Here is a 57,671-nt window from a genome sequence, read left to right on the forward strand (position 1 = left end):
CTTTTGCCAAGCTTGAGAGAAATCAAAAGCATTGGCGATTATATTTTTCCAATGCATAATGGTGGCGGTATCAGCACCAAAAAAACGCATGACGGCTTCAAAGGCATGCCCAAAAGCGTGTGCTATTCCCCGTGCAAAGCCTTTGACAAAAGAAGAGAAACGATCCCAATATTTCCACAAAGCAAAACCAGCAGCCATGATCACCGCCACAACAGCAGCAACCACAGCCCCTATTGGGGTAAAAACACCCCCCACAACAGAGGCAAAGCCAGCCCCAACCACTTCTATCGCTGTCCCTAGCCAACCAAAGCTACTCACCAATGCTGCACCTGAAACCGCAACCCCTCGAAACGCTGCCACAAGTAAAGTCATGGGTCGCAAAAAGAGAAATTTTACAGCATCACAAAACATCAATATTTTGAAGATTATAAGTAAAAAAAACTGGTCGAAACAAAGAGCTTTCTTTATGAAAAGGAACAGAATTGCACACGCGTAGATATTACTGACTCTAACCACGGGTATAACTTAATAATTATAGTGCAACAAAACAATAGAAACAGCCTTTTTGGTAATTTTGGACAATGTATGCTGGCAAAATTATCAATGTTCACTGAATATGCTCCCCTTCCTTTTAAAGACGAAACCCTTAAAAAAATAGAAAAATAATCACATAATCACTATTCTGCTTTGTATTAAAGCTCAGTTCACATTAAACCATTGCACTTAAGAGCATCCTAAAACCTTAATAGCTTTTAAAAAAATATCTGACTTTTTGTTCTATTCTTAAGTTACACTTAGCCCCCCCTATTGCTTCTGTAAATCGGCACACACAACGCCTTTATTTCTCATGCTTTAAAACAAAGAGAAAAAATCCTATTATAACTTACTGCAACTTGCAGAAAATTTTGTATCTTTCCCTATAACACCAAGATCTTTGATTAAAAGCGGTTTTCCTATTTCTCCATTATAGGCTTTAACGTGAATGGTCTTTCCTTTCACATCTATGAGGTAATAATCTCCATTAAAAAGCGCACCAGCTGTATAGACAGGAATATTTCCAAAAACCTTATCATTTTTTGCACGGCAATAGGACTGATAATGTGTGTGCCCTACAAATATTGCTTTGACATTATGAGAGGTAATAATTGACTTAAAGATCGACAAATCTTTAGCATTCTCTTTACGAATAAAAACGGATTTACCATCAATGGAAGCTGCGCGAGCATCGTGAAAATTAATGATTGTCACTTTACCTCTTGCATCAGCAGCAGCTAAATCGTTCTTAAGCCAATCCAAAGATTTATTAATTCGTACTTCTGTAGACTGCTCCTTCAAACGAACCGTATAGCTTGGATGATTGTGAAGCTGTACATAGTGAACATCTCCATAATCCCAAGAATAACTCAAACTCCCCCTTATTGAGCGAATATTTCCACCCGAAGTGGAAACCAAACTTTCAGTAACATCTGCATTAAAATGCGATAATTGACTACGATATTTTTTGATTTCCGATACCATTCTTGAAACTGCGCTTATAGCACAGGCATCTTTGTAAAAATTGAATTTTTGAGGATTCGTACACTTACCAACATTATTGGCATAATCGTGATTCCCTAACCCCTCATAGACAGGCCCTCCAAGGGTTTTATAAACATTTTTATAATCATCATAGTTTTTTTGTTCCCCAAACTCCGTCAAATCACCATTAACAATATGGAACGCAGCTTTGTGCGCTTTTATAACACCAGCAACCTGCTCATTTATCTTTAACCATGGCTCTCTGTTTGATATTCCATTGGCATCACCAGAGTTTAAACGCCACGGTTGCGGATCAGCCATGATGATAGCCGTATAATTTTTTGCAAGAGACTGTTCTTTCAGAGACCAATCCATAAATGCATCATGATAAAGCCTCTCGTCCTTTTTTAATTTTTCAGAATCAAGATTAAAACAACCAGAGACAGTAAAAGCAATCACAGTGATTACCAATTCAACTTTATATCTCATAAATACATCTCCACCCATCAAACTTTACGTATTTTATTGTTATAAAAATCGCTCAGAGGTGATTTTTTAGATTTTTTTGTCAAAAATGTGTCAAAAATTCAAAATAATGAAAGCAATAATCCTTCAATGAAAGTACAATTTGATGATATAAAAGTACTTTCGATTTCAAACTTTCAACTTGAAACACTTTAATTGATTGAGATTTATGAGCTTGGACTCTGGCTCTTTCAAATGCCATCGATACATCAACAACTTATCAAAAACTAAGCATTTAGCAGAAATCTAGCAAGTGTTCGTATATTATAAAAATATCCCCACCAAGAGAAAAAACGCATTCTGGATACTAGAGCAGCCAACTTCTTTGGATATCAAGATCAAATACATTAGAATCTTATGCTAAATAAGTTAGAAATAATTAAAAGTGCTAGAAAAAGTGTTTGAGTATTACCCTCATCACTCACTTTAATAAAATATAAAACTGTAGAATTGTCACATAAATATTATCATTAATTTATAAAAATAATATAAGTTATTTAAATTATTATAATAATATTTAAACTAAAATATTATATATTTACAATAAATTTAATTATATAATATAAATAATTATAAATACATTATGTATTAAATATAAATTCATACCGGTTTAATATAAATTAATTTTTAATTTTGACAAGAAATCAAAAATATCTTACTAAACAAAGACAATTATCGAAATTAATAAAGATTATCCATTTTTCACTTCTTTTTATGAAGTTTTCGGGGAAATGAATATTTGGGAGCTCTCATAAGGAGAACACTAGTGTACAAAATATCCCTTTCATCATGCGCTGCTGCAACCGCTATCATCCTATTCAACATCCAGTTCAGTGCACAAGCTAAATCTCTTGTAGTTTCTGGTGAAGAAACAAAAGAAGTCTCTAACGAAACCTATGATATTCTTCATGCAAAAGACGGTGGAAAAATAATCGGTAAGCATTTAACTGTGACGGAAAACGAAAATACAAGTAACAATACAAATATATATTCTGTCACAGCTGAAGGTCCAAACAGCGTGATTGAATTACTGGACACAACCATTAAAGGAATTAACGCTGAAATATCCAAAAGCCTTAAGGCAAAAGATGGTGGCTCGATCAAAATGACCGGTGGTTCTATCTCCTCTGGTTTTATTTCTTTTGAAAACAGCAAAAGTGACAAAAACAAACTGGAAAAAGTCACAATAAATGATAAAATATACACCAAAAACAGCAATCTTATTTTGAAAAATGTAACTTTAAAATCAGATTCTCGCATATGGGGTGATGATAATTCTCAAATAACAATCTCTGGTGGAACATTTAATTCAATAATGGACGCGATATATTCTACCAGCAGCACCATTACTTTAAACGACAATGTCACAGTAACATCTGGTACTTTTGGCCTCTGGGCGAGATATGATAATGGAACGATCACAATGACTGGGGGAACTGTAAAAGGGCAAAAAAATGCTGTATATGCAATAGAAAAAGGTCTCGTCAATGTCACAGACGTTACTCTCACCGCAGATGGTAAAGGAACAGGCGCAAGCTCTGACTATGATGGTACAATCAATTTACAGAATGCAACCATTAAAGAGGCTATCATCGGACTTGAAGCAAACAGTGGTGTCATTCAAATGACAGGAGGATCTATCACTGTTTCCGGGACAGGAGCTTCTTTTGAAAACAGCAAAAATGACAAAAACAAGCTAGAAAATGTTGTGATAGCAAGTAGCAGCGATGATAAACCGATGACCACAGGTGTCAGTGCTGATAAGGAAAGCACGGTTATTTTAAAAAATGTCACCGTTAAGAACGCAAAAAAAGCTCTCTTAGCTAATGATAACTCCACAATAACAGTCTCTGGAGGATCATTCGATGGAAAAACTGATGGGGTATATGCCAAACAAGGCAGCACCATTACTTTAGACGAAAAAGCTGCGGTTAAATCGTCTGATGGTTATGGACTCCATGCAGAAGGTTCAAAATCCAAAATCACAAAGACAGGAGGAGCTGTAAATGGTAAACAAGCTGCATTATTTGCAGAAAAAGGCGGACAGATTGATGTCACAGATGTTACTTTAACAACAACAGATGGCACTGGAATTGGCGCAAAAGCCGATGGCGCTGACAGCGTCATTACATTAAAAGGCACAACAACCATTGAAAAAGTTGCAAATGGCCTTGATGTACAAAATGGAGCTACAGCCAAGATGACCGGTGGTTCTATTGCTGCTTCTCAAATAGGTACCCTTTTCAACGCTAGCGGAAGTGATGAAAATGAAAACACGCTGGAAAATGTAAACATATCGAGCGGTAAAGATGACGCCTTAATGGATAAGGGAATAAGTGCCGAAAAAAGCACTGTGACTTTAAACAATGTAACCGTCACTAAAGCGACAACAGGCATATTTGCAAATAATGACTCCACAATAACAGTCTCTGGAGGATCATTCGATGGGAAAAATGATGGGGTATATGCTGGGAACGGCAGCACTATTACTTTAACCGGTGATGCTAAAGTTACATCAACTGATGGTTATGGAGTCCGTGCAGAGGGTTCAGGATCTAAGATCACAATGGCAGGAGGAAAAGTAACAATAATAGGGAATAAACAAACTGCATTATTTGCAGAAAATGGTGGACAAATTGATGCCACGAATGTTGATCTAACAACAGATGGTAAAGGAACCGGTGCACTTGCAATTGGTCCTGATAGCAGAATTGAATTGCATGGCAATACAACAATTAACAATACTTGGAACGGTCTTGGAGCAGCTGATGGTGGTAAAATCACCAGTGAAAATTTAACAATAGACGGTGGTGAAGTAATTGATAAAAACCCCAATGAAGCACGATCTGGTGTATGGACAGGGGACACTGGGAGTGAAATTCAGTTAACGGGAAAAACAACCATTCAAAATGTTGATGAAGGTTTTTATGCAGATGGTGGGGGTAAAATCATTAGCGGAGATTTAACAATAACCGGTGGTGAGTCCGAAAAAGCAACCGTTGGTGTAAACGTTGCGGAGCTTGGTAGTACAGTCGAATTAAATGGTAAAACAACCATTCAAAATTTTGATGTTGGTCTTTCTGCAGGAAATAATAGCACGATTAAGATGATTAATGGTGATATTAAAGCAGCACAGAATACAATAAAAAATGAAATAAACGCAAAAAAAGTTGCACTATGGGCAGGAGCTAACGGACATATTGATGTCATGAATGCTTCCATAACAGCAGGAGTTGCTGGTTTGCAGTTCTTAGCTCTCCCTACTAACAAACCGGATGAATCAAATGATCTAGGAAAACATCATAGCAATGAGATCAATCTGACCAATGCAGAGCTTCATGCTGAAAATGGTACAGGAATTCTTATTGGAGCTTTCGCTGACGACGATATTGAAAATAATGCAGATCTGGCAATCGGTACAGCAAATCTCAAAAATTCAGAAATCCATGCCGATGTTTTACTAGGAAACGGCATTTATTGGGAAGATAAAGAGTTTTGGGACCAAGTAGGTTTAAAAGAGACCTCCAACGGTACCTTCACATTAAGCGCAGATCAGTCTACTCTAGAAGGCAGAGCGAATATTGCTAAAGATAGAAATGTACACTTTGATCTGAAAAACGATACAAAATGGACGTTGAAAATCAGCAAAAACGAAAAAGATATTGATGGTGATCTTCTTGATATTGCTCAGAGATCTCGTTCTGATGTTGCTGTGCTTAGTCTCAACAACAGCTCCATTATTTTTGAGAAACCAACAGAAGATCATTACCAAACATTGCATATAGGTTCTGGTAAACCAGATACGCAAGCAGTCTACAATGCTTCTGGTGATGCAAAGATTTACTTCAACGCTGAATGGAGTGATGGTGCTGCAATAGATGACCAAAAAACCGATAGACTTTTGATCAATGGGGACGTGGCAGGAACCACATCAGTTTATGTTACGGGGCGCTTAGAAGAGAACAATGTCGAAGCAAATACCTCTGCTGCTGCCAATATGCGTGGTCTGTCACTCATTCAAGTTTCTGGAAAAGCTGAAGAAAACTCTTTCAAACTGGTAAATGGTTATACCACAAGAGGTGGTTTACCAGATATGTATACACTACGTGCCTATGGACCAGACTCAAGCCAAGGCAAAGCCGATATTGCGCAAAACCTGTTTGATGAAAAGAATGAAAATTTCTGGGATTTCCGTTTGCAACCTGAACTTCTTGGAACTGGCTCTGGTTCAGGTCCAAGTGTGATCGCCCCTGTACCACAAACAGCAAGCTATTTGGTCATGCCGAATGCTCTCTTCTACACAGGATTAAAAGATATGGCTAAACAAAACGCACTTTTAGCCAATATCAGAACATCCGTCTTAGGAAAAGAAGAAGAGAAACAAACCGGTTTCTTCCTTTACACCTATGGAAGCACAGGAACCTTATCTTCTGAACGCGGACCACTCAAATACGGTTACGGTGCTGATATCCGCTATGCTGCTCTCCAAGCCGGTATTACATTAGCAGCAATTGAAGGACAAAATACCACAACACATTTCGGTTTTGTAGGCACCTATGGGCAGCTGTCGTTCACACCAAAGGACATTTCAGATGCAGGAAAGAACACGCTGGATAAATGGTCACTGTCAGCCTATGGCAGTATACAGCATTATAGTGGTTTCTACATCGATACACTCTTGTCCTACGGTATCTTCAAGGGAAATATCACCAATGCCATCAGAGGAAATACCGCAAAGTTGAACGATGCCAAAATGTTGAATATCTCCACCACTGTTGGTAAAGAATTTGTAACCGAAGTAGAAGATTTAATCTTCGAGCCGCAAGCACAAATTGCTTATCAACATTTGATGTTTAACACCATTAAAGATGCTGATAACCTTACCATTGATATGAACAATCCTTCCCAATGGTTGATCCGTGTTGGTGGACGTTTGACAAAAACCATTTCCACTGAAAACAGCCGTCCTCTGTCTTTCTATGGAAAAGTAAACTTGATCAAAACTTTTGGTGATGATGGTACCATTCATATTGGAAGAGACTTTGAACTTGATTCTATGGGACCTGCAATTGAAGGTGGGCTTGGCATCAATGCACAACTGTCTCACAATTTCTCCCTTCATGGTGATGTAAGCTATCAACAAAAGCTTCAGAAAACTGGTATAAGTAGTGCAAGTTTTTCAGGTGGAATACGCTATCAGTTTTAAATCAAGGCTGTAAAAATGGCCTATTCATTGTATTTAATTTAACAAAAAAGGCAGTATACTGTACTGCCTTTTTTAATCTATGTAAGCTATTATTCTTATTCCCTAAAATTTTTTCTTTTCTCCTCAATGATCTCCTTCACTCCTATTTACATGAGTCGCGCGGCATATTCCATTATCGAATTTGTCTGTAAAGCTAATCAAAGTGTATTTTTAGACAATATAAAGAAAACAACATTGGAAAAGATAACGATAAAAGAAGCTCTCTCTTCATACCTTTACTATGTTTATCCTCCTGTTTCTTCAATCCATTAGCTTAACACCACCTGTAAGGATTTATTTATATTTTCATGTACCGTTTTTTTAAGCAAACCATTTTGACAATGCTTATCCCTCTCATTCCAGACAATGTATTTATTTATAAAGATAATTATTTGTTTTGCATGTTGAATGAGAGTCCCGAATATCGTAGGATTTTCTTATTTCAAACTTGTTTCATGTTGAATCAATCAAATTTTTTCTTGCACGTCACAAGCAAGGCTGAGGTATAGGTCAAAATTATATAAGATAAGGCTTTAAAATGCCTCTCATGCACCGCCTCAAGTGCCAAGGGCTTACCCCGCACAACATTGGGAGCTAGTAAAGTGTGTAGATGGACTTGCTCTTTTATTAAGCGTAAAGGTATCGGCTTGCTCATTCGTAAGCGTAAAGATGAGGAGACTCTATGGCTTTAGCGTTATAGCATTCATGAACACCATCGCGAAATGGACTGTGTGGCCTTAGAAAAATGGACTTTGGTACCCTTAAGGAAAAGCCTCTTTAAAGAAAGCCTATGAATAGCCCCCTCATCTCTTCTTCTTATAGCAGAGAAAATTTGCTGATCGTTTTGGTGAGTGCATAAAATAATACATTTCAATGTTATAGAGATTTTAGAACGATTATCCTTAATAGACAATTTTAAATATCATACTTCATAGTGTTTTTAGCATAAGCTTGACCAAGCTAGGTTTTATGAAATTCATTTTTTCCAACTTTTTATAATCATGAAAAAAGCTTTTCTTAAGAAAAACTTCAAATCATAGAGAACACCATATATATAATTCGTTTTGTTATTTACAATAAAAACATAATAATATAAAAACTGATTGGGTACTTGCGCCATCAGGGGAATGAAGTAAGCATCAAAGCATACCAAATACTAAAGGCATATCTATGTGTAAGAAATATATTTATAAGAAAAATTTTTTGTTATGTACAATTGCTGGAACTTTCATTTTTTCTCATTTTGCTCCAACTTATGCAAATAGACAACCTCCTGAAATTATTAATGAGTTTAAGCTGGAGAAAGGAGAAAAAAAAACTCTTAATAACGTTTTTATCCGCAATGGATTGAGCGCAGTGCACGCCTCTGAAAAAGCAATTGCCACAATTACGAACTCAACAATACATTCAGCTTCGTTTGCTTTTGCTGTATCACAAGGTGGACGTATTAATGCTAAAGAAGTAAAAGTTAATGCCTTGTATACTGGTCTATCAATTTCAAACGGTATCATTAACATTGAAGATTCATTCATAGAAAGCAAAAAAAAATCCGGTATTATTTTTCATAGCATTTTAGATTCTTTTCTGAAAGATGGTGAAGAAGTTATCAATAAGGCAATTCTTAACAATACGAAACTTCTTGTAAAAAATGGTGTCGGTATTTTAGGACCGTCATCTTCAAAGTCTGTTGCCGAGGTTCAACTTAGAAATTCAGAAATTCGTTCTGATGTATTATTACAAAATAACGTAAAAAAGAAAACAGATTCAGATCCTCATCCTGTGACTTTTGTATTAACCGCCGATAATTCGATTATGGAAGGAAGAGCAAGAACCTTAGCAGTAAATACGACTGTTTTTAATTTAAACAACAATAGCAAATGGTATTTAAATGTAAGTCAATACGACATAAATCGTGATTTTAGTTCATTTAATTATGCACTCCATGACATTAAGCAACGAGCGCTATCTACCGTTTCAGTACTGAACTTTAGTAATAGCTCTATTGTGTTTAATGCACCACATACGCTGGCAAAGAATCAATATCAAACCTTGAGTGTAGGACGAACAATTGAGCTCCCTAATTCACACGAAAACAGGGACTCCACTATAGAAACCGTTTATAATGCTGTAGGTAATGCAAGGATTTATTTTAATACAGAATGGAGTAATGGTTTAGAAAGAGAACAACAAAAAACGGACCGCCTTCTTGTCCATGGGAATGTATTAGGCACCACAACAATTAGTTTCAATAGCCTTTCAAAAGGTGGGACATCAAAAGAAGAAGCTTCTATTCCCGCGAATATGCGTGGGCTGTCGCTCATTCAAGTATCTGGAAAAACAGATGAAAATGCCTTCAAACTAGCAAATGGCTATGTCACAATGGGTGGTTTGCCTTATAAATATGTCTTAAATGCCTATGGACCGACATCACGTCTTGGAAAAGCAGAGAGCACCCAAAGCTATTTAGGAGAAATAACTCAACAATCACAAGAAAAAAGCTCACAAACCGACACGCCCCCCGTTGTATTAGGCGCAATGGTTTCAGGGATTGAGAATAATATAAAAAGTGAATCAACACCAAATTCTGAGCAAGGAGGGAGCATACAAAACCATTTGAGAAAAAATCAGAATTTCTGGGATTTCCGCTTGCAAAGTGCAACGCTCGATGATGAAGGAAAGATCAGAGCTCTCGTTCCTCAAGTGGCAAGCTATTTGTCCATGCCTAACGCACTATTCTCAGCTGGACTGGCTGATGTAAACAATCAAAATACTTTACTGAACACGATACAAGAAACAGGCTTTGAGACAAAAGATCATAAAAATAAAGGGATCTTCTTCTCTACTTATGGCAATAAAATGACATTATCCTCTCACCGTACGCCATTGCAATATGGCTATGGTGCCGATATTCACTATGCTGCTTTACAAGCAGGCTTTACATTAGTAGCTCTAGAAGATCAAAATATGACCACCAATTTGGGTCTTTTAGGGACATATGGAAAATTAGCTTTCACCCCCAAAGAGATGGAAGGTGCTGACAAAAGCACACTCAATAAATGGTCAATTGCTGCATATAGTGGACTGCGCCATAATAATGGTACATATATCCATGCTCTCTTTTCCTATGGAATGCTCAAGGGAGATATCACCACAGCTCTCATAGGAAAGACTGCAGAATTGAAAAACGCTGATACATTCAGTGCATCAGCAACCATTGGACAAAAGTTCGAAACCAATAGGAAAGGATTGGTCTTTGAACCACAAGCACAAGTTGTTTATCAGCGTCTCATGCTTGGCACACTCTCAGATGTCGATGGCTTTGATGTAGATATGGGAAATCCTTATCAATACTTAGTGCGTGTTGGTGGGCGATTAACGCAAACGACGCTTTCTATTGAAAAAGGCGATATTCTTTCTTTCTATGGTAAATTGAATATTGTTAAAGCTTTTTCTAATAATGGTACCATACAGATTGGTGAATCGTTCCACCTTGATTCTATGGGCGCTGCCCTTGAAGGTGGACTTGGTGTAAATGCACAATTATCACAAAATATCGCCCTTCATGCTGATGTTAACTATCAACATAAGCTTCAAAAAACTGGTATATCTGGAGCAAGCTTTTCAGGCGGAATACGCTATCAATTTTAAGAAAAGAAAAAATAACTTATAGTCTATTCATTTTTAATAAAAAAGCAGTACGAATGTACTGCTTTTTTGCAATCTTTCGGCATGAGCCATCAAGAACGGTTCTTTCTATACAGCTTTCTCGAAAGGATTAATTTTATTCAAACTAAATGCAACAAAATTCTTTATCTCTCAATGACTGTTGAAGTCTCAAGAGAGCTGCCTTTTTTATTTATAAAAATCCAATGGATTCAATAAAAATTGTTGTATATCGATAAAAAATACAAAATATTTTAGCTTTTTTACATCAAAAAAATTCATAGTGAATAACTCTATATGCAAAAAAATCAACTGAAAGCTTTTTGTAAGCACGCAACAAATCTTCTCCAAAAGCTTTGTAGAATTTTTATAACAACAGCTTTAAGCAATAAACATCCTTGCAAGATATTTTGATTCTTAGCACTTTAAAACAAAAATACTTATCAAGCTAAGTTTTTTAAATCCATCTTCGCTGCATTGCGCTTTCTATTTTAAAAGCTCTTCTAAGACCAATTTTTAAACGGTAAATAACAAAACTTAATATTCGTTTTGTTGTTTACAATAAAAACATAATGATATAAAAACTGATTGGGTACTTGCGCCATCAGGGGAATAAAGTAAGCATCAAAGCATACCAAATACTAAAGGCATATCTATGTGTAAGAAATATATTTATAAGAAAAATTTTTTGTTATGTACAATTGCTGGAACTTTCATTTTTTCTCATTTTGCTCCAACTTATGCAAATAGACAACCTCTTGAGATTCCTACGGTCCAAGTAGCTGATGGAGAAAAGAAGAACCTTCATAATGTTTTTGTTCGTGGTAAGTATGATGCCGTGGTTGCTAAAAAAGGTCACATTACCATTACAAACTCAATAATGCACTCAGGCTTTACTTTGCTTTCTGCAACGTCAGGGGGGCAAATTAATGCGAAAGGAATTGTGGGAGAGGCCGAAGAGCGTGGTTTGTCACTCACAAACGGCATAGTCCATATTGAAGATTCAACATTAAACGTCATAGGCCACAGCAAAGTCTATGGTATCAATTTTGGTTATATTCTAAGCTCTACAATAAAAGAAGGAGAAGAAGTTGTAAACAAAGCAATTCTTAATAATACAAAACTTCTTGTAAACGACGGTGTAGGTATTTTCGGACCTTATTATTCCAAAGCTAATGCAGTGTACCTTAAAAACTCAGAAATTCATTCTGATATGTTATTAAAAAATGAAGTCTCACCCTTCATCGAAATTCAACCTACTACTTTTACATTAGACGCTGATAATTCGATTATGGAAGGAAGAGCAAAAACGCTTCCTCAAAATACAACAGTTTTCACCCTAAACAATAACAGCAAGTGGCATTTAAAAATTAGTCTATTTGAATTGGAAAATAGTTTTAGTCTATTTGATTACAAGCTCCTTGATCTTAAGCAACGAGCACGATCAATCGTTTCAGTCCTAAACCTTAATAATAGCTCTATCATATTTAATGCGCCGCATAAACTAGCAGACAATCATTATCAAACCTTGCATGTAGGAAGACATCCTCAAAAAGCAGAGCAAAACAGAAGCTCCGATGCAACAACGGTTTACAATGCATTGGGCAACGCAAAAATTTACTTTAATACCGAATGGAGTAATGGTCTTACAAAAGAACAACAAAAAACTGACCGTGTTCTCGTTCATGGTGATGTCTCAGGCACCACAATGATCTATTTCAATAATCTTTCAAAGCATACAGAACCATTCGATGATGAAGAAAATTCAATTCCTTTGAATATGCGTGGGCTCTCACTCATTCAAGTTTCTGGGCAAGCAAATGAAGATTCCTTCAAACTTGCTCATGGCTACACCACAATGGAGGGCTTACCTTATAAATACATACTCAATGGCTATGGACCAACTTCCAGCCGTGGGAAAGCCGATAGGGCACAAAGTCATTTAAGCGGAATATCACAAGAATCAAAACAAAAAGGTGCGCAAAATACCAATGCATCATCCCTTGAAAAAGAAAACAACGGACAAACTCCCTTGGAAGAAAATGAGAATTTCTGGGATTTCCGCTTGCAAAGTGCGACTCTTGATGATGAAGGAAAGATCAAAGCTCTTGTTCCTCAAATGGCAAGCTATTTGATTATGCATAATGCAATATTCTCCTCTGGCTTGGCTGATGTAAATAATCAAAATACGCTGTTAGATAATATGCACTCAACAGTTTTTGGATTAGAAGGTCATAAAAAGAAAGGGATATTCTTATCAACTTATGGCAACAAGGTGACATTATCTTCCAGCTATAGTCCATTGGAATATGGCTATGGTGCAGATGTTCATTATGCTGCTATACAAGCAGGCATGACATTAGCAACGTTAGAAACTCAAAATATGACCGCGAATCTTGGTCTTTTAGGCACATATGGAAAGCTCGCTTTTACGCCAAAGGATGTGGAAGGTTCTGACAAAAGCATTCTGGATAAATGGTCCTTTACGGCATATGGAAACCTCCACCATGACAATGGTCTCTATGTTAATGCACTTTTCTCTTATGGCATTTTAAACGGACATATTACCACAGCCCTTATCGGCAACACTACAGAGTTAAATAATACGGATACATTAAATATATCAGCTACCATTGGACAAAAACTAGCAACTGGTGTTGAAGGGGTGTCCTTTGAACCACAAGCACAACTTATGTATCAACATATTGCATTTGGCACTCTTTCAGATATCGATGGCTTCCAAGTTAATATAAAAACCCCTCATCAATGGTTGGTCCGTATTGGAGGGCGTTTAACGAAAACAATGCTTCCCATTGAAAAAGATCGTGTTCTTTCTTTTTATGGTAAATTGAATGTCATCAAAGCTTTTGGTGAGAAGCGCACTATCGATGTTACTAAATCTTTCCATCTCGATTCTATGGGCTCTTCCCTTGAAGGTGGACTTGGCATTAACGCGCAGCTTTCTAAAAATATCGCACTTCATGTTGACGTTAATTACCAACATAAACTTCAAAAAGCTGGTATCTCTGGAATTAATTTTTCCGGTGGAATGCGTTATCGCTTTTAGAAATCTTAACTCTCTATTTTGACGCATGAGCAGCGCTGAGATGAAAATAGTGCTGCTTATATTTTACTCCATTACAAAAATTGTAGTGTGTCAAAAAGTGGTTCATTTTTAGCAAAACAAAGAAAAATATCTTAAGGAACATCTCTATGCATAAGAATCTTTTGTTATGTACAGCCGCTTGTGCTTTGTTTTTTTCTTCTTTTAATTTCACGTCTACCAGTACCGCTTCTGGCTTAAGCCCTCAAACACGCCATACCCTTGAAGGGATTATAAAATTACCTCAACAATATCGCCATGCCATTGATTTAATAAACACACCAACACAAGCAGAAAAAAATCTTGAGAAGATAACCTCTGGCGCCATGATGGAAGATAATTCGCACTTAAACCAAGCACTTGATGCCGATAACCAACGGCATGCTGATGCTGAGCGCCAACAATGGATAAAGCAAGACAATCGCGAATGGAGTAAGTTACAAAATAAAACAGAAATATTACATAAAGCAGCAAAAGTTGATAGTGCATTACAAGAACAAAACAAAGAACTTTCCAATACTTTACGCAAAGCAATACTCGATGCTTTGAACACCGATGAAATAACAAACGTGGAGAGAAAAGGAGAAACATCGTCTCCCCTATCTAAAGAGAATAAACAACCTCTTATTTACTCCAGCATAGGGCAAGGACTTGCTAATGATAAATTACCAGCTGCTAATGTTGCCGCCCCACACAAAGACAATTCATCCTCAAGGGCAGATCGTGGAATTATACAGCCTAAAATAAATGAAAATTCGCAATCTGATATTGATCTCCAAACAAATACCACCTCCTCAGCATCGAAAACGACTCTTAATACATCCGCAAAAGCTCATGTGAAATTCCCCACAAAAGTTAGGAGAACCGCTGCCGCTGATACCGAGAACACCTCTAAACTTACAGATAATGAAGCAGCCGTAACTTCTTCTTCTCTTGATTTAGCAGAAAAAAGAAGAATTCTTACGCCACAAAAAGAGAGCTCTTTAGTCATGCCTATTGCAATGTTTTCTGTCGGGTTTTCTGATGTCAACAATCAAAATATCTCGTTAGACAATATGCAAATAACAATGTTTGAACCCAAAGATCATCCAGAGAAAGGCATTTTCTTATCCACTTATGGCAATAAGAGCACATTTTCTTCCAGCATTCAAACAGAACAAGATGGTGTTCAAGCAGATATTCGCTATGCTGCATTGCAAGCAGGGGCAACATTAATAGCGCTAAACGATCAAAATATCAGCAACAATTTTGGTTTTTTCGGAACATATGGGAAATTGTCTTTTAGTCCTAAAAACAAAGAAAGCTCTCATAAGAATATGCTTGATAAATGGTCACTCACCGCATATGGAAATATTCAGCATGATAGTGGCATCTATGCAAGTGCATTTCTCTCTTATGGAATTTTCAAAGAAAACAATAGCACAGCTTTCATCAAACATACCTCAAAAGTAAATAATAGTAAAACATTAGGAGCCGCTGCAACTGTTGGTCAAAAACTGTCAACCAGTTTGGAAGGTGTAATCCTAGAACCGCAAGCACAACTTGTTTATCAACGTCTCATGCTTGGCTCTTTCTCAGATGACGATACCTCTAAAATAGACGGAAGCAAACCTTATCAATGGTTGCTCCGTATTGGCGGACGTTTGACGCAAAACAAAGGCCATGCCCTTTCCTTCTACGGCAAGCTGAACATGATCAAAACTTTTAGTAAAAACTTTCCGCTTGCTGCTATGGGATCTTTAATCGAAGGTGGTTTTGGTATTCAGGCGCACTTATCACAAAATATCGAGCTTCATAGTGATCTCAGCTATCAACATAAATTCAAAAAAGCTGGTATATCTGCAATAAATGTTGCCGCTGGAATGCGCTATCACTTTTAAAAATACTTGTATTCCTATCTTGAAATATAAAGCACTCTCATTATGTTTCGTTTTTGTCTCTTACAAAAGAAACATAATGAGGTCAAAGTTTTATTTTTTATGAGAGAGGGGAAATTTTTAGGAATACATCCATATGAAAAAAAGTTTTTTACTATACACAGTTTCTGGAGTTCTGTTTTGTTCTTCCACCAGCTTGTCTTATGCTCTTCATGATACGAATGCACAACCTACGATAAATCTCCCTTCTCCGAAACCCGCTCATGCTGAGAATCAAATAGATACATCCAGAACTTCTAATCCATATTCAAATGCATCATCTTCGTATCCACCTTCAACATCTAGCTCTACAAGAACGATCGTAAACCCTCCTTCTACAGAGAGTGAATCTACAACGCCTACTTCTACGAGTACGCTACCTCCCAAAACACAACTTGAAGGAAATTTAGTTGGAAATATAATTTCTTCTTCAAAACAAAACTCTAATCTTAGTCAAGGGAGTAAACAAACATCGAAGACTAAAGTGACAGAAAGTGTACAATCTGAGCCTACAGCCACACAAGACACTCTTACACAATCTCCAACGACAGAAATAGCTCCAACAACAGGAATAGAAGTAAAATCTAGAAGACGTTCAGGTGTTCCCACCTTTTCTACAGACTCTTCCAGAAAAAAAACGCCCGAAAATTCTGCTGTATCCTCACAGTTAGAACCTATACAACCTTCACCGAATTTACAACCAACACTTACAAACTCTAAACCAACAAGAACGGAAACAACAGAGCTATCACCAACGCCTCAAGAACCGAAACTCGCACAGCCAATATCTTTAAGACCAGAAACTGGAAAACCAGTATTACCGGTACCACTAAAATCTGTAAAACCAGCGCCCGTACAATCTGCCTCTGCACAAAAAGTATCTGAAAAATCAGAGCTTGAAAAACCAATATCAGCAATAAAACTACCTGAACAGTCTACACAAATTGAGGATATAAGCTCTGGAGTTGAGGCTAAAAACGGTAAGACCATAACGCTACATAACAAAAAAATTCAAGACAATGGTTTTGCTGTACATGCAGAAGGAAATAATTCAAAAGTCAACATGATCGGGGGAAAAGTTGATGGGCGTTTTGTTGCACTAAGTGTATCAGATGGTGGAGAAATTGATGCTACAGGTATTACTGTAACAACAGAAACAGCTGGTTTGCTAAACATAGAGGGAACAATCAAACTTAAAGATTCAAGCGTACATGTCACGGGGGATCATGAAGCGGACGGTATTATTTTCCGCAACAATCCATATAATGCCCCTAGAAAACGATATACACGCAATGCTGAAAGGAATGCCAACGCCCTTCAAAAACAAGATGGAGCCAATATTGCCGATAAAGTAACTCTAGAGAATACAAAGATTTTTGTTGAACATGGTAGGGGTATCAACCTCTATGGAACAGACATAAACGGTGAAGTCAGCCTTAAAAATTCAGAAATTCATGCCGATATTTTGTTAAAAAATATAAAAAACGAAAATGCTTTCACAAACACCCTTACACTGGTTTCGGACCACTCTTTTTTAGAAGGTCGAGTCAGAACTTCTAAAGATAATAGAACTGTTTTTGATCTAAAAGAGGGGGCGAAATGGCTTTTAAAGGCGAATAAAAACGCCGAAAATAATGATAATGTTTCAGATGACCATGTACAGTTTGGTGTTGATGAAAAATCATACTCTAACCTTTCTGGATTGCGACTTACAGATAGTGTCATTATGTTTGACAAGCCAGTGGAGGGACATTACCAAACTCTATTTATAGGACCTAATCTTCCGAAAGGAGATGGAACAGCTCATACAGCAACGGTTTATAGTGCAACAGGTGTTGCAGAAATTTATGTAAATACTCAATGGGATAAACATTCTCCTATCACGGAGCAACAGACCGATCGCATTGTGATTAATGGTGATGTCTCAGGCCGTACTGTTGTTCACATCAATCTGCAAGAAAGAGATAAAAAAATAACCGGTAGCTCTGCTGTTTGGGGAGAACACATAGCGTCACTTCCTTTAGGGACACATGGGATTTCAATTATTCAAGTTTCCGGACAAGCAAATGAAAATTCCTTCACGTTAGCAAAAAACTATATGACAATAGGGAAACAACCTTATAAGTATGTACTTACAGGCTATAAACCTGGAACATCTCATGAGAGCCAAAATCTTTTTGGTAAGAACAGTAATTTCTGGGATTTCCGCTTACAGAATGCCTACCTTGATAAGGATAAAAAAGTTCGAGCACTTTTACCACAGGTAGCAAACTATTTAACCATATCTAATACTTTATTTTCTGCTGGATTTACTGATGTAAACAATCAAAACACGTTGTTAGACAATATGCGAACAACAGTATTTGGAGCAGAAGACAATAAAAAGGATGGTATCTTTTTCTCGTCCTACGGCGAGAAAGTCACCTTATCTTCCAACCGCGATCCACTGCATTATGGTTATGGTGCTGATGTAAACTATACTGCTTTACAACTGGGTGTCATATTAGCCGCCTTGGAAGGCAAAGACATAAGCACACATTTTGGTTTTTTAGGAACATATGGAAAACTTAGTTTGACACCAAAAAAGATGCAAGATTCTGAAAAGACGACTCTTGATAAATGGTCACTTGCCGCTTACAGCAGCTTCCAACGTAGCAATGGTATATATGTAAACACACTTCTTTCTTACGGAAAGTTAAAAGGAAATATTACCACAGCTCTTGTTGGAAATGCCGCAAAACTGGATGGTACTGATATGCTTAATATATCTGCAACCATCGGTCAGAAATTAGCAACCAACACAAAAGGATTGGTATTTGAACCACAGGCACAATTCATTTATCAAAATCTCATGTTTGATATCTTCTCAGATGCCGATGGCTTAAAAGTAGACATGGGCAATCCGCGTCAATGGTTGGTGCGTATTGGTGGACGTTTAACAAAAACTACAATGTCTGCTGATGAACGTAAGGCTGTTTCTTTCTATGGCAAAGTAAATGTTATCAGAGCTTTTGGTGATGGTAAAACAATAAAAATTTCTGATACCTTTCATGTTGATCCTACCGGCTCTTCAGTTGAGGGAGGCATGGGGGTGAATGCATATCTTTCTCAAAATATCGTACTAAACGCCGATATCAGCTATCGGCAAAAACTGCAAAAAGCCGGTGTATCCGGCACCAATTTGTCTGGCGGAATACGTTATCGTTTCTAAAGCAGAAGCTAATTTTAACTTAAATAAAAGGGCAGCACAAAGTGCTGTTTTTTTTATTTAAACTTATATTTTTTAAAATTCTCAAAAATCATTATCACATCAAAAAAGATTTTGACTTATAATATTTCTTTTGCATATTGAATAAAAAACTGAATACCATAGCATTCTCTCATTTCCAACCTATTCATCTTAAGTCAATCAAAACTATTCGCTTGCACATCACAAGCAAAAGCCTTGGGGTATGGATAAAAATTATTTAAATGCCTCTTATGAACCATAACGCAAGAGATATCTCAATATTGAAAAATGGCAAGGTAAATGATGATATCTAGCTTACTCCCTTCATATGCATAAAAATGGCAGCTTTTGTAGTGTTCTTTTGTAGCATTTATAGAGGCTTTATACTATTCACGAAGCAACTATTGTGAAATGGGTACTAGCATTGAGAAATGTCCCTTTTACGTGAATTAGGAACAACAAATCCATTCTATTTTGAGTATTTTGTCGTGCATGAAAGGCGTGCCCCCAATAAAAAACACAATAAAAAAAGCGTAAAACAATGCATAATCTTCATTATTTAACAGATAGTGCTTTAGATGCTTTTGAAAGACATAAAGCTAAATTAAAGGATGGTGGTACAGATGGAAGCTGATTTCTATCCCTTTATTCTTTCCCAATGAGATTGCCTCCCCATTTCAAATATTACGCCAACAAAAACATACGCAATATATTCACTCAAATCTGGATGCTCTCTCCAATCTGGCATACAAAAACTTAAACAGTAGAAGAAAATATTAAACCGCTTTAATTTTTGTCTCAAACACATAGATTTAAACAACTAACCGCTTCATATCACCACACTTCAAAGGACAGCACTCCATGAGGCTTATAGGCAATATTCATCACATCCTCTCAAAAAACTAATTATAAAACCTTATATTACCATAGCCCCCAGGAAGCTGTTTTCAAGGCATCACCGGCTGGTCTAAATACTCTCTTGATCGGGACTCCCTAAACTAAAAAATGAAGTCCCCTATTAACTTAGTCTGTAAACAATGCTCTGTAAATAATCCGCCTTCTCTTAGTCCTCTTCCAGCTAGCTTCCCACAGCATGCGGTTCACATCACTACACCTTAAAAGAGACTGCTTTAAGAACAGCGTCTTACAGTACAACAGGATAATAATTTAAATACCCAAATGCGCTTAAAACAAGTCTACTCACTAAAGGCACTATTTATCCAAATAAACTGCTCTACCTAATCATTGTCATCACTTAGAACAGCCAATATTCATCAGATTTGAATTATTCCTCTATTTCTTTTGCACGTCCAGATAGTTGCATAGCTCTAGAAAGATCATTAACTGCATTTAAATGCGTTTGAAGTAATTCACTATTACGCTGTAATTTTTCTTGTAAATCAGACAACAAACTTTCAACCTCATGCTCAATATCTTGATTCATGTAGCGCTTCACATCGTTCATGGATTTATTAAGATCACGCAAACCACGTATTTTACATAAATTTATTTCTTCGTAATCTGGAACACCACTGTTCTCTAGCATATTACTTTCATAATCAACAACTTGAGCTAATCCTTTAACAGCAGCAACAAATTTTGTCATCGCCCAATCACGATCAATAAGATTATTATCAAGAACTTTTGCTTTTGATGCAAAACTATCATCATTATATTGCACTACAGACATTTTTACTTCCCCTTCAACACTATTGTTCAATCTTACTTTCAAATGAGGGAGATTAAACAGGTTCTCTTCAATGCTGATATACCCAATCAAGCTCGTGGTGCGAACATTGCTCAAACGACAGCACAATAACCCTTCAAAGCGTATACCACTTCAACTTTCAACGCATTCTCTCAAATATTTTTCTTGCTTTGCTCCAAAACCATCATTGCTGCTATATTAATTCACCAAAACGCTATAAACTTAAACCTTACGCCGCAATATCGAAACTCCCACATTAGCTCTGTCTATTTCGCTTTGCCGATTTTTGATCTTTGCCTACTTTATCACCAAACATCTTCAACAGAAAACAACAATGCTCTTACGGGAACTTTGTCCATAAAAACCCTCTGCCGACAAAAACCCGCAGCATACAAAGGCTTAAGCTCATTAAAAATTCAGCATTTTACCGATAGCAGCATTTTACCCTCCATAACCTTATGGCTTTCTCTGCACCTAAACTTGCATACCTTCTGGCACCCCATAAGATGGTACCCTACAAGATCAGTCTGCACCCATTCAAAAAGAATGCTCTTTTGAACAGATCAGCCATACAGAAATATAAAAAAAGACATCTTAAAATAGCTAAACAGCCATCAATCTCCCTTTTTTTAATTATCATTCGCTTTTCTTTGCAATAAATGACTGTATAAGATTTTTTAAATCTTTTCAAGAGTTTCTTAGCCAATCAGTTCGATACGTCTTCAATCGCATACTCATGCGCTTGTTTTAAAAAACATCTCTTAATGCACCCAAGCCTATTTTGCGCCGCGGCCCATAAATGGTATAATAATAAAACTCCCATGACATGTATAAAATCCATTGAGCACTTTCCATCTTTACGCTTAATAAAAGAAGCAGCCTGCACCATCACATATTTTGCTAGCCCCTCATGTTGCGATACCTTTGGCACTTGAGACGGTTCATAAAAGCATGCCTTTCGTGTACAATTTCTCTCCATATGGGCCCTCCCGACTTGTAACTGCAAAAGACATGGTTTTGGTTGATTTACCACGAAAAAGATTTGAAGTGAAAAAATTACGGTATTCAGAGTTCTAATTCAAGTTGAATAACGATAGATTATCATCTATAAATCAAAATATTATCCAATGCTTAATGCTCCCCGACCTTGATATTTTCAGAATTTGCACAGTATCTTCCTATAGATTATTTCACTCCATAACACAGTTTGCTCTTAATATCGTGGCTTTACATGCGCTACTGGTATAAAAACATAGAAACAATCATTTTATAATCAAGGTACAATTTTTGTTACAAACTTTCTCTCATTTTCAACCTTCTAAATGCGGCTCTTCTCTTTCATAATCATCACATTTCAAATCTATTCCATGTTGAATAAATTAAAATCACTTGCTTACACATCACAAACAACACCCTGATGTGTTGATAAAATACACTGAAAGAAAAATGCCTCTCATGAATCTTCTCAAATGCCAAGGGCTATAATAAACATTGGAAGAGAGCGTACGATGATCGTGACTTGCTCTTTCATAAATGTACAGAGGGTGGCATTCTATAGATTTTTATATTATTCAAATTTTATATTATTTCACGAGAGCTTTACCATCATACCATTTACGAGTGTCATCATAAAGTGTCTGTCGTGTGCGTTGAGAGATGTTTCTCTAAAACAAGTACATAAATATGCAATACAAATATACTAATATACAACATAAGTATATTTCGTTTGGAACGTTCTTTTCTTTTGTGCAAAACATGCCCCACTAGAACAGTATTAACCAATCTTGCTATGAGATAAACGAACAGGCAACATTTTTGTCTTCCTGCGCGCACCTTAAAGGACAAAGATCTTAACTCAATCTGCTCTGTACGCAGTCCGAATTTTTGTCAAGCGACCTTCTCTTGACTTTCCACTCATGTGATTCACTTAAACGAAAAGCTCAACAAATAAACCTACAAATATTCATTCGCATACTAAAAAATACTTAAACGTTCCCAAGAAAACTTATATGCCTTATATTACCGCTATAAATGACAATGTTTCATAGCATAACAGGATAAAAAAGTTTTTTGCAACACAAAACCTACAAAATCAATTCATATTCCCTTTAAAACTTTCTTTTTTAGGATTCACAGTGCTCCAATTCATCAAGACTTTATAAAAAAAGGAACGATTTTAAGCTTGCTGAATATGTTGTATCAGCATATATTACGGATTGTAACATATTGTTATTCATAAAATAACCTCAAAAAGAACCGAAAGAGGTTTTTATGGCTGATCTCGTAAAAGCCGCTATGCTTTATTCAACCTTGATTATCACCATCAATGCTTTTGTTGTTATTTTAGCGCTCGTAATAGAAATATACTAAGCATACTCTCTTGGCTTTTTGTAATCTGCGCAAATGAGCATGTTAATTTCACATAAGATCAAAGAAAAATTTTAACTCTACAGATAAATCACACACCCAATTTCAAACATCACTTGCAACTATTTGAGTGTTAACTCTGCTTTTTGTATGCATTTTTAACCATCAGTTTCCATCTTTTCACGCTACCTTGAATCTCAACTTCATTCCCGCTTTAAAGAACTAAATTTTCTACCAGATCCGATCTGTAAATAATTTGTCTCCTTATTGAGTAAGTTCCTCTTGCTTCCCCCTTCAATGCATATCACAATTCTAAAGGATAATATTTCATGAAGCTTATGATAAATCCATTGAACACCATCATCATACACTTATGAGGGAATAAACCAGCACAATCACACACTTTTCCAACCCTAAATGTTGCAGCAACCTTTAGCGCTTGAGATAGTTCATAAAAGGTATTTTTACTTCTTGCTTCAACAGTTTTTATCCACACGGCTCTCCATGCTTGTAATGTGCAAGCAGATGGTTTTAATTGATTCAACCTAGAACAGATTTTGACGAGATCCTTATTCAACATAAAATAATTAATTTATTTTTATAAATCAAAGTGTTATTCAAAAAACATTCATCACACACTCGAGAACAAAAAAGCACCTCATACGTAAAGTTTTACATGAACTCCACCGCTCGACATGATAATATTACGACACAATTAAGATAAAGAATAACAAGGAAAAACCTTGCAAACTCAGAAAAGAGAGGAGAAAAATGAAAGGGTGTGGAGGGCGCTCAACTCCTCACACATCTGGCAGAACCGTCCTAGCAAAACTGCCTCACATCTTAACTAATGTTATAATATTCTCAAATCAAAAGCAATTTTTAAAAAATAGTTTAATAAAAACATTTGAGTATAAAACGATAATAATTCCATTCAGAACGTTTTTCTCTTTTTAAAACAGAGAAAAGTAAATTCTAAACAGATGTTTCCTCCCAACTTTCCGAAATTAGCCGCAACGCTTAAAGCCGATCTTAGTGTGATGAAACCTTTATTTGTGATAAACGCAAAAAACACCTCAAAGGTAGATTTAATCTCATGTTTTAAATACATGCAACCAAAACATTAAACAATCAGCACATAGTTTGAAAAATTAGCAGTAACACGTAGCGGCTCATTCGGATGCAATACTATCACAATTGAAAGCACTTTTTGGCTAGACAAATGACAGTATAGCATCCGTTTACACAAAGAGTACAGATCGTAAACGGCTAATTCTTGAAGCCATCAAAAAGCTCCCTAAAAGTTAGAGAGAAAGCCTAAAAAAACATAATAGAATCAAAAACTACCCAATTCCTTATTGATAGAATAATTTATTGAATTTTATGTTTTTAATTAATGCCAAAAATAAGTTCCGTATATGCTTGTTTGGCATGTTGGCAATTTTTAGATTTCTCTCTAGAAGATGGCTCCATCTTCTCACATTTTTTTACCCACTCTTCGAGTAATGTTTTATCTTTCTTAAATTCCTCTACGCTGTAGTTTTTTCGCAACCAGCAACGACAAGTCCAGTACAAACCAGCAATGCTGTGATAATGACTTTATTCATAAAATAAATTCCCCTTTTTTTCAAATTTACAAAGTTTAGGACACAATTTAGCGCCCCATTAAAATTGTACATTCGGTTCATTGTGCATTTTCAAAAATTTTAAAATTCACTTCTGTACGCAATTTTTCCCAACCTATGATGATAAATCGCGTACAAAGAAAAATACTGCTATCAATATATTTTTATGATTTAATTGTTGTCCTGCTTTTTCTCAGTTTCATGCCCCTTTTTGCTACTTTCATGAAGTTCCTTTGCAAGATTTTTATAATGCTCTTGAAAAAGAGCCATGTCGGCCTGCATGACATTTTAACAATTCTTGGTTGCAAAAGCAGATAGTCCCATTTTATCGCATTTCTCTCCCCATTCTTGCATCAATTTTTTATCTTTCTTAAATTCTGCTATACTGCAGTTTTTTTTCACAACCAATAGAAATAAATCCGGTGCACAACAACAATGCTGTTATAATAGCTTTGTTCATGGTTTTATCCCTCTCTTGTTTTATACTTTATTAACAATATCTTTGGGTTCACATCCCCTCCTATATTATCACCTTGTACCTAACTTTCCTTTGCAAATACGCACACTTTCAACGCAAATATGTGAAATCATGAGAACTGCTTTCATTTATCAGACTTGCATTTGTAACATTATCTGCACAGCTGCTCTTTGTATTTGACATATTTAAACTTCAGCAGTAGTTTTGATATCTTGGCATTTTTCACAAACCATTTCATCATGAGAAGTCTCACAAAATCTTATCAAAAATTCGTAATGCCTATATCCATTGCAAAGTCCCCGCAAACGAAAGAATACACCTTTTAATCAACTGATTGCGCTCTTCTTAAACCACCGGAAAAGAAAGAAAACGTTAAGTCTCCCTGCACTTTTTAAATGCCAATAGAAATGCTAAAAAAGCGATCTTATACATTCCAATTGAAGTAAAAAAGCCTATTTCCTCGCGTACCATTACGACTGGCATTAACTATTTAAAAATATAAAATCATATAAATGTAAAAAATACTTTCTATAATATACTCAATGAATTCTTTTATTTATTAGGAATAACTTATAGCGCGCCAATATCAATAAATTTTATTTATTTTTACCCCCCCTTTATAAACATGAATATAATTTAATAAAATAAATCAATGCATAACAGAAAAAATAACCTGATGTTTAAAATCATTATCAAGACAATTTTTATGGAAGAATAAACTTATCTATTCATCTAGCCGGTATAAGATCACAAGTAGTATGATGATTATCACATTTATAGGAAAAAGTTTGAAACGGAGAGTTTTTCATAAACTCATAGCTGTTTCATGAGGTGATATAGAACCTTATGAAAAACAACTTAAATGAAGCAACCCTCGTGAAAAAGGAAGGGCGCTTTTATCATTATTAACTTCGTATAAAAACAACCGATATCATCTCTAGAAAAAGCACTCTAACCAACAAAAACTTATTATCGTATATCATTTTTTACACTCTTCCGTATTTTTGTGAAAGCAATTCGCGCACTTCATCGGCGATTTTAGTTCCACGACTTGCACAACTTACCTTAATCAATCGATGCAAACTTTCTGGTATATCAATCGTGAGGCGCTTCATACCTCCACTCATGCTCCCTTTTGAGCTTCCTACCCATGCATCCGCCGTTAAAGGAATTGATTTATTAGTTGGTTTCGTGCCAATTTTAATTTTTTTATTCATCGCGCTAACTCCTTGATTTCCGCTGCAACAGCTTCAATCTCTGCTGTTGCTGCTCCTTGCTTATCAACTTCATAAACCGCCTTCCCCTGTGCTGCTGCTTCTGCAAAAATCACGCGCTGCGCAACGCTAGAAGAAAGAACATGCACGGGGTATATGCCAAGAGCTTCGTTCACATCACGCCCTATAGCTGTATTGACTATTTTACGATTAATAACAAAAGCAGATTTAAGATTTTCTTTATAAACACGTGCTTCATCAATCAGCTTTACAATTCCATCCGCTGCCCAAATATCATAGGGACTAGGCAAAACAGGTATAAGCACCAAATCCGAAGCCATAAGAGCACTACGAGCAAGATCAGTCACACGCGGAGGACCATCGATAATAATATGATCATAACCATGACCAATCTGTGTAATCTCTTTGTGAACCGTTGCACGCGGTAAACCAATAACCGAAAACAAAGGTGCATCTTCACGCGCAGCAGCCCAATCCAATGCGCTCCCCTGTGGATCAACATCAATAAGCAATACCCGTGCACCGGTACGCGCAAAACTGGCCGCAAGATTAACACTCAACGTCGTTTTTCCTACGCCTCCCTTTTGATTCAAAAGTCCAATGATCATTTATTGCGCCTTTCAGCATTATCGTTTTTACGATTATACAGAAAGTAATAAAAGAAGCAAGCATTCGATACGTGCAAAATAACCATTTCTTCTATTTTTAGAATAAAACGACAGCCCGCAATTTTGTCTTTATAATATTCTTTTAGCATGAGCAAAAACATTATGAAGATAATGTTCTTGAGAAGAACAAACATAAATTTAAACAAGAGACACGCTCTTCTTCCCCTACCCTAAAACGAAGATTCTCAAATCCATGTCGATCTGTAAACAAAGCTCTGTAAATGATCCAGCTTCTTCTCTTGCCCCTGCCATTTGGGCTTCTCCCTTCATGCAATTCACTTAATGCAACTCTACAAACAAGCTCTACTTTGAATATACAACAAACTATAAGAAGAATTCATTGTTTTACACGTTGAATGAGAAAGCCGAAATCAGGAAGATTCTCTCATTTCATGCTCTCTTATATTAAATCAATCAAAATCATCTCTCTTGTACATTACAAGTGGAGCTGGCGTGTAAGTAAAACACTTAAAGAAAGGATTTAAAATGCTTCTTATGAATCGTCTCAAGAGCCAAAGACTGTAGTAACATTGGGGACTAGCAAATATAACAATGGTACCGGCTTACTTCTTCATAAGCGTAAAGAGGGCGGTGACAAATGAATTTTATACTCTTTACGCTCGACAGGGTAAAATGGGCTTGAGAAAATAAGGATACCTCTAGCAAGCGTGTGAACAAGCAACACAATGGAATGTCTATGCTTTGTAAACACAATAGATTATCCATAAAGACCAAACAGTCGTCTTTCATAAGATCAAATAACGAACATGTTGCAGAGTGAAATATTTTGCATCTTACAGCTCATTTTTCCCAAATAGATATTCTCGACAAAAAGAATATTTTTGTTAAGATGCTATTGAAAAACTTACCTTCATTATGTTCTTTTATATACCAGACCAGAGGATATAGTGAAGATCGTGCAATTGAGAATAAATAAAAATGAATTTACAACAAATTGAACCTGATATTTTTATCAGCGCCCAAATTAGCATAGAAAATATCAAAACATTGGCACAAGCTGGTTTTAAAACAATTATCTGTAACCGCCCCGATCACGAAGAGCTTCATCAACCTGACTTTTCTAGTATTAAAGCGGTCGCAAATGAATATGGCATAAAAGCCTATCACATTCCCATTTCTCCTCCAACTATAGAAAAGTCAGCTGTTGAAGCCATGCAAACAATTTTAAAAACCGCCTCCCTCCCTCTTCTTGCCTTTTGCCATCACGGAGCACGTTCACTGCATCTTTATCGTTTAGCCCGTCTTTAAACATAGGTTTCATACGTGTCCTCCCTGCCTTATTGTCTTGCGCTTTCCACTCAGGCTTCACACTTCATAAAGCTCTACACGCAAGCTTTGCTGTTAAATATACAACAAACATGCACACCTGAAGCCATAAAAATGCATAAAAATTCGTATAATGATCAAGAATTTTTTTTACCTCACCTTTTATCACTGCTCCACCTTCTTTTTCTCTGCCTTTACCAGCACAGCTCATTCGTACGCCACAGACACCTAAAACGACATTAAAACCACTAAGAAAACCCCCATATTCCGTATAAAAGTCACGCAGAGTATTTTATAAAAAAGCCGTAAGCCATAATCTATGGTTAATTGTAACGTATTGATTTATATTAATTAATTATTTTGCACGTTAAGTGAGAAACCCTAATACCGTAAGATTCTCTCATTTTAAGTCTATTTATAGTGAATCAATCAAAAGCGTATTTCTTACATGTCACAAGCAGGAAAAATTCATGTGAAGTAAAACGAGTTAAGAAAAAATCCCTCTCATAAACGCTCTCAAATAGCCAAGGCTCTACAACACTGAAGGCTTGTCAATATAACGGATGATACCGGATTGCTCTTTTATTAGGCATAAAGATGATAACGCTCAACGGAGCTTGCAAGATACCATTTATGAGTGCCATTATGAAAATGAATATGGGAAGCATTGAGAGATATTTCTTTAAAACAAACGCGTAAATTAGCAACACAAGTATATTCCAACATTTTATTTACCTGTAAGGCGTGATTATCCTATTCAAAGAACAAGAAAAGCCTGAAACTGTTATTTTCATGATTTAAGAGATATTGCTCTGGACACTTTTGAAAGTGGCAAAGCCGAATTTAAAAAAGACAGTCATCTGGACTGATTTCCCCTTTTATAACTTCATATTTTCCCCAATAAGGCTATAGATTGATTTCAGAGATTATCCAAATGAATAGAGGCAATAGGGCTCTTCCCCATCTGGCATACAAAAGCTGTAACAGCAAAGAGAGCACTAAAGCGCCTTAACTCTTTGTCTCAAGCATACTGCTGCCTTGAGGATCACTAAAGCAAAAGTTTTATGAGAAAAACAAGACATTATTGGCTTTGCGTTTTCATATCCTTACAAGACTGCCTTCCCTTTGCATTATAGACGTTATATTTGGTGAAGAACAAAGGAGATATATGGACAGTTCTTTACTTGAGAATCTGAAAGACTTACATGTTACGACAACAAAATTGAGCCTTTATCAATTAAAAGCATTAGAAATTTTGAAACAAGCACACCTACTTTCTCGCAATGATTTCTTTTTATCTGCAATCGATCGTAATCTCCTTAATGCGAATTTCCTGTCACAATATACGAAAAAACGAGACTTAAAGCATTTTCCATCAACTTCATTCTCGTTTACGTGATTGGTTAGAACAAAGACGCTGCTGACCACCACTCTACTTCACGAGACTCGACAAACAAACTTTTTTTTAATATTCATCATATGATACCAAATATCACATGCGTAAGGTTTTATATAAACCCAATACCATCATAAAAGACGATACGGCATAATAAAACAAATTAGAAAAAAACCATAAATTTTTAAAATAAAAAAGTCATCGATTAAATTTTATCAAACTATAAACTTAAAATCGCAAGAAATTTTAAAAACAGCCTTTCTCCCTCTTCACGTCTATTATTACCAAATAGGCTGGGACTTATTCTTTACTGCATCTTTTATGATAGATTTTAACGGATCAGAAAGAAACAAGCAGTAAACTTTTGAATGACAACAAAAGCCATAAAATGAACTTTGAAAAAGATAATGCCAAAATCAGATATTCAGATATTCGATTCTTCCTCTCAACAACGGAAAAACCATATATTCCACGATGTTTTGGAATATATCTTTGTGATTATAATCACTTTAAGTGCTATTTTTACGGCTCTTCTCTCTTTTTTAGATAAGTTTAGGGCATATTTTTAAAAGTAAGCAACCTATCCAACTTTGATAATGGTTGTACTGTATTTAAAATTTCTTTTGCTTTTTTTTCATCATGGTGCATTTGCGCAATCAAAGGTTCAAGCCCATCAAATTTTTCTTGTCCTCGCAAAAACTGGAAAAAAGAAACGGTACAACTTTCCCCATAAAGGTCGTCATTAAAGTCAAACAAATAGGTTTCCAAAAGTGGCGCACCATCTTTAACAACTGTTGGACGACAACCAAAGCTTGCAACACCATCATACAAAACACCGTTCGCACGACGCAAACGTACCGCATAAACACCATGAGCCAAACGAACTTGGGGAGGCAACATTTGATTAGCGGTAGGAAATCCCAAAAGACGTCCAAGTTTATCGCCTTGAATAATATTGGAGCATACCCGATAGTGATACCCTAACAAATGGGCCGCTTTTTCTACTTTTCCTTGTGAGAGAAGCTGCCGAATAAAACTAGAGGAAATAATCAACTGATGTGAATCTTGAAGACGAGAAACGCAAGAAACTTGCACAACCTCAAATCCATATTTCTTTCCCCTTTGGCAAAGAAGATGTGAATTTCCACTTTTCTGATGACCAAATTGAAAATTTTCCCCTGTCACCACAACTGAAACATCAAAAGCCTGTTTTAAAATCGATTTGATAAATTCATCCGCTGAAAGAGTGGCAAAGCGTGCATCAAAAGGCTGTTCAATCACGCCATTAAAGCCAAGGACTTTAAAAATTTCAGCTTTTTCAGCTGCTTCTGTCAAACGATAGACAGGAGCTGAACGTTGAAAAAAACTTCTTGGATGTGGTTCAAAGGTTAAAACAACTGCTGGTTTCTTTTTTATCCGCGCGAAATCAAGCGCTTTTTGCAACACCACCTGATGTCCGCAATGAACACCATCAAAATTTCCAAGTGCCAACACTGCTCCCCGCCAAGCCGAGGGAAACATGTGAGTTCCCTGAAGACGCAAAAAATTAGCCATTACTGAAGTGCCCACATGATTGCTCGTGGTTTATAACCATGACGTTCAAGAAAAGAATGCAAAGCTTGCTTATCCACCACACCATTTTGCGTATAATCATAATGATGAATCCCCCCCATAATATAAAGGGCATCAAGACCAAAATGAGCCGCCCCCTTAATATCCGTCAAAAGACCATCACCAATAGCTAAAACTTGACTTTTTTCCACAATTCCACGAATTTTTTGAAGTTTTTCAAAGGCACACTCATAAATAGGCGCATGAGGTTTTCCAGCAATGCGTACTTCCCCCCCTAATTGTTGATAAAGACGCGCCAATGCACCAGCGCACCAAAATTCTTTATTTCCATAATGGACAATCACATCAGGATTAGCACAAATAAAAGGTAAATTCCGCGCCCGCATGCGAAGAAACATCTCCTCATAAGCAGAGGGTTCTTCGTCAAAATCTTCAAGAAAACCGCTACAGACGACAACAGAAGCCTCCCATTCTTCAACAAATTCACACTCTAACCCTTCAAACAGCACCAAATCACGTTGTGAACCAATAAAAAAAACTTTACGCGGAGCTGTCCGAATGAGATCGCGCGTTACATCCCCTGAAGTGATAATGGCATCATAGTAGTCACGATGAACATTCATGCTTTGTAATTGAGCAGCAACATCTTCCCGTAGCCGAGGAGAATTGGTCAATAAAATAACACTTTTTCCCATTTGTCGAATTTTATACAATGCTTTCAAAGCTGATTCAAATGCATGTACACCGTTATGCACAACACCCCACACATCACAAAAAACAGCATCATAATGCGCTATAATAGTCTCAATATGGGTAAGTTCATTCATGGTGCACCTATCTCTATTTATCATTTTAAGCTGTCTTTTACTTCAAAACTACTTACCGAAAGATAATACTTGTGTCATCTGCTTTCTCAAACCATATCCCAACTTTGCATCGCTTATAGCAATCTTAAGAAATAATAAAATAAATAAGTTTTCGTTAAGTTGTGCAAAATCCTGAAACGCTTTATATCAAAAGCTTATTATTCCACAATGCTCATCTTTCTCTTAAAAACTTTAATTCTAACAATAACTGCGTTAATACAGTTTTTATCTAAAACACGCACATTCTTAACAACGAACAAAAACTCCTTAAAAAACGCTTCCTTAAGTATAGAATTATTGATTTATAATAATAATTTATTATTCACACATAATGAGAAACAAAAATATCTTTTCTTATTTCAAATCTATTTATATTGAATCAATCAAAACTATTCGCTTGCACATTATAAGCAGGATAAGCATATTGATAAAAATACGTGAAGAGAGAAAAATAGCTTTTATCCCATTCATAGAGGCTTTTACGTTATACACTTTACAAAACGCCATTGTGAAATGGGCGCTAATCTTGAGAGATATCTTCTTAAAACAAATATGTGAATATACAACAACCAAATCTATTCTTTTTTTATTTTATTTTGCATGAGGGATCTTTACTCATAAAAGCTTTCCCCTATCATCATGATATCTAAGCCGCACTAAAACAAATCTTTTTTGTTATTAGTTCAGAACAGCACCATAGGCGGTGCCTTGAACTTAAAAACCAAGGTTTACCTTTGTAAAAAGCGAATCTGAAAACATGAGTTTAGTGAGCGAGTCTTAAAAAGTTGAAAGGCAAACAACCTCCTATTTAAAAAAATCTATCCGTCTCAAGAAAAACTATTTTTATTGCCAATCTCCTAAAATTACTTTATGAGTCAAAAAGTGTCTTGGTCGCATACGCAACGCCAATAGGGATTAAAAGCCTGAAAACTCAAACATGAATTGACCCCGCTTTGCGGGTATCCCGGAATTCCGGGAGATTTTGCTATGTCCAAGTGCTTCTCAGCACTAAAAGCAAAATGCTGATTTGAGTTCAGTACTTTTAACTCCCGGAATACTCATGCGAGGGCGCTCGCAACCGGAGGGGGAAAATGCAAACTCCAAATCTTAATATTGATCTTTTTGTAGGCAAAAAAATTCGCTTTAGGCGAAAAATGCTGAAAATGTCTCAAAAAACATTAGGGCATCATTTAGGTGTCACTTTCCAACAAATCCAAAAGTATGAAAAAGGCTTAAATCGCGTGAGCGCAGGGCGTTTAAAGGAAATTTCCGATATTTTGAATGTTCCACTTGCCTTTTTTTACACTGATATCATCAAAAAAGAAAACACCCCGTACCATTATGATGAAATCGCCTCGAGCAAAGAGAAATATTTGCTTTTAAAAAGATTTAGAGTCCTCACATCTGTCAAACAGAAAGCGATTTTAAACTTAATTTGTGATCAAAATTAAAACGCTTTAAAAGCATAGCTATAGGGTGCTACACGCCCTATTCTTGGCTTCCTTCCCACACATCAAAGGATGCAAGTCCCTCCTCAAACTAGTTGATACACAATCCCACTTCTCAAGAACAGCTCCTTCTCGGCTTCCCTTTTCATATGGTTCCTTTCACAAAATTATACAAGCAAGCCCTTCCCTGAATAATTCACCACACTCTCTCATCAAAACACCCCATGCATAAAGTTTTTGTGCCTTATATTACCACACCTCAAGCGATGATATTTTTACAGCACAACAGAATAAGCATTCATGCGGATTTTAAAAAGTTAGCCTCTTCTTCGCTGTGGACGTTCCATTTATTTTAGATGATCTGCATTTAATATACCTGCTATAAAAACTTGCTATATGTTATAATTTCTTAAAGGCATATTTTTCCTCTAAAATCTCAATACCACACCAACTCCACCATAAGACAATACATTGATTTATAAAGAGTTTTCATTGTTTTGCATGTTAAATGAGAATCCAGAATAGCGTAAGATTCTTTCATTCCAGACCTGTTCCAGGTTGAATCAACCAAAATCATATCTCTTGCAAGTTACAAGCGGGAAGAGCCGTGTGGATAAAAACTATTAAGAAAGAATTTGAAAGGACTCTTATAAACCGTCCAAGAGCCAAAGGCTGTAGCAACACACCAACGAGCTGGCAAAGTGTGTGATAGTGCTAACTTACTCCTTTATGCAGCATAACGATAGTGGTGCTCAATGAATTTACCATTATAACATTCACAGACACCACCGTGAAATGGGATTGGGTGCCTTAAGAGATGTTTCTATAAGACAATGCTATCCAGTTTTTTCGTGATCATAATCCTCAATCTAACAAAGATGAAACAAACAATAGGATTACGAATATGATTTAGGTAGCTCATCTGAAAAATGACAAAAAGTTCCGCTATAATAATTCTCGCCTATAACAATTAAAGAAGCGAGCATTCGTTGAACCGTAACTTCTTTATTTTAGAATTTTTATATAACACTTTACTGTTGAGATTCATGACCACGGTCTGTAGAATCAAGCTTTAGCGAGAAAAACATTTCAGTATCTGCTTGTAAGACATTTTGACAGTTTTTAGATTCCTTAACAGATTGTCCTGAAAGAAAACACTTCTTTCCCCATTCTTCCCTTAATTTTGCATCTTTCCTAAAATCTTCTACGCTATAGGTTTTTTCACACCCCACAACGAATAATAGAGCCATGCATAATAAAATATTTTTTTTCATTTTACCCTTCTTTAAATACCTTATCTGTTAACATCACCCCCAAATGAGTTTTAAATTTTCATACTGTACGAGAATACAGCCTCACTATTACTTACTTGCTTTCAAAGTGCACACTCTGAGTAAAATAACGCAAGAAGAGCTCAGGACAGCCATCGTATGAGTTTGTCATAAAATACAATGAAAAGGAAAGAGCCCAAACTGAGTAAAAATAAGGAAATCAGAAAGCACACCAATGTTTTTTTCCAACTGATTTCAAATAGTGACATTGCGATAGAAATTGCCCCTCATCCTATAGAAAGCCTATGAGCATTATAATGCTTAGTATCACTATCAATGGACTACAAAGCCATTACAAAAAAGTATGAGCTCTTGTTACCTATTTGTATGTTGATTATTGTTTCCCCCATCGAATGCTTAAATAAAAACGTCTTATGATATATAGAAAACAATCAACAATGCAAATCATTTTTACGAAGATTTCTTCGTATAGAGTCTTATTTGAAATCCATCTTTTAGAAGTCTGAATTTAGAAGCAGATAATTATGAAAGCTTTCCAAGGAATGCAATAGATTGATCACTTTTAAAGAAGCCAAAAAACGTGATCCAATCCTGAAGACAAAATTCTGATGAAAAAAATTTTGCTATAAATTCTTTTAAAGCATTGTACAATATTCTATCAGTTATATCAAACGTTATCCCATTTTGAGGTCTGTTCATTTTTCACTTTTATCAACTCCACTCTAGAAACCCGTTTCTTGAGCGTTTTTTATCGTTTCACTTTCTCCTTCAAACACAAATACTCAACAACGCTTTGCCACCAACAATGAAATTTTCCTGCTTTTATAAAACACATAAGTAAAAACAGAAAAACGATTTTGAGAGCAAACCTACCTTGAAAAGGGAAGTAACATCCATTTACTTCACAAACGACAATAATCTCACGATTTATTCAAATTTGCCCTATGGTCTGGTGCAATTTTATTGATAAAGTTTTCTCTATAAAAATTTAAGTAAATATGTTCGTTAAAACCAATCACGGATTTGCAAAGGGGTTGTAAGATCCATTATCTCGCCGCCATTTTAAAGGTTCAGTGAAATCACTTGACCAAAGACCAATCTTGTTGTTGCGTGCTTTTTCTTCTGCATGATAGTACTGGGTTGGAATAGGATTTTTCCCCTCTTTTGAGAGTACCAACATACCTTCTGTAAGACCTGCCTCAGCTAAATCAACCCCTTGAACAAAACATTGCGCATAATAAACACCATTGTGCATCAAAGCCTGTTTACAGGATAAATCCTGCCCAAGTGTTTTGGTGACAAGCCAAGCCGTTGTAACCGCACCACAGGGCCATTCTTGATCATTTAATCGTGCTTTTTGGCGTGGTGCACATGTGTCTACACCATAAAGATGAATATCACGGGTAATATATGAGCGCCAAGATTGTGCAGCAGGCGTCAGTAATTTAAATGTAACCCCACTTGTAACAGAGGACTTACCATGAAAAACAACAACATTATTTGCAACATCGTTTAATGAAACACTCTTCTGCAAATCGAGAGCTGATTCCTTTTTTTCTAATTGCTGTTTGGGGATAGATTTAACCAACTTTTCTTCTTCTCGATAAAGATTGACAATATCCTGGATATCTTGCATCTCAAATGTTTTAAGAATGCTGAAATCTATTTTATCTTTATATTGGCTTAATCCCCACACTATGGAACCCATAATGTAAATAATAACAATCAATTTAAATAGCATTTCTTAACACGCTCGCTCAAAAAATTCATTGTTTTTCTATCCCTTCACATTGTTTATCAGCAATCCCCTTGTTTTTAAAGAAAAAATCCAAATATCTGTGTTGCATATTAACTACATTTTGTAAAGAATAATATTCCTTCTTGCATTGTTTTAATATTGTTGTCTTTACCAATGCATGCAACTTAAAATTGCCATTTTCATATAACACAATCTCAATTTGAAAAGACTTCTGTCTCTTTAAGAAAAGAGTTTGAGAGTGAACAGACCCACTATCAAGGCTTTTAAAACAAACAAACGAGGAGAATTTAACTGTCATCAAATGACAATACTCTTCAGTTTTTAGAAGTAATGGAATGTCGACATATGAACAAATATTATTTGTTAAAGAGAGGTAAAATGACAGATAATAGATCCCAGAACATCGTTTTTATCGTTATCATGACCATGCTGCTTTTTACAACATTCCTTGTATCAGATCCTTCTTATGCTGCTCCTGTTGCTACTGGGAGTGGTTTCGGGAATCTTGATGGTGTTTTAGGCAACATTGTCGCAATGATGACGGGTCCAACGGCAAAGCTTATTGCAATTATATGTGTTGCTGCTGTGGGTATTGGCTGGATGTACGGCTTTATTGATTTACGCAAAGCAGCTTACTGTGTTCTTGGTATTGCTATTGTTTTTGGTGCCCCCGCTCTTGTCAGTAAATTAGCGAGCACAGCATAAATGAACGAAGATACTCTTTTCCTTGCCTGTACACGACCGGCCATGTTTGCCGGTGTCACAATAGAAGCGATGGCGCTCAATGTCATGGCGACGTCCATTCTTTTTATTTTAACGAGTGGTTTTACCGTGATTGGTCTTGGTATTGGGATGCACTTTATTTTGCGTGAAGTGACAAAGCATGATCACAACCAATTTCGCGTATTATTTGCTTGGCTCAATACCCGAGGAAAACAAAAAAACCTCAACCGATGGGGAGGAAGTTCTACCTCCCCCTTGCGCCTTATCCGCACTTATAAGGAACTAAGCTGAAGGAGCCAAGCCGGTGAAACAGATGTCAATAATGAAACGGGAAACTTTGCCTGAAGAATATATTCCCTATATACGCTATATCAACCAACATGTCGTTGCTTTAAATTCACGCTGTTTAATGATTGTGATGGCTGTTGAGGGTGTAAATTTTGACACTGTGGATATTGATCAATTAAATTCTTTACACAACCAATTAAACACCCTTTTAAAAAATATCGCAGATGAACGGGTTGCTTTATATTCTCACATCATCCGCCGCCGTGAAACGATTTACCCAGAAGGTCATTTTCTTTCATCTTTTGCAACAACATTAGATGAAAAATATAAAAAGAAAATGGTTTCTCAAGAACTGTATAGAAATGATCTGTTTATTTCACTACTTTGGAATCCTGCAATAGATAAAACAGAACAACTGGTTTCATTTTTTCAGCGCTTGAGCAAAGCGAAGAAAACACAATCTGAACCCGATGAGGAAGCTATTCGTAAACTCGAAGAGTTAAGTCAAGATCTTATGCAAGGTTTGGAAGAGTATAAAGTCCGTCTGCTATCAATCTATGAACATGAAGGTATTTTATTTTCTGAACAAAGTGAATTTCTCCACCAGCTAGTGGGGGGAAGACGTGAGCGTATTCCTCTCACATTTGGAACTATTGCTTCAACAATTTACTCGGATCGTATTATTTTTGGGAAAGAAATTATCGAAATTCGCCATGAAAGCAATGAACGCTTTGTTGGCATGTTTGGATGGAAAGAATACCCTTCTAAAACACGCCCTGGTATGACCGATGGTTTGCTTACGGTACCATTTGAATTCATTTTAACACAATCCTTTGTCTTTAAAAGTAAGGCGGCCGCTAGCGCGATTATGAGCCGCAAGCAAAATCAAATGATTAATGCGGCTGACCGTGCTAGCTCACAAATTGATGCACTAGATGAAGCACTAGATGATTTAGAATCAAACCGTTTTGTTTTGGGCGAACACCACATTTCTTTAGCTGTTTTTGCTGATCACCCCAAAATATTGACTGAGAACTTATCAAAAGCACGAGCCCATTTAACCAATGGAGGAGCCGTAATTGCCAGAGAAGATTTAGGATTGGAGGCGGCATGGTGGGCACAACTTCCTGGAAACTTTAGCTATCGTACGCGTTCAGGCGCCATTACCAGCAGAAATTTTGCCGCTTTATCGGCCTTCCATTCTTTCCCCGTTGGCAAACTGAATGATAATGTTTGGGGAGCTGCTGTCGCATTGCTAAAAACACAGGCTGGTTCACCTTACTATTTTAATTTTCATTATGGCGATCTTGGAAACACGTTTGTTTGTGGTCCATCAGGATCTGGTAAAACAGTGATTGTTAATTTTCTTCTCGCACAATTACAAAAACACAATCCAACCATGGTTTTTTTTGACAAAGATCAAGGAGCAGAGATCTTTGTACGAGCTGGAGGAGGGAAATATAAACCTCTAAAAAATGGGCAGCCCACAGGGATTTCTCCCTTAAAGGGCATGGAATACACTGAAAAAAATAAAATCTTTCTCCGTAATTGGATCTTAAAGCTGGTGACCACTGAAGGACAAATCGTAACAGAAGAAGAGCGACAAGATATTGCCAAAGCCATCGATTCTTTGGAAAATTTACCCCCGACACAACGCTCTCTTGGTGCACTTCAGCTGTTTTTTGACAACACATCAAAAGAAGGTATCGCCATACGACTACAACGCTGGATTAGAGGCAATGATTTAGGGTGGGTTTTTGATAATGATCAAGATGATCTCAATTTAAATGCACAGTTCATTGGATACGACATGACCGATTTCTTAGATAATGAAGAAATTAGGCGCCCCTTAATGATGTATCTCTTTCACCGCATTCTTGATTTGATTGATGGGCGGCGTATCATTATTGTCGTTGATGAGTTCTGGAAAGCTTTGGAAGATGATTCATTCAAAGCTTTTGCGCAAGATCGGCTAAAAACAATCCGTAAACAAAATGGCATGATGCTCTTTGCAACACAAAGCCCTAAAGATGCTTTAAATTCCACAATTGCGCACACAATTATTGAGCAATGCCCCACTCAAATATTTTTTCCAAATCAAAAAGCAAATTACAATGATTATGTCGAAGCTTTCAAACTTACTGAGCGTGAATTTGAACTGATACAGTCAGAATTAAGCAGAGAATCTCGTCGTTTTCTTGTCAAACAAGGACAAAGTTCCGTCGTTGCAGAACTTAATTTACGTGGAATGAATGATGAGATCGCTGTTTTAAGTGGCACAACAAAAAACATTGAACTCATGAATGAAATTATCAACGAATATGGAGCTGACCCTGACAAATGGCTGCCCATATTTTATCAAAGGAGAAACAATCAATGAAAAAATATGGCTTAGTTACACTGTTATCTTTTTCTTTTATTTCTCATGCAATATCACAAACAACACCCGATGCGGATGAATATTATAAACAAGCACTCGAGAACACACAAAAATTAGATGCTGCAAAATCAGAAACAGCTGAAACCATTTATAAAGCTGCAACTGAAACTGCAAAAAAAATAAAAGAAATAAGTCATCAACTTGAAAATATTAAATCAAAACCAGACACAAAACCCGAAGAATTGCAAACCCTTCGACAAGATTTGCAAGTAAAACTTTCTCTTCTTCAAGCTGATCTTCAAGTAGCTTCTTTAAAACTTCAGTCTCTTGATATGATTCAAGCAAGAGATACGAAAACAAAAGACGAAATGCGTGAAGAAAAGGAACAACAAAAGCATAAATATCTTGAGGCACAATTAAAAGAAAAAGAAAAACAATTAAAAGAAAAACTTGAAAGTACGAGTACAAATGTCAGACTTTAGTTTTTCTCCATTTGAAAGCGTTTCTGGTTATATTTTAAAACCCCTCGATAATGTGATGGATACAACGGTGAGTGGGTTATCTTCTGCTATTTCAGCACCCTTAAATCTCGCCGCAATCATTTTTATCTTTCTTTATGGCTATAATGTTATGACAGGTCGCGTTGCGCTTTCCATGCATAATCTTCTCAATAATGTTGTTAAAATCGTTGTTGTGACAACAATGGCAACGAATGCGGATACATTTAATACTTATGTCAAGGATATTTTCTTCAATGATTTATCCAACGCTATTGGGAATGCGCTTAACAGCAATCCTGCAAGCTCCAATGTTTTTGATTATATTTTGTTAAAGGCAAATGCTCGCTATCAAGAAGTCTTATACAATGCTTGGTTTTTTGAAAAGATCGTTGTGGGGCTTCTTGGTTCTATCATGCTTTTAGCCGTTATTCTTTTTTGTATAGGTGGTTTTATTGTGCAAATGTTTGCACAAGTTGCACTCGTAATGATTATAGGTCTCGGGCCTCTATTCATTAGTTTGTATTTGTTCAATGCAACGCGAAAATACACCGATGCATGGATTACAACTTTGATCAATTTTACCATTTTACAAGTTCTCGTGATCATGCTTGGAACAATTATATGTCAAGTTATCCTACAGGTTCTCAAAGTTTCATATGAATCAATCTATGTTCTTTTCCCCCCTGTCATCGTCATTTCAATCATAGGGGTTATTATCTTTCGTGCGCTTCCCGGTATTGCAACAGCGCTAGCCTCTGGCGGACCATACTTTAGCACTGGTGTCTCTTCAGGAGGACAGGTTTTCACAATGCTTGCCAATGGTGCAAGAGCGAGTGGTAATACAGTAAAAAATGCCGCTTTACAAATCTCAGGTGCTGCCGGTAACGCTGCTAGAGGTGCGGCAGGCACGGCAGCAAAAGCAGGTAGATCTGGAGGCGGTCGTGGTCGGTTTTAAGATAAAGCACCTCTTTAAAAGAATAAGCATTTTTGTTTTTGCCTTGCGTGCGCCCTTTGGCACACGCGCCATGATCCTGTTCCATGTAAGACCTAACATCTTAGGTCTTACAACAAAATCAATCAAAGTCTTGCATTACATAGACTTGTAAAAGTGTCCAGAATAAAGGCTCTCATGCATTGTATTCCAAGATATTTGTGAGTTCAAAAAATGAAACGAAAAATAACTTTTATTATGGTCCTAACAATCGCTCTTACTGGCTGTGCATCTTTGAGTGGCCCCAAAAAACCACCACGCTGTAATGGCAAACATACACGTGCTTTAAATAAAGATAAGTGGAATTGGGACAATAAAAACGTTGTCCACCCAGAAAAGAGCGTAAAACCTGTTACCACTCCCATCATTCTCAATACTTTGGAAAGTGAAAAAGCAACAGCCAATTCAGCTTTATTAAAGCCGGTTATTCATGAAGCACGATCTGATAAAACTGTGGAGATTACGCGTGAAAAGTGATGCCCTTGAAGAATATATAAAAGAAGCGCGCTCATTTGATATTGATCGCATGCAGAGCATGCGCGTGCGAATGAAAATTTCCATGGCTTTAACAGTGCTTTTTGGATTGATGACGATTGCGCTGGCTTTAGCTGTCGCAGCTTTGACGCCTTTGAAAACGGTAGAGCCTTTTGTTATCCGCGTTGATAATTCAACAGGCATTATTGATACTGTAAGCGCTCTAAAAGAATCCCCTAACAACTATGATGAAGCAATAACGCGTTATTTTGCCAGCCAATATGTTCGTGCCCGTGAAGGTTTTCAAGCATCAGAAGCAGAAAACAATTTTCGCTTAGTTTCTCTTTTATCTTCTCCAAAAGAACAAAACCGTTTTGCAAAATGGTACGCGGGCAATAATCCAGAAAGTCCGCAAAATATTTATCATAACATGATTGCTACCGTCACAATCAAATCAATCTCTTTTATAAGCAAAGATCTTATCCAAGTTCGTTACTATAAAACGGTCAGAGACTTTAATGAAAAAGAAAATATTTCCCATTGGATTTCAATCTTAAATTTTTCCTACGTGAACGCTCACATTTCAACGTCTGATCGTCTCATCAACCCTCTTGGTTTTCAAGTATCGGAATATAGATCTGATCCAGAGGTGATAAAATGATCAGACTTTTACAAACAATCTTTTTAATTTTTACGATCACTCTCAGCTTTCACACAGTCTTCTCACTTGCAGAAACAGCGCCTGTCAGTGCACATAAAGATAACCGCATCAGATTTGTCAATTACGACCCCTACAACGTCGTACAAATCATTGGCTCCATTCGCTCTTCAGTTCAGTTGGAATTTGCCGATGATGAAGAAGTAACCTATGTAGGAATTGGAAATTCCGTTGCTTGGCAAGTTGCACCGGCTGGTCACTTTGTTTTTCTCAAACCGCGTGAAGTCCAACCTGTGACCAATTTACAAATTGTCACAAGCCGCCAAGATGGAACACAACGATCTTATCAATTCGAGCTGCAAATCCGTGAAGGCGATGTTTCAGCCGGCAATGAGACGTATTTCTTGGTAAAGTTTCGTTATCCAGAAGATGAAGCCTTGCGTAAGAAATTAGCCGAAGCAGAAAAAGCAAAACAACGTGAAGAAAACTTTGTCAATGATATTTTAAATATCCATGAAGATTTTGGACCACGCAATTGGGCTTATGAAGCCCAAGGCTCATCCCTCATTGAACCTGCGTCTGTCTATGATAATGGAAAAACAACAACCTTTACTTTTTTAGGCAATATTGAAATCCCTGCCATTTACATTGTATCGCCTGATGGGCAAGAAGCGCTTATTCCTAAATCGATTAAAGGCAACAAGGTTATTGTTCATGCAACAGCTGCACAATTCACGCTACGGCGTGGGAATGAAGTTTTGTGCATCTTTAATAAAAGGTTTGTACCAGAAGGAATTAACCCTGAAACAGGTACGACATCACCATCTGTACAACGTAAAGTGAACCTAGGAAGCAGCCATGAATAACACCGTGGATGAAAAAAGCATTAATGATCGTGATACAATAAAAAATGCTCAAGGAAACAATCAACAGAACAATGTAGGGAAAGCTATTGCTCTTATTATTCTTTTCAGTGTCTGTCTTTATTTAGCTTATTCAACACTTGTTACAGACAAAAAACAACCAATTGAATCTTCAAAAGAAGGAAAAGTTATAAAACAAACAGAGCTTTTTCGCCCTGCAAAGCCTACCCCTCCCCCCCTTGAACAGCCTAAACGAAATAACGCTCTATTGCCAAAAGTCGAGCTACCAACACCAAACATCAATCAATTAAATTCTGATGACTCACTTCTGGAAGCAGCACAACGTGCCCCTGTATTAGCTTATGCAAATAAACAACAAGGCAAAATAGATTCACAAACAAATAATGGTGCTTTGTTTCACCAACTTGAAAGCAAACCTGATGAAACGACACAACGTTTTAATCATCTTCTCAAACCCACAGTGCTTGAAGGTATTCGTGCTTCAACCCTTGGTAATCGAAACTACATCATAGCGATGGGAACTTCTATCCCTTGTATTTTAGAAACAGCCATCAACAGTGATCAACAAGGGTTTGCCAGTTGTATCGTCTCCAGAGATATCTTATCAGACAATGGTCGTGTTGTCCTTCTCGATAAAGGTACCCAAATTGTTGGTGAATATCGCGCCGGCTTGAAAAAAGGCCAAACACGTCTCTTTGTGCTATGGAATAGAGCAAAAACCCCTAATGGTATCATTATATCCTTAGCTTCACCTGCAACAGACAGTTTAGGGCGTTCTGGTATGGATGGAGATATTGATAACCATTGGTTAGAGAGGATTGGATCTGCGCTTCTTGTCTCCCTGATAAAAGATGCGACAAACTATGCCAATAAACGTTTAGCAAAAAAACAAGAAAAAGAAGAAACTGAAACAATCTCTTCAGGACAAAATATTGCAAATATTGTCGTCGAAAATTACGTCAATATTCCTCCAACATTATCCAAAAACCAAGGGGAAATGGTGAATATCTTTGTTGCCCGCGATTTAGATTTTTCCAGTGTTTATAAATTGAAAGTCACCGAAAACAAAAAACAGATTATCAATCGAGCTGTTTCAAGAAACTTTTACAAAAATTCTGCGATACCTTTAGAATGAACTCAAACTTACATACCATGAACGATGAAACCATCGCGATTGTTCTCACAAAACTTGAACCCATCAGTGCTTTTTTGAAAGATGAAAGTCTTTTTGAAATTGTTATCAATCGTCCCTATCAAGTAATGACGGAAGGTATTGATGGATGGAAAACAATAGAAGCACCGGCTCTCTCTTTTAATGAGCTTATGGGGATTGCGAAAGTTGTCGCGTCCTATTCCAAGCAAAACATATCAGACAAGAATCCAATATTATCCGCTACTCTGCCAGGTAATGAGCGCATTCAAGTTGTTATTCCGCCGGCTGTTGAAAAAAACACGATTAGTATGACAATTCGCAAACCATCATCGCAGAGTTTTTCTCTCGAAGAGCTAGCAAATAAAGGTCTGTTTTCGCTCTGTGAACAGGTATCTTTCACGCCATTAAATGATTATCTGTCTCGCTTTAACGAACTCAAAATCATCGAGCATAACTTAGCTAATGCCTACTGCAATAAAGATTTTGTCTCCTTTTTAAATCAAGCTGTAAAATGCCAGAAAAATATTTTAATTGCAGGAAAAACTGGTTCGGGCAAAACAACATTATCAAAAGCATTAATCGCCAAAATCCCTCCAGAAGAGCGTATTATCACCATTGAAGATACACAAGAATTGGTGATACCGCACCCTAATCATGTCTCGATGTTCTATTCAAAAGATGGACAAGGCTTAGCCTCTGTTGGACCCAAAGAATTGCTTGAATCATCTTTACGGATGCGTCCTGATCGTATTCTTTTGCAAGAACTTCGAGATGGTACAGCCTTTTATTATATCCGCAATGTCAATTCAGGTCATCCAGGTTCCATTACAACGGTTCATGCCTCAACAGCCCTTGCTGCCTTTGAGCAAATGACCCTTTTGGTCAAAGAAAGTGACGGGGGAGGTGATTTAGAGCGTGATGATATTCGAGGACTGTTGATTTCAATGATTGATATCATCATCCAATGCAAACGGGTTGAAGGAAAATTTAAGGTCACAGAAATTTATTATGATCCTTTCAAACAACGAAACATCTTTGGAGGAGACTAAAAGAAGATCACATCGGCTGCTAAAGGCTCTTTTAAAGCAACGATTGCACATAAAAGGAAAAATGCGTGAAAACCAAAGCAACAGAAAACAGAGAAAATCTTTTATCGATGACAGTGGAAGAATTAAAACAACGCCGTGAAGCGGTTGAAGCAGCCATCAGCACCCATACAATAGAGGGAATAGCGCTACATTCCAAAACGCTAAAAATTTTAGAAGAATATGCAAGGGGGAATATTTCACTCGAGGAATTTAATACTCTCATGGACAACGTAACATTATAAGGAAGCTACAATGCCAAAAGCAAAAGAAAAAACAAAAAATATACAGACAGTTTCTCCGCATCATTATGTCTACGCGAACACCATAACACTCAAAAATAAATATGGAATAAAAGACTTAAAATCCTTTCTGGAGAAATGCGCGCATGATACAGCAGAAGCAATGGTTAATCTGCGTGAAGCCCCCTTACCAGAAAAGTTTGATAGCTCCTATCTATGCTCTATTCATTATCAGTTGTTTAAAAATACCTTTGAATGGGCTGGTCATCTTCGCCATCTTCCCTTTACATTTGAAGATGGTACCATAGCCGCCATGCCCGAAATGAAAAGAACAGGATGGGAAAATCCTTTTGCTCTCGGTGATGAAATCACTGAAGGTTTACAAAAATTAGATCAAACACTTGCCGAAAAAGATAATTTGCAAGGCTTAACGCGTGAGAAGTTTAACTCTGAAGCAATAAGTTTATTTAACTTCCTTAACCAACTCCATCCTTTTAGAGAAGGCAACGGACGTACACAACGGGTCTTTTTTGAAAAGCTTGCTCAAGCAGCAGGCCATCAGCTTGATTTTTCACTTGTTACAAAAGAACGCATGATGCTCGCCAGTGTTGCTGTAGCAGAAAATAGTGATCTAGAACCAATACAACATCTATTTGAGGATATCTCCAATCCCAATAAAATACTTCTTTTAAAGGAATTCATGAGCAACATGAAAAAACTTGGGCGCAATGTTAATGATCGTCCCGTTATGGTTGCAAAAGAAGGTGAAACCTACACAGGGATGTATAGAGGTGCTGGTTATGATAGCTTTGCATTCAATGTGAAAGGGGCTTATATCATCGGCAATAAAGAGCATCTCACACCAGAACAACTCAAAACATTAAAACCCGGTGACAAATTTACCTTTACAGTCCCCAAAACAAAAGAGCTTGAAAGTATTCTCATTCCAGAAGAAAGATTAGCTTCTTTGACAAAAAATGAAAAAAACGAAATGGTTGCAGAAGATTCTTGCGTCCACGCAAGCCTAAAACAGGTTCAGAAATTGGCAAAAATTGTTTATGGGAACAAAAAAATATTAGACAAACAGATGGTAGAGATCATCAAAAATCCAAGCTTAGGCCAACAGCTCGCCAACCAGATTGAAAGAGCACCGCACTCTGTTGCTCATCTTGCAGGTTTCAGTTTATGTGGATTACAAAATCAGGCACGTGCAAACGCTAAAAATCATCTTGAGATGCTCTGTACTGCCGTTGTAAATTTCGCCCATGCTGTAAAACATGCGGAGAGGGAAATTACTCAAGAACATGCAACAAAACAAAGTCGCCGTGCAAAAATAGTAGAAATGCCAAGTAAAAGCTTACAAGACCTCTTCCCCTTGCCAAAAGAATTACAGCAAGAAGCTTTAGCAAAAAATCCTTTACTTCAAAAAGAGCTTACCGACTTTGTAAAAAACATCAATACCCGTCTCTCACTAACTGAACATAAGGCTGTCAAAAATAATGAGTATGAAACACTGGCTCAAAGCATTGGTGTATCAGAAAATAAAGCCAAACACATTACACAAATCATTAAGCAAGCCAAAGAACTACATCAGCAAGCACAAATATGCACAATGCATCGTTCTAAAGCATTTGCTATGGCTTGCTAAGAATGGATAAAAGCTTCCTCCTTTATAAGAAGGGCTTATAAACGAGAACTGTTTGGCGTTATCTGCGCTTTTTCAAAAAAGAGAGAATTTAATATCACACACCTGAAAAAAGAGCTTTTCGCAGCATATTCTGATAGAATTGAAAGTAAAATACAATGAAATATACCAAGACACAAATGGTAATCATTTTAACACCAATCGCTTTAGGTGCTTTAACGATATTCCTTGTTCCTCATTTTTTGTTGTTTATAATAAATGGACTAAAGAGCAATCAAATTTACTGGACTCTTCGTTCAGAACCTTTACTAGTCCTAGCACTAACAGCTGCTGTTTCATTGTTTTATAGTCTCTCGCAAAAACTGCACTTACGTAAAGGAATCACTTTCGTTTCCATTGTCTTTTTTGGAACCACTGCTCTTTACTATATTGGTGGAGAAATAAAACGTTTAGGTCCCTATGTTGGCCAACAAGGAATAACGTGGAACTATGCCCTTCAATTCATGGACCCCATGGTTGTCTTTGGCATCATCATTGGTGTTTTTTTTTCCATCATTCAATTCGTAACAACCTCTCCACCTAAAAACAAGGTCAAGCGTGCAAAAAAAGGTGTTTTTGGTGAATCCGCATGGATGAATTTACGAGAGGCAGCAAAAATCTTTCCTGCCAATGGGCAAATTGTTGTGGGTGAAAGATACCGTGTTGATCAAGATATTGTGTGCAAAATTCCCTTTGCACCTAGCAATAAAACAACATGGGGAAAAGGTGGGACAGCCCCTTTGCTAACCTTTAATCTTGATTTTGGTTCAACGCATATGATCTTTTTTGCTGGTTCTGGTGGCTATAAAACCACAAGTACAGTAATTCCGACGTGTTTAACCTATCCAGGGTCTATTATTTGTCTTGATCCTTCAACAGAAGTGGCCCCAATGGTCAAATTTGCGCGTCAAAAGATGGGGAATAGAAATGTCATTGTTCTTGATCCCAATTCATTTTTAACAAAAAATTTTAATGTCATCGATTGGCTTTTAGACGACAGCGTACCACGGGCACAACGCGAAGCAAATATTGTAAGCTTTTCTAAGTTGCTTCTTACAGATAAAAAATCAGACAATTCTTCAGCGGAATATTTCTCGACACAAGCTCATAATCTTTTAACAGCTCTTCTTGCTCATGTTATATTTTCTGATGAATATAAAGACAACGAGCGCAATTTAAAAACATTGCGTGGAATTCTCTCTCAATCAGAAACAGCTGTTGTCAATCAACTACGTATGATTCAAGAAACAACACCTTCTCCTTTTATTCGTGAAATGGTTGGTATTTTTACAGAAATGGCAGAGCAAACCTTTTCAGGAGTCTATACAACCGCATCAAAAGATACTCAATGGCTTTCTTTGTCCAATTACGCAGATCTTGTCTGCGGAGATGATTTTTTTTCCTCAGATATTACAAATGGCAATACAGATGTTTTTCTCAATCTCCCCGCAAGCATTTTAAACAGTTATCCAGCTATTGGACGTGTGATTATTGGCGCCTTTCTCAATGCCATGGTTACAGCAGATGGTAACTATAAAAAGCGTGTTTTATTTGTCTTAGATGAAGTTGATCTTCTAGGCTATATGAATATTTTAGAAGAAGCGCGCGATCGTGGACGTAAATACGGTACATCCTTAATGCTTTTTTATCAATCCTCTGGTCAGTTGGTCAATCACTTTGGAGAAGCTGGAGCACGTTCATGGTTTGAAAGCTGCTCCTTTGTCAGCTATGCTGCCATTAAAGACCTCCAAACTGCCAAAGACATTTCAGAACGCTGTGGCCAAATGACCGTTGAAGTAACCGGAACAAGCAAATCAAGAGGCTTATCTTTAGGAAAGAATTCATACAACGTCAATTACCAACAAAGAGCTCTGATTTTACCCCACGAGGTTATTCAAGAAATGCGTCAAGATGAACAAATTATTCTTATGCAAGGACAACCTCCTTTGCGATGTGGTCGTGCCATCTATTTCAGAAGAAAAGAAATGTTAGCCGCAGCTGCAAAAAACCGCTTTGCCCCACAAAAGAAAAACTAACCTCCTATTATGAGATCTTGACTATGAAAAGAACAACCACAGAAACAACATACATTTCTGTTTTTTAAAAGCCTGTTAACAAAAAGTTTTTGACCGCTTCCTCACACACATAAGGAAAACATGATAAAAAAATCCGTGTTTTTTCCTTTTTATATTTTGTGTATCGTTTTACTACCAGCGCCCACCGTCTTTATAAAAAATACCAAACCCCTCAAATCACCTATAACTAAACCAACATTTCCACTTGGAAAAGTCTGCAAATACATTCCTACAAAGCTTTTTGTGTATAATTTATCCCCTACAAACAACCAAAAACATTTCACAAAACTAATCACCAATATCAAGACTCAAGAAAAACAAAATATTGATCTTTGAGACAAGAACTCTCAAAATACCTACACTCAAGAACATCGATTTTTTCCAAAAAAACATTTTAGATATACATCAAAATAAATAAATTATTCTTATACAAGCTTTCCCCCCTTTACGATATCATAAAGTGTTCTATTTTAACGATAAAGTGCTGAAAAAAGCTTTTCTCTCCAATCAAAGAAAAGGTTTCCTCTCTTATGGATCTTAAAGCAGCGCAATATAATAAGAGCAACAATACAAAATAAAAAACATTTTGTTTCAAAAATACACAAACAAGATGTTCATATGGCAAGATTGTTCATATGGAGTAACAAGAAAAACATAATGGAGAAAAATTCTTGATGACTGCTTTTGCCTATAGATTCAGCAATCTGAGTACTGTGTATGAAAAGTACCAAAGCCATCCGCAAACCAAAAGCGATCGCCCCCACCATATCCACGATCTTCATCAAAGCACTCTTGCAAACAACTTTGTTAAAGGAAAAAAACAACAATTTTAAGCAACATTTTTCTTTTTGACCTCTTCCTTACTCCTCAAAGAACGAAGATTTCACCCAGAGTCAATTTTTAGAAAATCCATTTTCTGACCACTCATAGGATTCATATCAGCTCCCTCAATACCGGTATTTTACAGCACCACAGGATAATAAACAAAAAGAAACATCAAAGAAGCTTTCCAAAAATAAATGAAAAAAGAAAATATGCATGAAAACAATCGCAACAGAACATTTGGCATTTCTCACACCAAAAACCTTTCAAAAGTATCACAAAACAGTTGATACAACCATCCATACACTTGAGGGAAAAGCGCTCCCTCTCATAACACCAAAAATCTCAAAAGAATACGCGAAGGGGAATTTTTCACATGCAGCGTTTAAGACGCTTATCAACCACCACCCTACCTACCTAGGAGAGATTATATGTTAGAGAAAAATTATCTATATAAAGGTACCCTAACACTCAAAAATAAATATGGCATAAAAGACCCCAAAAAACTGTATGAACGCTGTGCCCATGATACCGCCAGAGAAGCCGTTAATTTTCGCTATGAACCACTTCCACAAAAATTTGATTCCGCTTATTTAAAATTAATCCACTGGAGCCTCTTCCACAAAACTTTTGAATGGGCTGGAAAAACCCGCGATACATCTTTTACATTTCAAGATGGCACCTCTGCCCATATGCCGGCGATGCGTGCCAAAGGTTATGAAGTTCCTTTTGCTATTGGTCCACAGATAAAAAAAGAGCTAAAACAACTCGAAAAAATACTTAATGAGAAGAATAATTTAAGAGGTTTATCACGCCAAGAATTTGCTGAAAATGCCGCTGAAGTTTTTATGGCGCTCGAGCACGCACATCCTTTCAGAAAAGGGAATGGACGCGTAAATCGAATGTTTATGGAAAAACTTGGACAAGCAGCAGGACATACCATTGACTTTTCTTTCATCACAAAAGGACGCATGACAGCAGCTTGTATTGAAGCCATGCAATATAGCAATCCTCAACCGATGAAAGATCTTTTTGAAGATATCACGCATCCGCAAAAATCCCTTGTTTTAAAAGAATTCATCTTCCAAATGAGAAATGCCGGACTGGATGAAATTAACAATCGTATTGTTGTTGCCGCAAAAGAAGGGATCGCCTATGAAGGCATCTTTAGAGGTTTTTCAGCAGAAGGTTTTGTCATGGAAGTAGAAGGTGCTTTCGTCGTCGGCCACAAAGATGATCTCCCCCCAGAACTCGTCAAAACATTACTCAACGGTGCCCCCCTCTACTTTCAAAAAACCAACGTTCAAAGCTTAAAAGAAACACTGATCCCAAAAGAGACATTAGCACCTCTCACACATGAAGAGTTATTCACAAGGATTTCAAATGACGCTTATGTTGAAGCATGCCGAAAAGAAATCGAAAATTTATCAAAGCTGGTTTATGGTAAAGCACAGGCCTTAAAGACAAAAATAGACATCTTAACGGCAGATCCAAACTTAGGAAATCAGTTTGCCGATGAAATTTTACAAAATCCTCGATCAATTTCTAAACTTTCAGGCAGAAAAATATTTGGCATTAAAAGTTCAAATCGCAGACAGGCGGAAGAAACTGCTCCACAACTCAGCCAAGCTCTTAAAAATTATGCCACAGTAACACAACAAACAAAAGAAGAAATTTTAGAGCAACATCAAAGAGAACAAAAACGCCTGAGCCACACTGTCGAAACACCTGGAAAAAATTTACAAAACCTTTTTGCCTTACCAGGAGAACAACAAAGAGAAGCTTTATTGCATTCTCGTTCACTGCGACAAGAACTCCATCACTTTTCGCGCCAACTATACAACCGTCTATCTTTAGAAGATCGTAAAGCCATACAAGAAAAAGATTATACCAGACTAGCTTGCCTACTTGGAACATCGGAAAGCAGAGCAAAAGAAATTGCGAATACTGTAAGGAACACCAAAGAAGCACAATGTCAAGCTCCCGCCTTAAAAGTTGATTGCTCTTCATCGCTTGCTCTTACCGGCTAAAAACGCATGAACTTTTGCCTTCCAACTGACTCTTGGCGCAAATCATTTTACCTCCATTGCACCCACCAATTGTTTTAAAATGTTACAAAAAAATAGTCCTAAAAATGTATCCTGTAATTTACTGTAACTTATTGATAATATTTCATAAAAAAAACTGTATAAAAGACATAAATGTCCACTATATATCAACATGAATAGCGCAAAATCTTTGGAGGTCATTCAGTTGGATATCTTCCTTATATCTTAAAGTTATCAAAAAGTGGGGAATGCGCCAAAGCCAAAGAGGTTTTCTAAAAATATTGAAAGGAAACAGCCATGAAAAAAAGTCACCCAACCGCTTCTAGCAATGTAGAGGAACTAAGACGACAATTTGAACAACAAAATCTAGGAGCTTCTAATGTAGAAGACCTCTACGCAAAAGTTAACAAACCACCCAAAGAACAGCGCAACCCACAACAATATACACTTCAACAACCACCACAAACGATCTATGCTCCCCCAAAACCACTTGAACAACAAAATCTAGGAGCTTCTAATGTAGAAGACCTCTACGCAAAGGTTAACAAACCACCCAAAGAACAGCGCAACCCACAACAATATACACTTCAACAACCACCACAAACGATCTATGCTCCCCAAAAGCCACTAGGAAATCCCTATGACAGACTTGGTGGGAGACCAAGTGATGGGCGACGTACCGACAAACTCGTAGATCCCTATGCAGTAACGGATCTAGAGGCGAAAGGTTGGCAAACGTCCCCCTACGAGACAGTTGGTGGAGGTGCACAGGGTAGGCATTCTTCCCATGAACCAGAACATCTCTATGCAGAGCTTGAATTTGATGAAAGTGGTGGCCGCTCTTCCCAAAGATCACTCGAATCTGTCTATACAACAGTTGGCATGGGAGCTGAAGACAGGCAAGAGTCCGAACAACTAGAAAACCCTATCTACCAAGGTATTGGCAGAGTAGCCCCCCCCCCTCCCAGAACCCCAAAAGATGTGGTTACAACAAAACTTTTAAAAAACGTAGACTTTCAATATGGTATAAGAGAAACTCAAGAATGGTGCAGAGTTGTTTATGGTAACGAGCATGCTTTGAATCAACAACTGGCTAAGATTCTTGACGATCCTCAAAATGCAGAACAAATCTTATGGGACCTTGCAGAAAATCCTGAAAGCGCTGGGAAGCTTGCAGGTCACAAAATACTTGGTGTAAAATCTCCAAGCCGCAGAGAAGCTGAAGAGAGTTTTGCTCCCCTTTGCTTAGCTCTTGAACGACATGTAAAGACTACACAAAAGCTCCATAAACAGTTTACACATGAACAGGAAAGAGAAAGAGGTCAAAAACACGAAAGTCCAGAAAGAGACCCAGAACACAGACATCACCACCATCATCGTCGTCATCACACAAGAGGACAAGAACAAAATAGTCCAGAGCACAGCCCACAACGACAAAGATATAGCGAAAAAGGAATGGCTTATGCCATGTAAGTAAGCCCCCGTAAAAGTACATAATTTTTTATTTTTCATTGAGTTTCTTGGCGCAAATCGTTTCATCGCGATTGCGCCAAGAATTGTTTTAAAATATTACAAAAAACAGTCATAAAAATGGCGCCTGTAATTTACGATAACTATTGATAACTTACTGATAAAATTTCATAAAAAAGCTGTATAAAAGACACAAATGTCCGTTACACTACCCCTGAATAGCGCAAAATCTTTGGAGGTCATTCAGTTGGGTATCTTGCTTTGTACAAAAGTTATCAAAACTAAAAATGGGGAATGCACCAAAGAGGTTTTCTAAAAATATTGAAAGGAAACATGCATGAAAAAACATCATCCACATCCTTCTGCAAATCCAGAAGCCCTCTATGCAACAGTTAATAAACCAAACAGAGGAAACCAGCGCACACCAACCCCAGAAGAAGAAGTTCTATACGCATCAGTTAGCAGTATTTCTTCTTCAAGAGGTAGACACCATAATCAAGGTCAGCAAGAATCTGAAACCGATTACACAGAGGTTGCTCCCCCAAAACGCGAAGATGAGGTTACATACGCATCAGTTAGCAGTGTTTCTCCTTCAAGTGGTAGACACCATAATCAAAAGCAGCAAGAATCTGAAACAGACTATACAGCAGTTGCTCCACAACAAAGAGGAAGACCTTCATCTTCCCTCACAACTGAGCAAATAAGTGTCATGCTTTTAAAAAATCCACACGTCCAAGCATATGCAGAAGAAGTCGTGCATTGGGGTCAGGTCGTTTATGGCAATGACACGCTTTTCCAGGAACACTTGCAAGGAATACTTACAGATCCCAGTAAAGGAAAAGACCTTTCAAATCAACTTGCTGAAAGTCCTGAGGCTATTCATAAACTTGCTGGCCGCTCCGCACTTGGCTTAAAAAGTCAAACACGCAAAGCAGCTGAAGATGGTTTTAAACCGCTCGTTGATGCCATTGATGGTTATACAAAAGCTGTAGAAAACGCAAAAGAACAGCTATCGCAAACCCCTCTAGCGGAGCAAAGACGCCGTCAAGAAAATTCTCAGCAAGTTGAGAGAACCCATCATCGTCACGCAAGAGGACAAGAACAAAATAGTCCAGAGCATAGCCCTCAACGACAAAAACATGGAGAAAAAGGATTTTCTTATGCCATGTAAGGGGGCATAAACATAAAAACAGATAGTTTTTGTTCTTCATTTAATCTTTTTTCATAAAGTTTCTTGGCGTAAATCGTTTTATTGCGATTGCGCCAAGAATTGTTTTATATCGTTACAAGAAACAGTCCTAAAAATGGATTCAGTAATTAACTATAACTTATTGATAAAATTTCACAAAAAAACTGTATAAAAGACACAAATGTCCCTTAGGCTGATTGCAAATAGCGCAGATCTTTGGAGCTCATTCAGTTCGATATCTTCCTTTGTCTCAAAGCGATCCAAGCATAAAAAGCAAGAGTGCTCCAAAGAGGTTTTCTAAAACAATTTTTGAAAGGAAACATGCATGAAAAAAGATCACTCTCGCCCTTTTCCATCCTCTTCAATACAAGAACTTATAGCGCTCTATGAAAAAGCAGCAGCAGAAGTCTCAGGCGAGGAACCCATCCCTAAAGAAACGTCTTCCAAAAGCAAAAGACTATCAACGATACCGGAAGAAGGCGAGGAAAGACAATCTCTTTTAAGAGAAGAAACTGTACATGCATCAACAAATCCAACAGCTTCGTTAACAAGAGGCGGCTCTACCAAAATGCAGCAACAACCTGAAACGACACACGCAACAGTTACTTCACAAGTTTCTCTACAAAGGGCAACAACAATCCTCTCAGAAAAAGAAATCATGCAATTGCTTCCACACCATTCATTGGTTCGAACCTATCAAGAGGAAATTCAGCGTTTATCCGCAAGTGCCTATGGCAACCCAAACATTTTGCAAGAAAAAATGCAGGAAATTCAAAAAAATCCTGCTGCTGGAGAGGAACTCTCATGGCGCATGGCAGCATATCCTGAAAGGATCGCTAAACTTTCCGGCACCAGTATGTTGGGCTTCAAAAATCGAGTGCGCAAACAAGCAGAAGAGAGTTTTTCCGCTCTCAGTGTCACCCTTGATTGTTATACAGAAGCGGTAAAACAGGCAAGAGAGAGTCTCTTACAATCTCCTGAGCAAGAACTCAAAAACTATGAGCGCTTAATGGGAAAGGCAGCCGTCGCTGAACTGCTGCAAAAACCAGATCATCGTGAAAAAGAAAGTCTTTCAGAAGCAGAAATTTCTACCAAAATTCATCAACATTCAAAAGTCAAAAGGCACCATGCCCAAATCCAATATTGGTGCAAAGTTGTTTTTGGTAACGCAAACATTTTGCAATCACAAGTGGAAGCGCTTTTCCAAAACCCTGAAACAATAGAAGCACTCGCACAGCAACTTGTCAGAAATCCTCAATCTTTTCACAAGTACGCTGGTGTCAATCTTTGTGGCTTTAAAAATCAAACACGCAGACATGCTGAAGCTGGTCTTTCTCAATTAATTGACGCCGCTGAAAATTATGCAACGGCTGTAACACAAGTAAGAGAGAGCATTTCACAAACCGAACAGGCAAAACAAAGATGCCGTGAACCATCTTCTAAACGAGCGCAAGATTTGCATCAACAACAACGTTTATCACAAGCTGTTGAACGCACTGAGCTTGCAATAGTAACTCTTAAAGAAGCAACAACCTCTACTCAACAAAGAGAAACAGATATTCGTCCTCGCAAAACTGCGATACCAAAAGTGATGGCTTTTGCAAGCTAAAGAGACGTAAGTTTTCACATTGAATTTAACGTCTTGGCGCAAAACATGGCAGAGGTCATTTGCGCCAAGAGAGTTGAGTCTTGTGAAACAATTCAGTTTCATATCCTCTCTCATAAAAGCAAATGAAAAAGCATAAAACAAAATAAAAACAAAACTATATCTTTAAATAGTATTTTAAAATAATATTGGAAGAGTTTGAAAGGAACATATATGAAAAAAAGAAGTCCCTCCCCTTTTATCACCGAAATGATGAAAAAATTTCAACAACAGGCTGAACAATCCCCCACCAGCCCCCCCCATCCCAAAGTTTCTCAAAGTTTGCCAAAACCAACTGTACAAAAACGCTCAGAAAATTTATTACACCACCCAAAAGTTGCTCCACCGCCCCCCCCACGCATAAAAAACCCAGTGCAAACCAGCACAATACCTCCTAGCGCCAAAAACCAAGAAACGCCTCCCCCACAAAAAAAAGTGTCCCCGACCCCTCCTCCACGCA

General features: G+C 37.1%; 34 protein-coding genes and 2 pseudogenes (1 of these 36 running past the window's edge). 25 read left to right on the forward strand and 11 right to left on the reverse strand.

From position 1 onward, the window contains the following. Together ACFIJ0_RS05285 and ACFIJ0_RS05290 are read right to left on the reverse strand one after the other, a co-directional pair. Positions 1-399 (reverse strand): annotated as a pseudogene (locus ACFIJ0_RS05285) (phage tail tape measure protein); the annotation flags it as partial. 477 nt (positions 400-876) lie between these two features. Then, entirely contained in the window at positions 877-2,007 is a 1,131-nt protein-coding gene (locus ACFIJ0_RS05290; RefSeq protein WP_375623847.1) for a metallophosphoesterase, read from the reverse strand. Positions 2,008-3,781: 1,774 nt separating this feature from the next. Here ACFIJ0_RS05290 and ACFIJ0_RS05295 point away from each other — a divergent pair. The 5 genes from ACFIJ0_RS05295 (at position 3,782) to ACFIJ0_RS05315 (ending at position 19,181) form a co-directional block, all read left to right on the forward strand. Further along, the gene (locus tag ACFIJ0_RS05295; RefSeq protein ID WP_375643994.1) at positions 3,782-7,249 is read left to right on the forward strand and encodes an autotransporter outer membrane beta-barrel domain-containing protein; all 3,468 of its coding nucleotides are present in this window, start codon (positions 3,782-3,784) and stop codon (positions 7,247-7,249) included. A 1,209-nt stretch (positions 7,250-8,458) separates the two neighbouring features. Continuing rightward, positions 8,459-10,936: an autotransporter outer membrane beta-barrel domain-containing protein gene (locus tag ACFIJ0_RS05300; RefSeq protein WP_375623849.1), complete on the forward strand. Its 2,478-nt coding sequence runs from the start codon at positions 8,459-8,461 to the stop codon at positions 10,934-10,936. Between the two features lie 670 nt (positions 10,937-11,606). Continuing rightward, positions 11,607-14,018 (forward strand): autotransporter outer membrane beta-barrel domain-containing protein, encoded by a 2,412-nt coding sequence (locus ACFIJ0_RS05305; RefSeq protein ID WP_375643987.1) that lies wholly within the window; start codon positions 11,607-11,609, stop codon positions 14,016-14,018. Between the two features lie 146 nt (positions 14,019-14,164). Continuing rightward, positions 14,165-15,934: an autotransporter outer membrane beta-barrel domain-containing protein gene (locus ACFIJ0_RS05310; RefSeq protein WP_375623853.1), complete on the forward strand. Its 1,770-nt coding sequence runs from the start codon at positions 14,165-14,167 to the stop codon at positions 15,932-15,934. Between the two features lie 133 nt (positions 15,935-16,067). Then, complete coding sequence (locus tag ACFIJ0_RS05315; protein WP_375643988.1) at positions 16,068-19,181, forward strand: autotransporter outer membrane beta-barrel domain-containing protein; 3,114 nt, start codon at positions 16,068-16,070, stop codon at positions 19,179-19,181. A gap of 1,303 nt (positions 19,182-20,484) precedes the next feature. Here ACFIJ0_RS05315 and ACFIJ0_RS05320 read toward each other — a convergent pair. The 4 genes and pseudogenes from ACFIJ0_RS05320 to parA all read right to left on the reverse strand — a co-directional run bounded on the left by ACFIJ0_RS05320 (position 20,485) and on the right by parA (position 27,220). Beyond that, positions 20,485-20,889 (reverse strand): flagellar protein FlgN, encoded by a 405-nt coding sequence (locus ACFIJ0_RS05320; protein ID WP_375623857.1) that lies wholly within the window; start codon positions 20,887-20,889, stop codon positions 20,485-20,487. 3,792 nt (positions 20,890-24,681) lie between these two features. Continuing rightward, a pseudogene (locus ACFIJ0_RS05325) lies at positions 24,682-24,881 on the reverse strand (EexN family lipoprotein); the annotation flags it as partial. 1,482 nt (positions 24,882-26,363) lie between these two features. Continuing rightward, positions 26,364-26,594 (reverse strand): plasmid partition protein ParG, encoded by a 231-nt coding sequence (locus tag ACFIJ0_RS05330; protein ID WP_375623858.1) that lies wholly within the window; start codon positions 26,592-26,594, stop codon positions 26,364-26,366. Next, positions 26,591-27,220, reverse strand: a complete 630-nt coding sequence (gene parA / locus ACFIJ0_RS05335) for a ParA family partition ATPase (RefSeq protein ID WP_375623860.1) — start codon at positions 27,218-27,220, stop codon at positions 26,591-26,593. Before parA ends, ACFIJ0_RS05330 begins: the two co-directional genes overlap by 4 nt. Before the next feature lie 999 nt (positions 27,221-28,219). Here parA and ACFIJ0_RS05340 point away from each other — a divergent pair. Beyond that, positions 28,220-28,549, forward strand: coding sequence for a TIGR01244 family sulfur transferase (locus tag ACFIJ0_RS05340; protein WP_375623862.1), 330 nt, complete (start codon positions 28,220-28,222; stop codon positions 28,547-28,549). A 1,966-nt stretch (positions 28,550-30,515) separates the two neighbouring features. Here ACFIJ0_RS05340 and ACFIJ0_RS05345 read toward each other — a convergent pair. Both ACFIJ0_RS05345 and ACFIJ0_RS05350 read right to left on the reverse strand, forming a co-directional pair. After that, the gene (locus ACFIJ0_RS05345) at positions 30,516-31,517 is read right to left on the reverse strand and encodes a bifunctional riboflavin kinase/FAD synthetase (RefSeq protein WP_375623866.1); all 1,002 of its coding nucleotides are present in this window, start codon (positions 31,515-31,517) and stop codon (positions 30,516-30,518) included. Further along, positions 31,517-32,362 carry a TIGR01459 family HAD-type hydrolase gene (locus ACFIJ0_RS05350; RefSeq protein WP_375623868.1) on the reverse strand — a complete coding sequence of 282 codons (846 nt, stop codon included), beginning with the start codon at positions 32,360-32,362 and terminating at the stop codon, positions 31,517-31,519. Before ACFIJ0_RS05350 ends, ACFIJ0_RS05345 begins: the two co-directional genes overlap by 1 nt. A 1,130-nt stretch (positions 32,363-33,492) precedes the next feature. On the opposite strand from ACFIJ0_RS05350, the gene ACFIJ0_RS05355 reads away from it, so the two are divergent. Then, entirely contained in the window at positions 33,493-33,852 is a 360-nt protein-coding gene (locus ACFIJ0_RS05355; RefSeq protein ID WP_375643989.1) for a helix-turn-helix domain-containing protein, read from the forward strand. A 1,028-nt stretch (positions 33,853-34,880) separates the two neighbouring features. Here the strand turns inward: ACFIJ0_RS05355 and ACFIJ0_RS05360 are convergent. Both ACFIJ0_RS05360 and ACFIJ0_RS05365 read right to left on the reverse strand, forming a co-directional pair. After that, a complete protein-coding gene (locus ACFIJ0_RS05360; protein ID WP_375623869.1) occupies positions 34,881-35,123 on the reverse strand; it encodes an EexN family lipoprotein in 243 nt (80 codons plus the stop codon). 1,033 nt (positions 35,124-36,156) lie between these two features. Then, entirely contained in the window at positions 36,157-36,882 is a 726-nt protein-coding gene (locus ACFIJ0_RS05365) for a hypothetical protein (protein ID WP_375623871.1), read from the reverse strand. A 396-nt stretch (positions 36,883-37,278) separates the two neighbouring features. Between ACFIJ0_RS05365 and ACFIJ0_RS05370 the strand changes: the two genes are divergently transcribed. The 13 genes from ACFIJ0_RS05370 (at position 37,279) to traG (ending at position 49,998) form a co-directional block, all read left to right on the forward strand. After that, positions 37,279-37,605 (forward strand): TrbC/VirB2 family protein, encoded by a 327-nt coding sequence (locus tag ACFIJ0_RS05370; protein WP_375623873.1) that lies wholly within the window; start codon positions 37,279-37,281, stop codon positions 37,603-37,605. Further along, the gene (locus tag ACFIJ0_RS05375) at positions 37,606-37,914 is read left to right on the forward strand and encodes a type IV secretion system protein VirB3 (RefSeq protein ID WP_375623875.1); all 309 of its coding nucleotides are present in this window, start codon (positions 37,606-37,608) and stop codon (positions 37,912-37,914) included. 22 nt (positions 37,915-37,936) lie between these two features. Beyond that, on the forward strand, positions 37,937-40,291 hold the full coding sequence (locus ACFIJ0_RS05380) for a VirB4 family type IV secretion/conjugal transfer ATPase (RefSeq protein WP_375623925.1): 2,355 nt from the start codon (positions 37,937-37,939) through the stop codon (positions 40,289-40,291). Beyond that, a complete protein-coding gene (locus tag ACFIJ0_RS05385) occupies positions 40,288-40,773 on the forward strand; it encodes a type IV secretion system protein VirB5 (RefSeq protein WP_375623877.1) in 486 nt (161 codons plus the stop codon). Before ACFIJ0_RS05380 ends, ACFIJ0_RS05385 begins: the two co-directional genes overlap by 4 nt. After that, positions 40,760-41,746 carry a type IV secretion system protein gene (locus tag ACFIJ0_RS05390; RefSeq protein ID WP_375623927.1) on the forward strand — a complete coding sequence of 329 codons (987 nt, stop codon included), beginning with the start codon at positions 40,760-40,762 and terminating at the stop codon, positions 41,744-41,746. The genes ACFIJ0_RS05385 and ACFIJ0_RS05390 overlap by 14 nt, the downstream gene beginning before the upstream one ends. Before the next feature lie 210 nt (positions 41,747-41,956). Then, the gene (locus ACFIJ0_RS05395) at positions 41,957-42,259 is read left to right on the forward strand and encodes a type IV secretion system protein VirB7 (RefSeq protein WP_375623879.1); all 303 of its coding nucleotides are present in this window, start codon (positions 41,957-41,959) and stop codon (positions 42,257-42,259) included. Continuing rightward, positions 42,213-42,917 (forward strand): virB8 family protein, encoded by a 705-nt coding sequence (locus ACFIJ0_RS05400; RefSeq protein WP_375623881.1) that lies wholly within the window; start codon positions 42,213-42,215, stop codon positions 42,915-42,917. The genes ACFIJ0_RS05395 and ACFIJ0_RS05400 overlap by 47 nt, the downstream gene beginning before the upstream one ends. Next, positions 42,914-43,780: a P-type conjugative transfer protein VirB9 gene (gene virB9, locus ACFIJ0_RS05405; RefSeq protein WP_375623883.1), complete on the forward strand. Its 867-nt coding sequence runs from the start codon at positions 42,914-42,916 to the stop codon at positions 43,778-43,780. Before ACFIJ0_RS05400 ends, virB9 begins: the two co-directional genes overlap by 4 nt. Then, on the forward strand, positions 43,773-44,933 hold the full coding sequence (gene virB10 / locus ACFIJ0_RS05410) for a type IV secretion system protein VirB10 (protein WP_375623885.1): 1,161 nt from the start codon (positions 43,773-43,775) through the stop codon (positions 44,931-44,933). The genes virB9 and virB10 overlap by 8 nt, the downstream gene beginning before the upstream one ends. Beyond that, positions 44,930-46,000, forward strand: coding sequence for a P-type DNA transfer ATPase VirB11 (gene virB11, locus ACFIJ0_RS05415; protein WP_375623887.1), 1,071 nt, complete (start codon positions 44,930-44,932; stop codon positions 45,998-46,000). Before virB10 ends, virB11 begins: the two co-directional genes overlap by 4 nt. A 65-nt stretch (positions 46,001-46,065) precedes the next feature. Further along, positions 46,066-46,281, forward strand: a complete 216-nt coding sequence (locus ACFIJ0_RS05420) for an antitoxin VbhA family protein (RefSeq protein ID WP_375623888.1) — start codon at positions 46,066-46,068, stop codon at positions 46,279-46,281. 10 nt (positions 46,282-46,291) lie between these two features. Next, positions 46,292-47,926, forward strand: coding sequence for a BID domain-containing T4SS effector (locus ACFIJ0_RS05425; protein WP_375643991.1), 1,635 nt, complete (start codon positions 46,292-46,294; stop codon positions 47,924-47,926). Positions 47,927-48,081: 155 nt separating this feature from the next. Further along, positions 48,082-49,998, forward strand: coding sequence for a Ti-type conjugative transfer system protein TraG (gene traG / locus ACFIJ0_RS05430; RefSeq protein WP_375623892.1), 1,917 nt, complete (start codon positions 48,082-48,084; stop codon positions 49,996-49,998). A 653-nt stretch (positions 49,999-50,651) separates the two neighbouring features. Here traG and ACFIJ0_RS05435 read toward each other — a convergent pair. Beyond that, complete coding sequence (locus ACFIJ0_RS05435) at positions 50,652-50,819, reverse strand: hypothetical protein (protein WP_375623894.1); 168 nt, start codon at positions 50,817-50,819, stop codon at positions 50,652-50,654. Between the two features lie 471 nt (positions 50,820-51,290). On the opposite strand from ACFIJ0_RS05435, the gene ACFIJ0_RS05440 reads away from it, so the two are divergent. The 5 genes from ACFIJ0_RS05440 to ACFIJ0_RS05460 all read left to right on the forward strand — a co-directional run. Next, on the forward strand, positions 51,291-52,889 hold the full coding sequence (locus ACFIJ0_RS05440; RefSeq protein ID WP_375623897.1) for a BID domain-containing T4SS effector: 1,599 nt from the start codon (positions 51,291-51,293) through the stop codon (positions 52,887-52,889). Between the two features lie 315 nt (positions 52,890-53,204). Next, positions 53,205-54,380, forward strand: coding sequence for a BID domain-containing T4SS effector (locus ACFIJ0_RS05445; RefSeq protein ID WP_375661421.1), 1,176 nt, complete (start codon positions 53,205-53,207; stop codon positions 54,378-54,380). A 334-nt stretch (positions 54,381-54,714) separates the two neighbouring features. Beyond that, positions 54,715-55,548: a BID domain-containing T4SS effector gene (locus tag ACFIJ0_RS05450; protein WP_375643992.1), complete on the forward strand. Its 834-nt coding sequence runs from the start codon at positions 54,715-54,717 to the stop codon at positions 55,546-55,548. A 343-nt stretch (positions 55,549-55,891) separates the two neighbouring features. Continuing rightward, positions 55,892-57,175, forward strand: a complete 1,284-nt coding sequence (locus tag ACFIJ0_RS05455) for a BID domain-containing T4SS effector (RefSeq protein ID WP_375623902.1) — start codon at positions 55,892-55,894, stop codon at positions 57,173-57,175. A 210-nt stretch (positions 57,176-57,385) separates the two neighbouring features. Further along, positions 57,386-57,671 carry the 5' portion of a BID domain-containing T4SS effector gene (locus tag ACFIJ0_RS05460; protein ID WP_375643993.1) on the forward strand. It continues 1,595 nt past the right edge of the window, so only the first 286 of its 1,881 coding nucleotides appear in the window; the start codon lies at positions 57,386-57,388; the stop codon falls past the right edge of the window.

This window comes from Bartonella sp. OC68QHHN (assembly GCF_042193875.1).
Lineage (GTDB): Bacteria > Pseudomonadota > Alphaproteobacteria > Rhizobiales > Rhizobiaceae > Bartonella > Bartonella grahamii_A.

Coding starts and splice junctions, on each gene's coding strand:
- ACFIJ0_RS05350 (WP_375623868.1), bottom strand. CDS start 32,362: ATGAATGAACTTACCCATATTGAGACTATTATAGCGCATTATGATGCT.
- ACFIJ0_RS05440 (WP_375623897.1), top strand. CDS start 51,291: ATGTTAGAGAAAAATTATCTATATAAAGGTACCCTAACACTCAAAAAT.
- ACFIJ0_RS05300 (WP_375623849.1), top strand. CDS start 8,459: ATGTGTAAGAAATATATTTATAAGAAAAATTTTTTGTTATGTACAATT.
- virB10 (WP_375623885.1), top strand. CDS start 43,773: ATGAATAACACCGTGGATGAAAAAAGCATTAATGATCGTGATACAATA.
- ACFIJ0_RS05390 (WP_375623927.1), top strand. CDS start 40,760: ATGTCAGACTTTAGTTTTTCTCCATTTGAAAGCGTTTCTGGTTATATT.
- ACFIJ0_RS05445 (WP_375661421.1), top strand. CDS start 53,205: ATGAAAAAAAGTCACCCAACCGCTTCTAGCAATGTAGAGGAACTAAGA.
- ACFIJ0_RS05345 (WP_375623866.1), bottom strand. CDS start 31,517: ATGGCTAATTTTTTGCGTCTTCAGGGAACTCACATGTTTCCCTCGGCT.
- ACFIJ0_RS05400 (WP_375623881.1), top strand. CDS start 42,213: ATGAAGCACGATCTGATAAAACTGTGGAGATTACGCGTGAAAAGTGAT.
- ACFIJ0_RS05370 (WP_375623873.1), top strand. CDS start 37,279: ATGACAGATAATAGATCCCAGAACATCGTTTTTATCGTTATCATGACC.
- ACFIJ0_RS05320 (WP_375623857.1), bottom strand. CDS start 20,889: ATGTCTGTAGTGCAATATAATGATGATAGTTTTGCATCAAAAGCAAAA.
- ACFIJ0_RS05295 (WP_375643994.1), top strand. CDS start 3,782: ATGACCACAGGTGTCAGTGCTGATAAGGAAAGCACGGTTATTTTAAAA.
- ACFIJ0_RS05315 (WP_375643988.1), top strand. CDS start 16,068: ATGAAAAAAAGTTTTTTACTATACACAGTTTCTGGAGTTCTGTTTTGT.
- ACFIJ0_RS05340 (WP_375623862.1), top strand. CDS start 28,220: ATGAATTTACAACAAATTGAACCTGATATTTTTATCAGCGCCCAAATT.
- ACFIJ0_RS05310 (WP_375623853.1), top strand. CDS start 14,165: ATGCATAAGAATCTTTTGTTATGTACAGCCGCTTGTGCTTTGTTTTTT.
- ACFIJ0_RS05290 (WP_375623847.1), bottom strand. CDS start 2,007: ATGAGATATAAAGTTGAATTGGTAATCACTGTGATTGCTTTTACTGTC.
- ACFIJ0_RS05355 (WP_375643989.1), top strand. CDS start 33,493: ATGCAAACTCCAAATCTTAATATTGATCTTTTTGTAGGCAAAAAAATT.
- ACFIJ0_RS05455 (WP_375623902.1), top strand. CDS start 55,892: ATGAAAAAAGATCACTCTCGCCCTTTTCCATCCTCTTCAATACAAGAA.
- ACFIJ0_RS05425 (WP_375643991.1), top strand. CDS start 46,292: ATGCCAAAAGCAAAAGAAAAAACAAAAAATATACAGACAGTTTCTCCG.
- ACFIJ0_RS05380 (WP_375623925.1), top strand. CDS start 37,937: ATGTCAATAATGAAACGGGAAACTTTGCCTGAAGAATATATTCCCTAT.
- ACFIJ0_RS05450 (WP_375643992.1), top strand. CDS start 54,715: ATGAAAAAACATCATCCACATCCTTCTGCAAATCCAGAAGCCCTCTAT.
- ACFIJ0_RS05385 (WP_375623877.1), top strand. CDS start 40,288: ATGAAAAAATATGGCTTAGTTACACTGTTATCTTTTTCTTTTATTTCT.
- ACFIJ0_RS05330 (WP_375623858.1), bottom strand. CDS start 26,594: ATGAATAAAAAAATTAAAATTGGCACGAAACCAACTAATAAATCAATT.
- ACFIJ0_RS05395 (WP_375623879.1), top strand. CDS start 41,957: ATGAAACGAAAAATAACTTTTATTATGGTCCTAACAATCGCTCTTACT.
- ACFIJ0_RS05365 (WP_375623871.1), bottom strand. CDS start 36,882: ATGCTATTTAAATTGATTGTTATTATTTACATTATGGGTTCCATAGTG.
- parA (WP_375623860.1), bottom strand. CDS start 27,220: ATGATCATTGGACTTTTGAATCAAAAGGGAGGCGTAGGAAAAACGACG.
- ACFIJ0_RS05305 (WP_375643987.1), top strand. CDS start 11,607: ATGTGTAAGAAATATATTTATAAGAAAAATTTTTTGTTATGTACAATT.
- ACFIJ0_RS05360 (WP_375623869.1), bottom strand. CDS start 35,123: ATGAAAAAAAATATTTTATTATGCATGGCTCTATTATTCGTTGTGGGG.
- ACFIJ0_RS05435 (WP_375623894.1), bottom strand. CDS start 50,819: ATGAAGATCGTGGATATGGTGGGGGCGATCGCTTTTGGTTTGCGGATG.
- virB11 (WP_375623887.1), top strand. CDS start 44,930: ATGAACTCAAACTTACATACCATGAACGATGAAACCATCGCGATTGTT.
- ACFIJ0_RS05375 (WP_375623875.1), top strand. CDS start 37,606: ATGAACGAAGATACTCTTTTCCTTGCCTGTACACGACCGGCCATGTTT.
- traG (WP_375623892.1), top strand. CDS start 48,082: ATGAAATATACCAAGACACAAATGGTAATCATTTTAACACCAATCGCT.
- virB9 (WP_375623883.1), top strand. CDS start 42,914: ATGATCAGACTTTTACAAACAATCTTTTTAATTTTTACGATCACTCTC.